Origin of the sequence: Dechloromonas sp. H13 (genome assembly GCF_009469615.1) — a bacterium.
Taxonomy (GTDB): domain Bacteria; phylum Pseudomonadota; class Gammaproteobacteria; order Burkholderiales; family Rhodocyclaceae; genus Azonexus.
In genome coordinates this window covers 500,913-556,691 of sequence record NZ_SSXX01000001.1, presented here as the reverse complement: position 1 = coordinate 556,691, position 55,779 = coordinate 500,913, and the positions used below count along the sequence as shown (strand labels likewise).

Here is a 55,779-nt window from a genome sequence, read left to right as displayed (position 1 = left end):
CCTACCGCGAGATCCTCAACAGCGATTCGGCCTGGTATGGCGGCAGCAATCTCGGCAACGGCGGCGGGCTGGAGGCGTTCGCCGGCGCGTGGATGAACCGCCCTGCCCACCTGGTAATCACGATTCCACCCTTGGGGGCGGTGGTCCTGCAGCTTCAATGACCCGGCCGCCGGTTGCGGTTGATGCTGCTCCGCACAACGCTCCGGAGTCACGGCCGGTGCGGGTTTCACGACACAGACATAATGTTGCAGCAATACCCCTGTGCTAGACTGCCTGCTGTTTCCGGATTTTCATTGGGATGATCTATGTCATTGACTGACCAAACTCGCGTGTCGCGGACCTTCGATTTGCTGCTCGCCGGTTCGGCGCTGATCCTCCTTGCTGCCTGCCAGCCGGCCGAGGAGGTCGCTGCCCCGGAAATCCGTCCGGTGCGGGTGGTCACCATCCAGTCAGGGAACGGTGGCGATTCGGTGTCGCTCACCGGCAGGGTGCAGGCGGAATCGGAAGTCAATCTGGCGTTTCGCATCGACGGGCGCATGATCAGCCGGGCGGTGAATGTCGGCGACACGGTCACCGCCGGCCAGGAAATCGCGCGACTAAATCCGGAAAACGAGGAAGACGGTCTGCGTGCGGCGGAAGCCACCCTGCAGGGTGCCCGCGGACAACTCATCGAGGCGCGCGCCAACGAAGAACGCAACCGTTCGCTTCTGGCCCAGAACTTCATCTCCAAGGCAGCGTTCGATCGGATCACGCAGGTCGCGAACAGCGCCCAGGCGCAGGTCGATGCGGCCCAGGCGCAGGTCGGCATCGCCCGCAACCGCCTCGGTTACACGCGACTGCTGGCCGATGCCGGCGGTGTGGTGACGGCGGTTGGCGCCGAACCCGGCGAGGTTGTCCAGGGGGGGCGCATGGTTGTTCAGGTGGCGCGCAAGGATGGTCGCGATGCCGTTTTTGACGTGTCCGCGCGGATCAAGGACACTGCGCCGGCCAATCCGGAAATCACCGTAACCCTGGCAACCGATCCCGCGGTGACGGCCAAGGGGCGGGTGCGCGAGGTTTCGCCGCGCGCCGATCCGGTGACCGGAACCTTCGCGGTCCGCGTCGGACTGATCGACCCGCCGGCCGCAATGCGACTGGGAACTACCGTGACCGGCCGCATGCCGCTCGGTGCTCCGCAGGGGATCGAGATTCCTGCGTCGGCGCTGGTCCGCGCCGAAGGCCGCTCGGCGGTGTGGGTCGTCGACCCGCAGGCCTTGACGGTTTCGTTGCGCACGATCGAAGTGCAGGCTTCGGACCCGGAGAACGTCAGGGTGGCGGCAGGCCTGAACCCGGGTGAGATCGTCGTCGCCGCGGGCGTGCAGGCCTTGCGCCCGGGTCAGAAGGTCCGCCTGCTCGGGTCGCAGCCATGATTGGCCCGAATCTCTCGGAATGGGCGCTCGCCAACCGCTCGCTGGTCATCTTCCTGATGATCGTCGCGGTGGTCGCCGGGACGTTCTCCTTCCAGCGTCTCGGACGTGGCGAGGACCCTGCCTTCACCTTCCGGACCATGGTGGTCAGTGCCGCCTGGCCGGGCGCGACGGTCGAGGAAACCCTGAATCAGGTCACCGAACGTCTTGAGCGAACGATTCAGGAAACCGACTATCTCAACCGGGTGCGCAGCTACACTACGGCCGGCCAGACAACGATCTTTGTCGATCTGAAGCAGTCGACGCCGCCGCACAAGGTGCCCGACATCTGGTATCAGGTGCGCAAGAATATCGGCGACATGCGCGGCTCGCTGCCGGCCGGTGTCATCGGGCCGGGTTTCAACGACGACTTCGGCAGCACCTTCGGCATCATCTATGCCTTTACCGCCGACGGCTTCAGCTTCCGCGAGCTGCGCGATTATGTCGAAGCGGCGCGTTCGCGCCTGCTGCACGTCCCCGATGTGTCGAAAATCGAAGTGCTCGGGGCGCAGGAGGAGCGAATCTTCATCGAGTTCTCCACCGAGCGCCTGGCTGCCCTGCGCCTCGACTACCCGACCATTCTCGCGTCGCTGCAGGCGCAGAATCTGGTGCGGCCGGCGGGCACCATCCAGACTGGGCAGGAGCGTGTGTTCCTGCGCGTCAGCGGTTCCTTCGATTCGGAACGCGACATCGAGTCCGTCAATCTCGTTGCCGGCGACCGCATCTTCCGGCTTGGCGACATTGCCACGGTGCGGCGCGGTTTTTCCGATCCGCCGCAGCCGATGTTCCGTGTCAATGGCAAGCCCGCGATCGGCCTCGCCATCGCCATGCGCGATGCCGGCGACATTCTGGCGCTGGGTCGCAACGTCCGCAGCGAAATGGCGGACATCAGCGCCAACCTGCCGCACGGCATCGAGCCGACGCTGGTCGCGGATCAGGCCGTCAGTGTCGACGTCGCGATCAACGACTTCATGACCTCGCTCTGGCAGGCGATCATCATCATCCTTGTCTGCAGCTTCGTGAGCCTTGGCGGACGCCCAGGCGCCGTCGTCGCGCTGGCCATTCCGCTGACGCTGGCGGTGGTGTTCGCCGTGATGAACATCGCCAACATCGACCTCCACCGCATCTCGCTCGGCGCGCTGATCATCGCGCTGGGGCTTTTGGTCGACGATGCGATGACGACCGTCGATGCCATGCTCCGCCGCCTCGGCGCCGGCGACAGCATGGATGAAGCGGCTACCTTCGCCTATCGCACGCTGGCGGCGCCGATGCTGATCGGCGCGCTGGTCACGATCGCGAGCTTCGTGCCGATCGGCTTCGCGAAAAGCAACGCCGGAGAATACACCTTCGACATCTTTTCGGTGGTGGCCATTTCGCTGATCGCGTCGTGGCTGGTCGCGGTGGTTTTCGGACCGCTGCTCGGCAAGGCCGTCCTGAAGCCGCCCAAGGTCGAAGCGGAGCCCAAGCCGAGCAAGATGGTCGCTGTCTACAGCACCTTCCTGCAAGGCGCGATCCGTGCCAGATGGCTAACCATCGCCCTGACGCTGGCCGCTTTCGTTGCCGCCATGTTTTTGCTGCGCTATGTACCGCAGCAGTTCTTTCCGGCCTCCGACCGCAGCGAATTGACCGTGAGCATGACGCTGCGGCAGAACGCCTCGATCTACGCCACCGAGGCGCAGGCCCTGCGCCTCGAAGCGCTCCTCAAGGACGATCCCGACATCGACCACTACAGCACCTATGTCGGCCGCGGCGCGATACGTTTCATCCTGACGCTCGATGTGCAGCTGCCCAACCCGTTCTTCGCCCAGTTCGTGATCGTCACCAAGGATCTCGAAGCGCGCGAGCGGGTGCAGGCCAAGCTGGAGAAAGTGCTCGCCGAGGAGTTCCCGGAAGTCGTCGCGCGCGTCTCGCCACTCGAACTGGGGCCACCGGTTGGCTGGCCGCTGCAGTACCGGGTGACCGGCCCGGACAAGGACGAGGTGCGCAGAATCGCGCTCGAACTGGCTCAGGTGATGGGTTCAGACACACGCACCCGCTACATCAACTACGACTGGATGGAGCCGGCCCGGCAAATGCGCGTCCGCGTCAATCAGGATCAGGCGCGGCAGCTTGGCATCAGCTCCGCGGCGCTGGCCACCGTGCTCAACGCCAAAGTGACCGGCTCGACGGTCACGCAGGTGCGCGATGATATCTACCTGGTCAATGTCGTGGCGCGCGCGGTTGACGAAGAGCGAGCCTCGTTCGGGAGTCTCGCTTCGCTGCAGGTGCCGACATCAAGCGGGCGCATGGTGCCCTTGAGCCAGTTTGCGACGGTGGTCGAGGAGCAGGAATTCCCGCTCGTCTGGCGTCGCAATCGGTTGCCTACCCTTACCGTGCGTGCCGATGTCGACCACAGCGTCCTGCCCGATACGGTCGTCGGCGCGCTGGCGCCGAAGATTGCCGAATTGAACGCCCGGCTCCCCGCGCAGTACAAGATCGAAACCGGCGGGATCTATGAGGAAAGCGCCATCTCGAGAGCATCGGTGTTCGCGGTTGTGCCCCTGATGATCGTGCTGATGCTGACAACGATGATGGTGATGCTGGGGAGCTTCCGCCGCCTCGCGATCGTGGTCGCCGTGCTGCCGCTCGGCTTGATCGGCGTCGTCCTCTCGCTGCTGCTGTTCAACCGGCCACTCGGTTTCGTGGCCATTCTCGGCATCCTTGCGCTGATCGGCATGATCGCCAAGAACACGGTGATCCTGATCGTGCAGATCGAGACCGACCGCGCGGAAGGCCGGAACGTTCTCGAGGCGGTCCTCGCCTCGGCGACCTCGCGGTTGCGGCCGATGGTCCTGACGGCGATCTCGACCGTGCTCGGCCTGATCCCGATCGCGCCAACCGTGTTCTGGGGGCCGATGGCCTTCGCCATCATGGGCGGTCTGCTGGTGGCGACGTTGCTGACGCTGATCTTCCTGCCAGCGCTTTACGTGACGGTATTCGGCGGCAAATCGTCGGCAGGGGCGGTGGCGGCGCAGTGAGCCCGCTGTTCACCGCCGCGCTGGTGCGCGGGGCGCTTTTTCTGCTGTTCTGGAGCGCCCTTATCGGCATCTCCTGGTCTTCGCTGGCGGTCGGTCTGGTGACCACGGTCGGCGCCACGTGGACGAGCCTGCACCTGTTGCCGCCCGGGCCGCAGCGGGTGCGCCTGTGGCCGCTGGTGGCGCTGCTGCCGCGCTTCCTGTGGCAGTCGCTGCTGGCCGGCTGGGATGTCGCGCGCCGCGCCTTCGATCCGCGCCTGCCCCTTCGTCCCGGTTTCGTCGTTTTTCCCAGCGCGCACGCGCCGGGCCATCTGCGCAACACCTTCGCCACCATCGCCAGCCTGCTGCCCGGTACCCTGCCGTGCGGCGAAAGCGAGGGCGGGATCGTCTTCCACTGTCTCGACGTCGGGCAACCCGTCGTCGCGCAGCTGGCGGCCGAGGAGGCGGCGCTGGCGCGCGTGCTGGAGAGGGCGCCCGGGCATGGCTGAGTTCCTTGTCGCCGCCGCCTGCCTGGTGCTCCTGTCGACGGCCCTCGGCCTGGTCCGTCTCCTGCGCGGCCACGGTGACGCCGAGTACATGATGGCGGCGCAGCTGCTCGGTACCGGCGGCATCGCGGCGCTGCTGCTGGGCGCGACGATTTCCGATCCGGCCATCGCTGATGCCGCGCTGACGCTGGCGCTGCTCGCCGCCTTCGCCTCGATTGCCTTCGTCAAGTACGCTGCCGGCCGCCTGGGCACGCCGCCGGCTGCGGGGTCGAAGGAGGGCGAATGAGCCTGCTGCTCGACCTGTGGACCATCGTCGCGGTGACGGCCGGCGTCTTCTTCTTCCTCGCCGGCACGGTCGGGCTGCTGCGTTTTCCCGACACACTGACCCGCCTGCATGCGCTGACCAAGGCCGACAACCTCGGGCTGGGGCTGGTCGTGCTCGGCCTGCTGCCACGCGTCGGCAGCCCGCTGGCCGGCCTCAAGCTGATCTGCGTCTGGCTGCTCGTGCTGCTTGCCGGGGCGACGGCGTCGCAACTGATCGCGCGCGCCGTCCGCCGTTCGGGGCCGCCGGTATGAATATGGCGCTGCTTTTCGACGGCAGCCTGATCGTGCTGATCCTGGCGGTCGCCGTGTGGACGATGGCGGTGCGCAACTCGTTCGCCGCCGTCATCGGCTATGCCACCTACGGCCTGCTGCTGGCGCTCGCCTGGGTGCGGCTGGCGGCGGTCGACGCCGCGCTCACCGAGGCGGCGATTGGCGGCGGCCTGACCAGCGTCCTGCTGATTCGCGCGGTGGTTCGCCTGCGCTCGTCCGAGTCCGCCGCCCGTGCCGAGACGCCCGGCCGGGTGTCGCGGTTGCTGGCGGCCGTGCTGGCGGGCAGCGTCACCGCAGCGCTGGCGCTGGTCGTGCTGACCCTGCCCGAACCGGCGCCGACGCTGGCGCCGCAGGTGGCGGCGAACATTGCCAGCACCAGCCTCGGCAACGCGGTGACCGGCGTGCTGCTCTCCTTCCGCGCGATCGACACGCTGCTCGAGGCGGTGGTCCTGGTCTTCGCCCTGATCGCGGTGTGGACGCTGACGCCGGACCCGCTCTGGGGCGGGCGTCCCGGGCCGCGTTACGAACTCGACGAGAACGGAATGCTGGCCTACCTGGCGCGTCTGCTGCCGCCGCTCGGCATCGTCGTCGCGGTCTACGTCCTGTGGGTCGGCGCCGACCTGCCAGGCGGCAAGTTCCAGGCCGGCACCCTGCTGGCGGCGATGTGGCTGCTGGCGATCATGGCCGGGCTGGTCGAGGCGCCGCCGATCAGCCAGCGCTGGCTGCGCGGCGCGCTGGTGCTCGGCACCGTCGTCTTCCTGGCGATCGGCTTCGCCGGCGTGCCGCTGGCTGGTGCCTTCCTCGCCTACCCCGAGGGCCATGCCAAACCGCTGATCATCGCCATCGAAGCAGCGTCGATGCTCTCCATCGCCCTGACCCTCGGCCTGCTGGTGCTCGGGCCGCCGGAACGGGGGGCGTGAGCGTGGCGGAATCCACCTTCTACGGCCTCTGCGCCGCCGCGCTGGTCGGGATCGGCCTCTACGGCCTGATCGTCAATCCGCAGCCCTTGCGCAAGATCCTTTCCTTCAACCTGGTCGGCAGCGGCGTCTTCCTGATCTTCGGCGTCGTTGCCCGGCGTGGCGCGGCACTCGGCATGGGCGGCGACCCGGTACCGCAGGCGCTGGTCATCACCGGCATCGTCGTCGCCTTCTCCGCGACGGCGCTCGCCGTCGCCCTCGTGGTGCGCCTGCACGAAACGACCGGCGCCGCCACGCTGATGCCGGCCGATGCCGGCGAACCGCCCACCCCATGAACACGTTGCCGACCCTGCTTCCCGAGGCGACGAGCGCCGGCGGCTACCTGCTCGTGCTAGCGCTCGTCCTGCCCTTCGTCGGCGTGCTCGCCGCGCTCACGCTGGGCGGGCGCCACGCGCGGGCGGTGGCCATGCTGGCGCTGCCGCTCGGTCTCGTGCTGTCCCTGGCGATCGTCGTCGAGGCGGTGCGTTCCGGGCAGACGCTGGTCTATCTGCTCGGCGGCTGGGCGCCGCCGCTCGGCATCGCCTTGCGCGCCGACGGCCTGTCGGCGGTCATGCTGCTGACGACTGCGGTCATCCTGCTCGCGGTGGCCTGCTTCGCCCATGCCGATTTCGCGGCGCCGGCGGCGGGCGGCGAGGCGCGCCGGCCGTTCATGTTCTGGACGCTGCTGCTCGCCATGTGGGGGTCACTCAATACGGTATTCCTCGCCGGCGACCTGTTCACGCTGTACGTCGCGCTCGAACTGCTGGGCTTCGCCGGGGTGCCGCTGGTCTGCCTCGAGGAACGCCCGGAAACGCTGCAGGCGGCGCTGCGCTACCTGCTCTTCGCGCTGATCGGCTCGGTGCTCTACATGCTGGGCGCGGTGCTGCTCTACGGCGCCTACGGCACGCTCGACATCGCCCGGCTCGCCACGCTGGTGCGGCCCGAGCCGGCGGCGTTCGCGGCTGCCGCGCTGATGACCGTCGGCCTGCTCGCCAAGACCGCGCTCTTTCCGCTCCACCTGTGGCTGCCGCCGGCGCACGCCGGGGCGCCGGCGGCAGCCAGCGCGGTGCTCTCGGCGCTGACGGTCAAGGGCTCGTTCTTCCTCGTCATCCGGCTCTGGCTCGACGTCATGCCCGGCATCGTCACGCCGGCCGCCGGGCAGTTGCTGGCGGCGTGCGGTGCCGCGGCGATCTTCGTCGGCAACGTCGTGGCCCTGCGCCAGAAGCGCCTCAAGCTGCTGATCGCCTATTCGACGGTCGCCCAGATCGGCTACCTGTTCCTGATGTTCCCGCTCGCTGCCGGGTTGTCGGCGCTGCAGCTGCCGACCGCGCCGGCGGTGACCGGCGGCATGCTGCAGGCGATTTCGCACGCGACGGCCAAGGCTGCGATGTTCATGGGGGCCGGTCTGATCTACAGCACCCTCGGCCATGACCGCATCGCCGACCTGCGCGGGGTCGGCCGCCAGCTGCCGATGACGATGCTCGCCTTCGCGCTCGGTGGCGTCGCGCTGATCGGGCTGCCGCCGTCGGGCGGCTTCATGGCCAAGTGGCTGCTGCTGGCGGCGGCGCTGACCACCGGCCAGTGGTGGTGGGTCGTCGTGCTGGTGCTCGGCGGCCTGCTGACCAGCTTTTACGTGTTCATCGTGCTGGTCAGGGCGATGGCTGCGGTCGACGTGCCGTTGACCCCGAAAATCGTCGTGCCGCGCCATCGCGAGGCGGTGGTGCTGGCCCTCGCCGGTCTCTCCTTCCTGCTCGGCTGCGTGGCGCTGCTGCCGCTCGACGTCGTACAGATCGGGCGCCCGGCCCTGCTGCCGGCGGGGCTGCAATGAGTTTCACGGCGCTGCTGCTCACGGCCACCGTCGGCCTGCCGCTGGCGATGCTGCTGGCCTGCCTGTGGCAGCCGCTGCGCGAGCGCATGCTGCCGTGGCTGGCGCTCGGCGCCGTTCCCGGCCTGGCGGCGGCCTTCCTGTCCGTGCGTGGCGAGCTGCTGGTGCTCGGCAGCGCGCGCTTCCCGCTCGCCTTCGCGCTCGACCGGCCGGGCGCCGTCCTGCTCGGCGTCGCCGCGCTGCTGTGGCTCGCCGGCGGCTGGTACGCCGCCGAGTATCAGCGGCAGGCGCCCGATCGCGGGCGTTTCGCGGTCTGCTGGCTGATGACGCTGAGCGGCTGCCTCGGCATCTTCGTCGCCGCCGACATGGTTTCGGTCTATCTGCTGCTGGCGCTCCTCAGCGTCGGCACTACCGGCCTCGTGCTGCAGACCGGCACGCCGCCTGCGCTGCGCGCCGGCGCCATCTACATCGGCATGGCCCTGCTGGCGGAATCGCTGCTGCTGGTCGGCTTCGTGCTGATCGTCAACAGCGCACCCGGCAACACCCTGCTGGTCGCCGACGCGCCCGCCGCCATCGTCGCCTCGCCGTGGCGCGACGCGATCTTCGCGTTGCTGATCGCCGGCTTCGGCATCAAGGTCGGTCTCGTCCCGCTGCATTTCTGGATTCCCCTCGCGCACGGGGCAGCGCCGGTGCCGGCTTCGGCGCTGTTGAGCGGCGCCGTCGTCAAGGCCAGCGTCATCGGCCTGATCCGTTTCCTGCCGCTCGACCACTCGCCGTGGGCGGCGGGGGCGGCGCTCGCCGCCGTCGGCCTGTTCGGTGCCCTCTACGCGGTGGCGGTCGGCGTCACCCAGCGGCATCCGAAGACGGTGCTGGCCTATTCCAGCGTCAGCCAGCTCGGGGTCATCGTCGCCATCATCGGCATGGGCATGGCCTCCGGCGACCCCAACGCCGGTCTCATCGCCGCCTTCTATGCGTCGAACCATGTCCTCTCCAAGGGGGCGCTGTTCATGGCGGTCGGTGTCGTGAGTGCCACCGGCAGCCGGCGCCTGTGGACCATCATGCTGCCGGCCGCGGTGCTCGCCGTCGGCCTCGGCGGCCTGCCCCTGAGCGGCGGCGCGCTGACCAAGGCGGTGGCCAAGGAGGTGCTGGGCGATGGTCCGTCCGGCGCGCTGGCGACCCTGTCGGCCATCGGCACGACCCTGCTGATGCTGCATTTCCTGCGCCGCCTGCGGGCTTTCGCGGCGGAAGATCCGGCGGCCACGGCCAGCTGCGGACTGCGCCGGCCGTGGCTGCTCATGGCGGTCGCCTCGCTGGTCGTGCCGTGGGCGCTGTTCCTGCTGTCGCCGAGGTACTCGCTGCCCGACGCGCTGGCGCCGTATGCCCTGTGGGCGGCGTTGTGGCCCATCGCCGTCGGCGGCGCCCTGGCGTACCTGCTGGCACGCTGGCAGCGGCTTCCCGAGCTGCCGGAAGGCGATGTCGTCGTCGCCCTGGAGCGGGCGGGACTGGCGCTTTCGGCCATGGCCGGTGCGGCCTGCGTCCGGCTCGACGGCGCCCTGCGCCAGTGGCCGCTGGCCAGCGTCGCGTTGCTGGGCCTGGCGCTGGCGTTCGCCGTGGCGACGCTGGCGGGGCGCTGAATGGAGATGCGGCAGTCATTCCCATTCCCGGTCGGCAGGGGCGCTGCATGACGTCGGGTTGCGGTTTTCTTGTTATGATCATGTCCTCTGCTGCCGTGCACCATCCGTCGCCGGGCGCGCGCGACCAAATTTCCGTTTTCGCCAACAAAAAGGGTTTCTCATGAAAAAAATTCTCATCGGGGCGCTTGTCGCGGGCAGTCTGTTCGCCACCGGCGCCATCGCCGAGCAGGCGCCCAACACGCTCGCCAGGATCAAGGCCGCGAAGGCCATCAACGTCGCCTACGCAGCCGATGCCCTGCCGTTTTCCTTCGTCGACGGCAACAAGGAGCCGGCCGGCTATTCGATCGACCTCTGCAAGCGCGTGATCGCCCGCATCGGGGAAACGGTGGGCGTTCCCAACCTCAAGGTGAACTGGCTGGCCGGGGCGACGCCCGAGCGCCTGCAGATGGTGCGCAGCGGCAAGGCCGACCTCGATTGCGCCACCACCACGCAGACCCTCGCCCGCCTGGCCAACGTCGATTTCTCCAGCCTGATCTTCGTCGACGCCGGCGGCGTCATCCTGCGCGCCGATTCGCCGGTCAACAGCATCGCCGAACTGGCGGGCAAGAAGATTGCGGTGCTCAAGGGCACGACGACCGAGAAGCGCCTCAACGCCATCATCGCCGACGGCCTGCCGGGAACCCGGGTCATCGGCGTGACCGATGCCCAGGAGGGTCTGAAGATGCTGGAGGCGGGCAGCGTCGACGCCTATGCCGGCGACCGCATCAAGCTGGTCGGTGCCGCCGTGCAGGGCAGCAATGCCGGGAAGTTCGTGCTGCTGACCGAGGAACTGTCCTTCGAGCCTTACGCGATGGCACTGCCGCGCGGCGATTCCGCGCTGCGCCTGGAGGTCAACCGGGCGCTGACGCAGGTCTACCAGAGCGGCGAGATCGAAACCATCTTCGCCCAGTGGCTGGGCAAGCTCGGTCGTCCGACCGGCCTGCTGGCCGCCATGTATCTGCTGAATTCGATTCCCGAATAAACGGGGCCTGTCATCTCCAATAAGGATCAGTCATGAAATTGAAGCATCTCGGGCGCGCCTTCGCGCTCAGTCTGTGTCTGGCGCTGCCGATGCTGAGCGGCTGCCAGACCCAGCCGGCCTTCCAGGTCTCGCAACCGGCCTCGCGCGTCGGCACCGTCGAATCCATCCGTTCGCAGACCGTGCAGAATTCCAATCAGACGCTCGGCACCATCGGCGGCGCGCTGGTCGGCGGCATCCTCGGCAACCAGGTCGGCCAGGGCTCCGGGCGGACGGCGGCGACGGTGGTCGGCGCCGCCGGCGGCGCCTACGCCGGCAACCGCATGACCAGCGGCAGCTCGCTGGTGTGGATCATCGGCATCCGCTACGACGACGGTTCGCTGGCGACCATCCAGCAAACGTCGTCGCCGGCGGTGCGCATCGGCGATCGGGTTATCGTGTCCAACAACGGCATGGAAATCCTGCCGTCCCGTTGAGCGAAGGGCTTTCGCGGCGGGCCGGCGCCTCGGCGCCGGCCCGCCGGCGATGAATGCTGAAATGCTGGCGACAGCGAACTTGAATGGATTCGGATTTTTGACAGGAGTTGGCACATGGGCAGCTTGAGAATGCTGGCGACGCTGGTCGCCCTGGCGCTACCGGCGCTTCCCGCGCTGGCCGGCGAAGCGGCGGCGACGATCGAGGGGCCGACCTGGCTGCTCAGCGGCCTGCCCGGCCATGACCTCGGCCCGTTGAACGGCGCCGGACGCCCGGTCACGGCGCGTTTCGAGGGCGGTCGCCTGTCCGGCTTTTCCGGTTGCAACCGTTTTGTCGGCGGTTACAGCGTCGACCGCGACCAGGTTTCGGTGAACGTCGGTTCGCTCGCCGGCACGATGATGGCATGCCCGGCCGACGCCATGACCATCGAAGGCGCCTTCAAGGGGGCGCTGACTGGCCCGTTGCGCTACACGATCACCGGCGACCGCCTCGTCCTGACGCCGTCGTCCGGCGCGCCGCTCGTCTTCGTGCGCGAGGTCGCGGTCCTCGAAGGCGCCAAATGGGAGATCACCGGCTTCAACAACGGCCGCCAGGCCGTCGTCAGCCCGCTCATCGGGACGCAGCTGACGCTGTCGTTCGCGAACGGCACGCTGTCGGGCAGCAGCGGCTGCAACACCTTCCATGCCGCCTACCAGGCCGAGGGCGGGCGCATCGCCATCCAGGCGCCGGCCACCACGCGCAAGCTGTGCGCCGGCAAGGGCGTCATGGAGCAGGAGCGGCAGTTCCTGACGGCGCTTGAAACCGCGACCGTGTGGGCGATCAGCGGCGGCATGCTCGACGTCCATCGCGCCGACGGCGAGCGCGTGCTGACCGCCAACCGGCGCGCCCGATGAAGGATTCGCAAGATTTCCATTCGTCACCCCTGCCGTCGCTGCGGGGGCGGGCAATGAACATCCGCTTTGCCGCGGTGATCGCCCTGACCGTCGTCGCGCTGGTGGCGGCCTTCCTGCTGCCGGCGGTCCGGCAGCCGCTGGAATACCATGACTTCGCCGACCATCGCCATCTGCTCGGGGTCGACAACTTTCTCGACGTCGTTTCCAACATCGGTTTCCTCGTCTTCGGCGTCCTCGGGCTGGCCATCGTCGCCAGTCGCCGTACCTGCTTCGCATCGTCGGGCGAGCGCTGGCCCTACGCCGTATTCTTCGTCGGCGTGCTGCTGACGGCGCTTGGCTCCGGCTACTACCACCTGGCGCCCGACAACGAAACCCTGTTCTGGGATCGCCTGCCGATGACCATCGCCTTCATGGGGCTGGTGGCGAGCCAGATTGTCGATCGCATCAATGTGCGATTCGGGCTGGCGCTGCTGTTGCCGATGTTGCTCGTCGGCGCGGCATCGGTTGTCTATTGGCGCATCAGCGAGCGCATGGGTACCGGCAACGTGCTCCCCTACGGTATCCTCCAGGGCTATTCGGTAATCATTTTGCTGCTGCTGGCGGTGCTGCATCCTTCCCGCTATACGCGCGGCAACGACATCTACTGGGTTTTCGGCTGGTATGTCCTGAGCAAGGTGCTCGAAACCTTCGACGGCGAAGTCCTGGCGTTCGCCCACGTCGTCAGCGGCCACACGCTCAAGCACCTGGCGGCCGCCGCTGCGGCGTTCGCGGTGTGCCTCATGCTGATGCGGCGGACGCTGAAGGATGATGGCCTGTCGCATTGATACGCCGGTGGCGCCAACCGAGTTTTTTCCATTGAAAGGGTAGTCATGAGCAATTTTTGGGATTTCATCTGGCTGATTCTGTCGACCTTCGTCTTCGTCGCCTATCTGCTGATCCTCTTCCAGATCGTCGCCGATCTCTTCCGCGACCCGGACCTCGGCGGCGGCTCCAAGGCGCTGTGGCTGATCAGCCTGATCTTCGTGCCGATGCTGACCGCGCTCGTGTATGTGATCGTGCGCGGCACCGGCATGGCGACCCGGCAGCGGGCGGCCATCGAACGCTCGAAGGCCGAGGCCGAGACCTACATCCGGCAGGTCGCCGGCAAGTCGCCGGCCGAGCAGATCGCCGATGCCAAGGCCCTGCTCGACGCCGGGACCATCACCCAGGACGAGTTCGCCAGGCTGAAGGCGAAGGCGCTGGACTGATTGCGGCCATTCATGGGCGTGTCGGGCGAAAATGACGTCTTTCGGGGCGTCGACCGCAGCAGGCGCGGCGGGCCCGGCCTACAGGTTTTTATTCTTGCGATGAGGTTGTGAACATGGCGACTGCCAAGGAAAAGAAGGGCGCTGGCCGCCCGCAACGCGACACGGTGCTGGTCGATCTCGCCCTGCAGGGCGGCGGCGCGCACGGTGCCTACACCTGGGGCGTGCTCGACCGCCTGCTGGAGGAACCCTGGCTGCAGTACGACGGGATTTCCGGAACCTCGGCCGGCGCCATGAACGCGGCGGTGATGGCGTATGGCCTGGAAGAGGGCGGCCCCGCCGGCGCCAAGGCCGCGCTCGAGAGCTTCTGGCGGCGCGTCGCCGATGCGGCGGTGCTCAGCCCCTTCCGCCGCGGCCCGCTCGAGATCCTGACCGGAAAATGGACGCTCGACTATTCGCCGGCCTTCGTCGCCGCCGATATCGCCGCCCGGCTCTATTCGCCGTACACCATCAATATGGGTGGCGGCAACCCGCTGCAGAAGGTGCTCGAGGAAAGCGTCGATTTCGGCAAGCTGGCCAAGGCCAGGACCAAGCTCTTCGTCACCGCCACCAACGTCCATACCGGGCGCGGCCGCATTTTTCGCAACGCCGACATGACCCCCGAGGTGCTGATGGCCTCGGCCTGCCTGCCGACCATGTTCCAGGCCGTCGAGATCGACGGCGAACCCTACTGGGACGGCGGCTTCACCGGCAACCCGACGATTACGCCGCTGGTCCGCGAGTGCGATTCGACCGACACGATCCTGGTGTCGATCAACCCGATCGAGCGGCCGGGAACGCCACGCACCGCGATGGAAATCCAGAACCGCCTGAACGAGATTTCCTTCAATTCGCCGCTCATCAAGGAACTGCGCATGGCGGCCCTGCTGCGCAAGGTGGCCGACCCGGGCAGCGGCGAGGGCGCCGTCTGGGCGAAGATGCGCATCCACCGCGTGGCCGGCGAGGAGATCATGCTGCAGCTCGGCTATTCCTCGAAGCTGCTGGCCGAATGGCCCTTCTTCGAAATGCTGCGCAGCGAAGGGCGGCGCGCCGCCGAAACCTTCCTCGCGACCTTTGGCGACGATATCGGGGTGCGGTCGACCCTCAATATCGACCATCTTTTGACGGAGGTCTGACGCCATGGGACTGCTTGGTATTCTTCTCGGCCTCGCCGTGCTGGTCGGCCTCTCGTTCCGCAGCTGGACCGTGCTGGTGCTGGCGCCGCTGGCGGCCATGGTCGCCGCGCTGTTCGCCGGCGACCCGCTGCTGGCACACTGGACGCAGACCTTCATGGGGGCGGCGGCCGGATTCGTTGCACAATTCTTCCCGCTCTTCCTGCTCGGCGCCATCTTCGGCAAGCTGATGGACGACAGCGGTTCGGTGAATACGATCGCCCAGTTCATGACCGACAAGCTCGGGGCCAAGCGGGCCATCCTGGCGGTCGTCCTGGCCGGCGCCATCGTTACCTACGGCGGCGTCAGTCTTTTCGTTGCGCTGTTCGTCATCGTGCCGATGGCGCAGGGGCTGTTCCGGGCGGCCAACATCCCGAACCGCTTGACGCCGGGGGCGGTCGCGCTGGGCACCATGACCTTCACGATGTCGGCGATGCCGGGTACGCCGGCCGTCCAGAACGCCATCCCGATGCCCTTTTTCGGCACCACGCCGTTCGCGGCGCCCGGGCTGGGTCTCGTCGCCTCGGGCATCATGTTCGGCTTCGGCATGTGGTGGCTGCTGCGCGCCGAGCGCAAGGCGCGCCTGGCCGGGGAGGGTTATGGCGAGAGCGGCAGCACGGTCGAGGTGGCGTGCGAGAACCCGGACGTTCGCGAACGCGCGACGAGTACCAGCGCCTTCGATCCGGCCGAGCTCAAGCGCGGTCACCACAGCCCGGAGCAGCCCGGCGTCCTGGTCGCGGCCTTGCCGCTGATCGCCGTCGTCCTCGTCAACCTGACGATGTCGATGCTGGTGATTCCGCGCCTCGATACCAGCTTCCTTGCCGAGCCCCAATGGGGTGGCATCTCGATCGCCTCGGTCAGCGGCATCTGGTCGGTCATCGTCGCCCTGATTGTCGCCATCCTGGTGCTCGTGGCGCTCAACCGGAAGCGCCTGAGCGAGCTGCGCGCCTCGGTCGATGCCGGCGCCAACGCCTCGGTGCTGCCCATCATCAGCGTCGCCAGCCTGGTCGGTTTCGGTGCGGTGGTCGCATCCTTGCCAGCCTTCGCAGCGGTGGCCGATTGGGTGCTGTCGATCGACGGCGGACCGCTGGTTTCGCTGGCCGTTTCGACCAACGTGCTCGCCGCGCTGACCGGCTCGGCCTCGGGCGGCATGACCATCGCCCTCGAGGCGCTGGGCCCGGTCTATCTGGCGATCGCCGAGCAACAGGGAATCGACCCGGCTCTGCTGCATCGCATCGCGGTGATCGGCGCCGGTACCCTGGACAGCCTGCCGCACAACGGCGCGGTCATCACCTTGCTCGCCGTCTGCGGCTCGACCCACAGCAAGAGCTACATCGACATCGTGATGTGCTGCGTCGTCAGCGCCTTGCTTGCCTTGGTCGCAGTCATCGTCCTCGGCGGGATGTTCGGTTCGTTCTAGCGCAACTCTCCTGCTAGAAACAAGAACGGCCCCGATTTCCGGGGCCGTTTTTCATTGGGCGACTCCTCAGGGCGTTGCCTGCGCCTCGGGCACCAGTTCGGTCAGATAGGCCTCGATTTCCGCCGCGTCCGGTTGCGGCACCTTCTTGTAGGCGGTGCTTGGCTGGACGGTCACTACCTTAGGTCGCGGGTCGCGGATGCCTTCCTCGATGCGCTCGATCATGAACGGGAAGAAGGGGTTGGAGGCGACGCGCGAGAGGAAATCCATGTTGACCACCAGCGCGCCGCGTTCGCCGCGCGGTGCCAGGGTGCCGAGCTGGACGCCGAAATCCTCCTGCGAGGTATCGGGATGCAGCCCGTAGAGCGGGTCGGTCAGCGGGAACGGGATCGATACGTGCGACATCGAGAAGATTTCCGGCGGGTAGCGCACGGCCAGCGGCTGGACCCGCTCGGTCGTGCTGCCGGCGTCGACGATGCGGGCGAAGGTGGTCATCGGGTCGGCGCGCTCATTGCCGACTACGGTGATCCGGTAGGGCTGCGGCAGTTCCGGCATGATGCGGGCGAGCGCAGTTTCGGCCGAACGGCGCAGCAGGGGGCCGAACTCGACCGAGCGGTTGACGTCGAACAGCACCAGTTCGCTGCCGTTGGCCGGCAGGTAGGCGTAGAGCGAGGCGATGATCGCCCGCGTGCTGACGGTGAAATCCATGACCGACTGGAAGGTCAGGACCGGCGCCAGCGTCGTCATGCCGTCCTTGCCTGCCATGCGGACGATCTGCTCCTGCAGCGCCTGGGTCAGGCGGAAGGACTGGCGGCCGCCGTTGACCGGGAAGGAGTTGTACTTGAACGGGTTGAATTCCGGGACGATGCTCAGCCATGCCGCCTTGGCGAACGAGGGCAGCACCGCCGGCAGGCCGGCGATGCCGGTCAGGCGGGCGAAACGGGTGATGCCGATCATCGGCGAGAGGAGGATCAGGCGGTCAGGGCGCGCCAGCTGGTCGTTCTCGGCGGCGTCGAGGGCATACTTGACGGCCAGCGCGCCGCCGTTGGAAAAGCCGACAAGATGCAGCGGCGCCGCCGGGTCGGTGAGCCGCCTGGCTTCGCGGACCGCCAGGCGGGTGGCGGCCATCCAGTCCTCCCAGCGGACATTGCTGAGGCCGGCCGGCACGGTGCCGTGGCCGGGCAGGCGGATGGCGATGACGACGAAGCCGTCGGCGGCATAGCGGCGGGCGATGTGCCGCAGGCTGTAGGGCGAGTCGGTCAGGCCGTGCAGCAGGACGGCGGCGCCGACCGGCTTGCCGGCCGGCGCCATCACGTAGGAACGGTTCCAGTCCTGGGCGTAGCGCGGCGGGTAGATGACGCTCTCGGGGTAGTAGCGGTTGAACGGCGTTTGCGCTTCCGGCGAAATCCTGTCGCTGACTTCGCTGCGCACCGCCTTGAAGAGCGCGTCCTCGGTCTTCAGGTAGGCGGCCCAGTCGCCGGCGTCCATCGCCTTGGCGCTCATTTCACTGGGCACGTAGGTGTGCCAGCTGTCCAGCGGCGGCATCTGGCGTGAATCGTAGATGCGCACGGCGAAGAAGGTGCCGACGGCGACGGCGATCAGGAGCAAGAAGATCTTGGCGCTTTTTTTCAGCTTGGACATGGTTTGTGGTGGTTCGCGGAGTGTTGGCTGGCGGTGCGGCGCGCACGAAATGCCCGGCGCATTGTTTTCTGGTCAGCGGATGATAGCAGGACGCCTTGCCCTGCGGCGCGTACCGGGCGCCTACGTGGCGCTCGCCAGCGCCAGCGCGCCGCGCAGGCCGAGATCCTCGGCGGTCAGCAGATGAACCGGCATGTCCTGCACCAGCCCGCGATGCTCGCGCTTGGCGAGGAAGGCAGTCATGAAGGGTGCGCAATCGGTGTGCGGCAGCAGCTTGCCGGCGATGCCGCCGGCGAGGTAGACGCCGCCGCGCGCCAGCCAGTGCAGCGCGAGGTCGCCGGCGAAGGCGCCGTAGCAGGCGAGCCAGAGTTCGAGCGCCTGCCGGGCCAGCGGATCGCTGCCGGCGAGGGCGGCCCGGCCGATAGCGGCCGGCAGTTGCGGTCGACCGCCCAGAAAGGCATGAATTCGCGCCAGCCCGGGGCCGGACACGACGTCCTCGGTCGTCACGCGGCCGTTGCGTTCCAGCAGCCAGGCCCAGAGTTCGCCCTGCTGCGGCGTTTGCGGCGCGAAGCCGAGGTGGCCGCCTTCGCCGGGGATGACGCGGTAGCAGTCGGCTTCCCAGACCAGCCCGGCGACGCCGAGGCCGGTGCCGGCGCCGAGGATGACGCGCGGTGCCCGGGCGAGCGGCCGGCCAGCATGCAAAGTGAGCACCTGCTTCTCTTCCACCAACGGCAGACCATGGGCGGCGGCAGCGAAATCGTTGGCCAGCGTGACCCGGCCGATGCCGAAGCGGCGGCATAGCTCGTCGGCGTCGAGCTGCCACGGCAGGTAGGTGAGCTGAACGCTGCGACCGTCGGTCGGGCCGGCGACGCCGAAACACGCGGCGGCGATCGCCGGGGCGTCGGCGAGGAACTCGCCGAGCAGCGCGTCGAAACTCGGGTAGTCGGCGCTGGCGTAGCGCTGCTGGCGGACGATGCGAATACCGCCGTCATCCGGCTCGGCGAGCGCCAGCAGGGTCTTGGTGCCGCCGAGATCGCCGCCGAGGATCATTGCCGCGTTGCCGCCCGCTTGTGCGGATCACAGCACCGCGCGACCGGCGTCTTGCGCTGCCTCCGCGCCAGTCCCTTGCGCAGCCCGTCGCTTGCTGTGAACATGCCCTAGACTGCGACGGGGGCGGCGATGTGCGGGTGCGGGTCGTAGCCGTCGAGGCGGAAGTCCTCGAATCTGAAGGCGAAAACGTCATCGACCGCGGGATTGATCCACATCGTCGGCAGCGCGCGCGGTGTGCGCGACAGTTGCAGCCGGGCCTGCTCGAAGTGGTTGGAATAGAGATGGGCGTCGCCGAAGGTGTGCACGAACTCGCCGGGCCGATAGCCGCAGACCTGGGCCAGCATCAGGGTCAGCAGCGCATAGGAGGCAATGTTGAAGGGCACGCCGAGGAAGATGTCGGCGCTGCGCTGGTAGAGCTGGCAGGAGAGCCGGCCGCCGGCGACGTAGAACTGGAACAGGCAGTGACAGGGCGGCAGGGCCATGTGGTCGACGTCGCCCGGGTTCCAGGCGGAAACGATATGGCGACGCGAGTCCGGGTTGTTCCTGAGGCTCTGGACGAGTTGCGCGATCTGGTCGACGACGCGGCCGTCCGGCGTTTCCCAGCGCCGCCACTGCTTGCCGTAGACCGGCCCGAGGTCGCCGTTCTCGTCGGCCCATTCGTCCCAGATGCGGACGCCGTTTTCCTTGAGGTAGGCGATATTGGTGTCGCCCTGCAGGAACCACAGCAGTTCGTGGATGATCGACTTGAGGTGCAGCTTCTTGGTCGTCACCATCGGGAAACCCTGCGCCAGGTCGAAGCGCATCTGCCAACCGAAAACGGAGCGGGTGCCGGTACCGGTGCGGTCGGCTTTGTCGTGGCCGTGCTCCAGCACGTGGCGCATCAGGTCGAGGTATTGCTGCATGGTTCCCGGGGCGGCGAAGAGAATGGGAAGGGAATTCTACAGGTTGCCGGTGTCGGTGCGGGACTATAATGCCCCGGGCAGCGTGGCCGGCTACGGCTGTAATGGCTCGGGAGGGGAGCATGGATGCCTGGATGATAGCGATTCTCGCCCTGTGTGGCAGTTGCGGCGGCATGCTGCTGACCATGATGTGGCGCCACCAGCTACCGCCACATCACGAACAGGAGGAAACCCGGGACCTCCTGAAGATCGCCGTCGGCGTCATGGCGACGCTGGTCGCGCTGATTCTCGGCATGCTCGTCGGTTCGGCGAAGGGTACCTTCGATACCGCCAACGCCGCCATCGCCGTCGAGGGCGCGAAGGTCATCGAACTCAACCGTGTCCTGCTCGACTACGGTCCCGAGACGCAGCCGGTGCGTGCCGCCGTGCGCGACAAGGTGGTGGCGATGGAGGCGCGGATCTGGCCGGCGAGCGGGCGGCCGGACACGGCGAGCCTGCTCCGGGACGCGGACGGCGAGCGCTCCTGGGACGATGTCCTGCAGGGCATCCGCCGCCTGGAGCCGGGGAATGCTATTCAGGAGCACCTGAAAAGCCGCGCCCTGCAACTGGCGGGCGACATTTCGGTGGAGCGCTGGCTGCTGTTCGAGCAGATGCAGGCCGGGCTGCCGCTCATCCTGTTGCTGGTGCTGATTACCTGGGTATTCCTGCTGTTCATCGGCCTCGGCCTCATCGCCCCGCGCAATTCGACCGCCGCCATCGCCCTGCTTGCCTGCGCGCTTTCGATGTCGGGCGCCATCTTCCTGATTGTCGAGCTGACGCGCCCGCTGGATGGCTGGATCCAGGTTTCGAAGCTGCCGGTCGTGCGCGCGCTGCAGATGATCAGCAAGTAATCCGCTGGACGGCAGTGCGCCGCTTCGCGATAGAATTCACAAAAAACGGTCAGCCAATTCCGATCAATCAGTGTCCGGGGGAGAAATGCTGGAAAGGTTGCTCAGCCTGCGCCGGATCGGCGGGACGAAGACGGATCACCCGCTGGCGGATTCCCGCGAATTGCGGCGCATCATCGGCGACATCCCGGCCGACAACACCTTCAAGGCGATCGACGAGATCATCGGCTGGCTGGAGTCGCTGCAGGGCACCCGGGACTTTCCCGAGGACCGTCTCTACGAGGCGCTCAGCCGCCTCGACGACGCGGCGCAGCCGCATCTCCGGCGCCAGGCGCGCGACTATCTCCACGCCCCGCGCCTTTCCCGCGCCGAGGAAAAGCGCCTGTGGACCATCCATCACGGTTTCTGGAGCCTGCTGGCTTCCGGCTACGAGCGCTGCCTGCAGGCGCTCGGCCAGAAGACGCGGGTCGGCGAGCAGATTCGCCAGGTCCTGCCGGCCCTGACCGCGCGCCTCATCTCGGCGCTCGCCGGCGTGCTCAAGTGGGAACAGTTCCATTACGGGCCGGCGGCCGGCGGCCTCTGGCAGCGCCTCGGGGCGGCCCTGCTGGCGGCCGAGGGCGCCGGCGTGGCCGGACGCAGCCTGCAGTTGCGCGAGGGCGTTTCCGGGGTGAGCAGCCCGCAGCAGGAGTTCGTCAAGGCCGTCGCCTTCCAGGCGGCGTCGATGGGCAGCCTGCTGCCGCTGGAGATCGAACTGGCCGAGCGGCTCATCGCCCATTTCCTGCCCGGCTTCGTCTTTTCCGCGACCGCCCAGGCGGACAGCGTCTATTGGGTCGACCTGGCGCAACCGGCGCCGCCGATGCGGCTGGCGCGCATGCCGTCCTGCGCCACGCCCACCCAGCGCTTCTTCAAGCCGGGAACGGCGCATGCCGCGATCGAAAAGCTGCTGCACGACCTCGAACTGGGGCACGACGTGCCGGGCGACCTCGCCCTGGGCGGGCAATACCATGCACGGGCGCTGCTGCCGGCGCTGCGCCATCTCGCCGCCTACCTGGCGCCGGTCCCGCCGCAGCGGCGCCATGACCGGCACAACGTCAAGCAGCGGGCGCTGGTCGTGCACGGGCTGAACGACGTGCGCCTGGCCCTCGCCGGGAAACTGGCGGGACAGCCAGGACAGGCGGGCGAGCCGCCGGTGGAGAGTTGGATCGTCGAGAACGTCAGCCGCGGCGGCTTCGGGGCGCTGGTCAACAATATTCCGGGCGAGTGGCTCAGGATCGGCGCCCTTTTGGCGCTGCAGCCGGAAGGCGGCGCCACCTGGCTGGTCGGCATTGTGCGCCGCTATCAGCGCATGGGCGACGCCGGGGTCCAGGTCGGCGTCGAGTTGCTGGCCCTGCAGGTGACGCCGATCGAACTGAAGACGCGTGCCGCGTCGACCTATGCGGCGGCCGCCGGCATGCCGGCCCTGCTGTTGCGCGACGGCAATGCTCCGGGCGAAGTGCGCATCGTCATGCCGTTCGCGTCGTTCAGCCTGCGCGAAACCCTGGAGTACGAACAGGACGGCCGGCGCATCCCGTTGAGCCCGGTGGCCATCGGCGAACAGGCGGCCGATTACGAGCTGGCGCGTTTCCGTCCGCTGGCGCCGGCCTGAACCGTCACTTGCGGAGCGCCGTTTTCGGGCGCCAGGCCTTGATCACCGCTTCGTTGGTTTCGGCGTAGGGGCCGCCGATCAGGTCGATGCAGTAGGGCACGGCAGCGAAGATGCCGACGTGGGTCACCTGGCCGTCGGCGCCGCGCACGCCTTCCAGGGTTTCCCGGATCGACTTCGGCTGGCCGGGCAGGTTGATGATCAGGGCCTGCCTGCGGATGACGGCGACCTGCCGCGAGAGGATGGCGGTCGGCACGAAATTCAGGCTGATGCGCCGCATCTCCTCGCCGAAGCCGGGCATTTCCTTGTCGGCAACGGCCAGCGTCGCTTCCGGCGTGACGTCACGTGGCGCCGGGCCGGTGCCGCCGGTGGTCAGCACCAGGTGGCACCGGCTGCGGTCGACCAGTTCCACGAGGGTGTTTTCAATGGTCGGCCGGTCGTCGGCGATCAGCCGCGTTTCAGCCCGCCACGGGCTGGTCAGCGCGCCGGCCAGCCATTCCTGCAGGGCCGGGATGCCCTTGTCTTCATAAACGCCGGTCGAGGCGCGGTCGCTGATCGACACCAGGCCGATGACCAGTTCTTCATTCTGCGGCATGCGCGGCTCCCTGTTGATCGAGTTCCTGGAGAACCTGGAAAATGGCGCGGAAGCTCTTCGGCGGCTTGCCGGCTTCCTGCTCCTTGAGCGCGTTGCGGCGCAGCTGGCGCAGCTGCTGGAGATCGGCGCCGGGCCAGGTGGCGGTGATTTCGGCGAGCACCGTTTCATCTTCCAGCAGGCGCGCGCGGAAGCGCTCCAGACGGTGCAGGCGGGCGGTTTCGGCGGATGATTCGCCGCGCAGCAGGGCCAGGCCGGCGCGGATCGGCGCGTCGTCGGCGCTGCGCATCAGCTTGCCGAGATACTGGATCTGCCGGCGGCGGGCACCGTGGGCGGTGATCTTCTGGCACTCCCGCACGGCGTCGAAGATGTTTTCGGGCAGGTTGATGCGCTTCAACTGCCCGACCGAAAGCTCGACCAGTTCGGCGCCGAGATCCTGCAGTTCGTGCATCGCCTCCTTCTTCTTGGTCTTGGACGGGCGGCCGGTGTCTTCGGTGAAATCTTCGTCTTGCATGGATGGCGGGCGGGGGCGGGCAATATCGGCCTGCTATGATAACGATTTTCCCGCCCGGACGCCCCTTTCATGCCAGACGTCGCAAGCTTTTCCTATCCTTTCGCCACCCTGCAGCAACTGGCCGAGGATGTTCTCAAACATGCCCGGGAGAAGGGCGCGACCGCCTGCGAGGTCGACGTTTCCGAAGGCTTCGGGCAGTCGGTCGGCGTCCGCTGCGACGAGGTCGAGACCATCGAGTTCAACCGCGACAAGGGCATCGGCATCACCATCTACGCCGGCCAGCGCAAGGGCTACGCCAGTACCTCCGATTTCTCGCCGCAGGCGTTGCGCGAAACGGTCGAGGCGGCGCTCGACATCGCCCGCTTCACGGCCGTGGACGACTGCGCCGGGCTGGCCGACGCGGCCCTGATGGCCGGCACTTGCCCGGATCTGGATTTGTACCATCCGTGGGCGTTGACCGTGGAGGATGCGATCGCGACGGCGCGGCGCTGCGAGCAGGCGGCCTTCGACGCCAGCCCGCTGGTCAGCAATTCGGAAGGCGCCTCGGTGTCCACCCAGCAGGCGCATTTCGTTTCCGCCAACAGCCTCGGCTTCATGGGCGGCTACCCGACCTCGCGCCACTATATTTCGTGCTCGGTGATCGCCGGCGAGCAGGAGGCGATGCAGCGCGACGACTGGTACACCACCCGCCGCTGCGCCGACGAGCTGGACGACGCGGCCAGCGTCGGCCGCATCGCCGCCGAACGGGCGGTCGCACGGCTCGGCGGGCGCAAGGTCAGGACCGGCGACTGCCCCGTGCTGTTCGAGGCGCCGCTGGCCGCCGGCCTGCTCGGCAGCCTGGTGCATGCGGCGAGCGGCGGCGCGCTGTACCGCAAGTCCTCGTTCCTTCTCGAACAGCTCGGCAAGCGCGTGATGCCGGACTTCGTCAATATCAGCGAACGGCCGCACATCCGGCGCGGCCTCGGCAGCGCGGCCTTCGACAGCGACGGCGTGGCGACGCGCGACCGCGAGGTGGTCGCCGGCGGCATCCTGCAAGGCTATTTCCTCAGCGCCTACACGGCGCGCAAGCTGGGCATGCAGACCACCGGCAACGCCGGCGGCAGCCACAACCTGATCATCGAGCCGGGCACCCTCGACCGCGCCGGCCTGCTGGCGCACATGGGGCGCGGCCTGCTGGTCACCGAACTGCTCGGCCAGGGCATCAACTACGTGACCGGCGACTACTCGCGCGGCGCCGCCGGCTTCTGGATCGAAGACGGCCGGATCGCCTACCCGGTCGAGGAAATCACCATCGCCGGCAACCTCAGGGCGATGCTGGCCGGCATCGTCGCCGTCGGCAACGACGTCCACGTGCGCGGTTCGAAGCAATCCGGCTCGATCCTGGTCGAGCGCATGACGGTGGCCGGCGAGTAGGGCGGGTTAGGGTTTTCCGCAACTCGCCAAAAGCGTTGCTTTGGCTAGAATCGGGGGGCAATTTGCCTGACGTTCCCAATTACCCCCGAAGGAGACAATATGCAACGTCGTGATTTTCTGAAGAAAGCATCCGTAGGCGCCGCTGCCGGCGCCGCCACCACGCTGGCCGCGCCGGCGATCGCCCAGTCCCAGCCCACCGTCAAGTGGCGCCTGACCTCGAGCTTCCCGAAGAGCCTTGACACCATCTACGGCGGCGCCGACGTGCTCGCCAACCGCCTGCGCGCGATGACCGGCGGCAAGTTCGACATTCGCGTCTTCCCGGGCGGCGAGATCGTTCCCGGCCTGCAGGCGCTGGATGCTGTGCAGCAGGGCACCGTCGAGTGCTGCCACACCTGCTCGTACTACTACGTCGGCAAGGACAAGACCTTCGGCTTCGGCACCGCCGTGCCGTTCGGCATGAACGCCCGTCAGATGAACGCCTGGATCTACTACGGCGGCGGTCAGAAGCTGCTCGACGAGTTCTACAGCAACTACAACGTCCTCTCCTTCGCCGGCGGCAACACCGGCGTCCAGATGGGCGGCTGGTTCCGCAAGGAAGTCAAGTCGCTGAAGGACGTCGAGGGCCTGAAGATCCGCATCGCCGGTCTCGGCGGCAACGTTTTCGCGGCGCTGGGCGCCGTGCCGCAGCAGATCGCCGGCGGCGACATCTACCCGGCGCTGGAAAAGGGCACCATCGACGCCGCCGAGTGGGTCGGCCCCTACGACGACGAAAAGCTCGGCTTCTTCAAGGTCGCCAAGAACTACTACTACCCGGGCTGGTGGGAACCGGGCCCGGTCATCCACTTCTTCGTGAACAAGAAGGAATGGGACAAGCTGCCCAAGGAATACCAGGAAGCCTTCCAGGCGGCCGCCTACGAGGCCAACGTGACGATGATGGCCGAATACGACCACAAGAACCCGGGTGCCCTGTCGCGTCTGCTGCAGAACGGCGTCAAGCTGCAGGCCTATCCGAACGACATCATGGAAGGCGCCTACAAGGCGGCACAGCAGCTGTACGCCGACGAATCGGCGAAGAACCCGGCGTTCAAGAAGATCTACACCGAGTTCGACAAGTACCGGAAAACGCAGAATGCCTGGTTCAGTGTCGCCGAAATGCGGATGGACAGCTTCAACCAGACGCACAAATAGACCGCTGCGGTCGACCACAAAAAACCCGCGAATTTCGCGGGTTTTTTATTTCAGGCCGGCGCGGCGCTCAGCTTTCGAGCAGGCTGCGCAGCATCCAGGCGTTCTTTTCGTGGATCTGCATGCGCTGCGTCAGCAGGTCGGCGGTCGGCTCGTCGCCGGCCTTGTCGACGATCGGGAAGATGCTGCGCGCCGTCTTGGTCACGGCTTCCTGGCCGGCGACCAGTTGCTTGATCATCTCGGTGGCGTTGGGCGTGCCTTCGCTTTCCTTGATGACCGTCAGCTTGGCGAACTCGCTGAAGGAGCCGGGCGCGGCGACGCCAAGGGCACGGATGCGCTCGGCGATCATGTCGAGCGCGTTCCACAACTCGGTGTATTGCTCCATGAACATCACGTGCAGGGTGTTGAACATCGGCCCGGTCACGTTCCAGTGGTAGTTGTGCGTCTTCAGGTAGAGGGTGAACGAATCGGCGAGCAGGTGCGACAGGCCGTCGGCGATCTTTTCGCGATCCTTCTTGGAAATGCCGATATCCATGACAGTCTCCCTTGCGGTTATTTGGGTGACTTCATTCTGACAGCCCGACCGCCAATTTTCAAATTGGGATGGCATATGGGGGCGATTGGCTGCGCCTATGCCCGAAAAGAAAAACGGGGCCGCAGCCCCGTTTGATCCGTCTTGCCGGTAGATTCTATTTTTCGTTCTGCTGCAACTGCTTCAGGAAGTCGGCGCCGGTATCCTTCTGCTCGCCGCCGGCAGCTTCGCCCCCCGACTGCTGCATCAGGGTGTCGAGGTCGACCGACTCGCTCTGCTCCATCCGCGCCTTGGCTTCCGGGTCGCCGTAGCTGACGATGTTGGGGAAGATGATGATCAGCGCGACCATGATGATCTGGATGCAGACGAAGGGGATGGCGCCCCAGTAGATGTCCGTCGTCTTGATCGAGGCCGGGGCCACCGAGCGCAGGTAGAACAGCGCGAAGCCGAAAGGCGGGTGCATGAATGAGGTTTGCATGTTGACCGCGAGCAGCACGCCGAACCAGATCAGGTCGATGCCCAGCTTGTCCGCCACCGGCGCCAGCAGCGGCACGATGATGAAGGACAGCTCGAAGAAGTCGAGGAAGAAGGCGAGCAGGAAAACCAGGATGTTGACCACGATCAGGAAGCCCATCTGGCCGCCCGGCAGCGAGAGCAGCAGATGCTCGACCCAGAGGTCGCCGTTGACCGCGCGGAAGACGAGGCCGAACACGGTCGAGCCGACGAGGATGAAGACGACGAAGGACGACAGCTTGCCGGTGGTTGCCATCGCCTGCTTGAGCAGCTTCCAGGACAGTCGCTTGCGGCCGATGGCGAGGATCAGCGCGCCGGCCGCGCCCATGGCGCCACCTTCGGTCGGCGTCGCGATGCCGAGGAAGATGGTGCCGAGAACGAGGAAGATCAGCAGCAGCGGCGGCACCATCGTCGTGATGACGCGGACGAAAAGCTTGATGCCGCGCAGGGTGCGCGCTTCCGGTGGCAGGGCCGGGGCGGCGTTGGGTTTGATCAGCGTCAGCAGGACGACGTAACCGACGTAGAGGCCAGTCAGCACCAGGCCGGGAATCATCGCGCCTTCGTACATGTCGCCGACCGACTTGCCGAGCTGGTCGGCCATGATGATCAGTACCAGCGAGGGCGGAATGATCTGCGCCAGCGTGCCGGAAGCGGCGATGACGCCGGAAGCCAGCCGCTTGTCGTAGCCGTAGCGCAGCATGATCGGCAGCGAGATGAGGCCCATCGAAATCACCGAGGCGGCCACCACGCCGGTCGTCGCGGCGAGCAGGGCGCCGACGAAGATCACTGCGAAGGCCAGGCCGCCGCGCAGCGGACCGAACAACTGGCCGATGGTGTCCAGGAGGTCCTCGGCCATGCCGGATCGTTCGAGGATCAGGCCCATGAAGGTGAAGAAGGGAATGGCCAGCAGCGTGTCGTTGGCCATGATGCCGAAGATGCGTTCCGGCAGCGCCTGGAAAAGTGCTGGCTGGAGCAGCCCGAGTTCGATGCCGATGAGGCCGAAGACGATGCCGTTGGCGGCCAGGGCGAAAGCGACCGGGTAGCCGAACAGCAGGAACAGCACGAGGGCGCCGAACATCAGCGGCGCCATGTTGGCGATGATGAACTCAGCCATTATTTGGCCTCCTTGGCTTTGGCGGCGGCAATGGCGGCGGCCAGTTCTTCTTCGGCGCTCGGCGCTTTCTCCTTGGCGTTCGGGTCGTCGATCATGCCGGCCAGGAAGGCGATGCGCTTGATCAGCTCGGAAATACCCTGGATGGCGAGCAGCGTAAAGCCGATCGGCAGCAGGATCTTCACCGGCCAGCGGATCAGGCCGCCGGCGTTGGCCGACATCTCGCTGATCTTGTACGACTCGGCGACCAGCGGAATCGACAGCCAGAGGACGAGGACGACCATCGGCAGCAGGAAGAACAGGGTGCCGATGATGTCGATCACCGCCAGACCGCGTGGCGAGAGTTTGCCGGAGAGCACGTCGATGCGCACGTGCTCGTTCTTCTGCAGCGTGTACGGGGAGCACAGCAGGAAGACGGCGGCGAACAGGTACCACTGGATTTCCAGCAGGCCGTTCGAACTGTAGTTGAAGGTGAAGCGAACGACGGCGTTGCCGGCGCTGATGACGGTCATCACCAGCACCAGCCAGAACGCGCCTTTGCCGACCCGCTCGATGAGCCAGTCGATCAGCTGCGAGAGCTTGAGCAGAAGGGTCACGAAAAGTCCTCCTCGGTTGATAAAATGCCCGGCTTCTAGATGCGTCCGGGGTAAATGGAAAATCCCACCGGGCAGAATTTACAGCGAAGGTCATAGGTCGAACATGGTGGAAATCCCTACAACCCGCATCTGCCTGGTGCGCCACGGCGAAACGGAATGGAATGCCGAGCGCCGCATCCAGGGCCAGATCGACATCGGGCTCAACGATACCGGCCGGCGCCAGGCGGCCGCTGCCGGTCGCTGGTTGCAGACGGCCGGCATCGCGGCGCTCTACGGCAGCGACCTCAAGCGGGCGTGGCACACCGCCGAGGCCATCGGCCGGGCCCTCGGGCTGGCGCCGCAGCCGGTGCCGGAACTGCGCGAGCGCCGCTACGGGGTGTTCGAGGGACTGACCTACGACGAGGCGCGGGCGCGCCATCCGGACGGCTATGCCGCCTTCGAGGGGCGCAACGCCGATTACGATTTCGAGAACGGCGAAAGCCTGACGGCGATGTACGCCCGCGTCACCGGGAAGATCCGGGAAATCGCTGCCGCACATTGCGGCCGGAACGTCGCCATCGTCGTCCATGGCGGCGTCCTCGACATCGTCAACCGCTTCGTCCGCGGCAACAGCCTGGAAACGCCGCGCGACTTCCTGATCCCGAACGCCGGCCTCAACTGGATCGTTGCGGTCGACGGCGCCTGGCGCATCGAAACCTGGGGCGAAACCGCGCACCTCGAGGCGGGCGCCCTCGACGAGTTGCCTTCGTGATAAAATTCGCGCCCTTTTCAATGGCTTGAGGCTCTCCCCATGTTTTCCGCGAAAGACACCCTGGCAAAAGTTGACCCCGAACTCTGGCAGGCCGTTACGGCCGAAAACCAGCGTCAGGAAGACCACATCGAACTGATCGCGTCCGAAAACTACGTCAGCAAGGCCGTCATGGAAGCCCAGGGCTCGCAGCTGACCAACAAGTACGCCGAAGGCTATCCCGGCAAGCGCTATTACGGCGGCTGCGAGCATGTCGACGTCGCCGAGCAGCTGGCCATCGACCGCCTCAAGAAGCTGTTCGGCGCCGAAGCCGCCAACGTCCAGCCGAACTCGGGCTCGCAGGCCAACCAGGCGGTGCTGATGGCCTTCTGCAAGCCGGGCGATACCATCATGGGCATGAGCCTCGCCGAAGGCGGCCACCTGACGCACGGCATGGCGCTCAACATGTCCGGCAAGTGGTTCAACGTCGTCTCCTACGGCCTCAACGACAAGGAAGAGATCGACTACCCGCGCATGGAAGCGCTGGCCCGCGAGCACAAGCCGCGCCTGATCATCGCCGGCGCCTCGGCCTACGCCCTGCGCATCGACTTCGAGCGCTTCGCCAAGATCGCCAAGGAAGTCGGCGCCATCTTCATGGTCGACATGGCTCACTACGCCGGCCTGATCGCCGCCGGCTTCTACCCGAACCCGGTGCCGCATGCCGACGTCGTCACCTCGACCACGCACAAGACCCTGCGCGGCCCGCGCGGCGGCATCGTGCTGATGAAGGCCGAGCACGAGAAGGCGATCAACTCCGCCATCTTCCCCGGCCTGCAGGGCGGTCCGCTGATGCACGTCATCGCCGCCAAGGCCGTCGCCTTCAAGGAGGCGGCGAAGCCCGAGTTCCGCAACTACCAGGAACAGGTCATCGCCAACGCCCGTGTCATGGCCCGCGTGCTGGCCGAGGAGCGTGGCCTGCGCGTCGTTTCCGGGCGCACCGAGAGCCACGTCTTCCTGCTCGACCTGCGCGCCAAGAACATCACCGGCAAGGATGCCGAGGCCGCGCTGGGCCGCGCCCACATCACGGTCAACAAGAACGGCATCCCGAACGACCCGCAGAAGCCCTTCGTCACCTCCGGCATCCGCATCGGCTCGCCGGCGATGACGACGCGCGGCTTCACCGAGATCGAGGCCGAGACGGTCGCCCACCTTGTCGCCGACGTGCTCGATGCGCCGCACGACGAGGCCGTGGCCGCCACCGTGCGCGCCAAGGTCGCCGAGCTGTGCAAGAAGTTCCCGGTCTACGGTGCCTGATCGCCCGTGAAATGCCCTTTCTGCGGCGCGGATGAAACGGCGGTCGCCGATACCCGTCTGAACGACGAGGGCGACGTCGTCCGCCGCCGCCGGAAGTGCAATGCCTGCGACAAGCGGTTCACGACCTACGAGCGGGCGGAAATCCAGTTGCCGCAGGTGGTCAAGAAGAACGGCCTGCGCACCGAATACAGTCGCGACAAGCTGCGCGCCAGCCTCGAATTGGCCTTGCGCAAGCGGCCGGTGTCGATGGAGTCGGTCGACGCCGCCGTGGCCGACATCGAGGAACGCCTGCTCACCGCCGGCGAGCGCGAAGTGAGCACGCAGCAACTCGGCGAACTGGTCATGCGCGAGTTGAAGAAGCTCGACAAGGTGGCCTACATCCGCTTCGCTTCGGTCTATCGCAATTTCGAGGACGTGGATGCGTTCTCGAAGGCGATCCGCGAAGTCTCGCCGACTCCCCGCAAAAAATGAGCTTTTCCGCCGTCGACCACGGCATGATGGCGCGCGCCTTGCAATTGGCCGAGCGCGGGCTGTGGACGACGTCGCCCAATCCGCGCGTCGGCTGCGTGCTGGTGCGCGACGGCGAAGTCGTCGGCGAGGGCTGGCACGAGCGAGCTGGTGAGCCGCATGCCGAAGTGCATGCCTTGCGCGCCGCCGGCGAACTGGCGCGCGGCGCCACCGCCTACGTTACCCTGGAACCATGCAGTCACCATGGCCGTACGCCGCCGTGCGCGGAGGCACTGATTGCTGCCGGCGTCGCCCGCGTGGTGGCGGCGATGGGCGATCCCAATCCGCTGGTCGCCGGTCAGGGGTTGGCCATGCTGAAGGCGGCCGGCATCGCAACGGCCAGTGGCCTGCTGGAGAACGAAGCGCGCGAACTCAACATCGGGTTCGTTTCGCGCATGACCCGCGGCCGTCCTTGGCTACGCCTGAAGGTGGCGGCCAGCCTGGATGGCAAGACGGCGTTGAATAACGGCATCAGCCAGTGGATCACCGGGCCGGCGGCGCGACGCGACGGCCATCGCTGGCGGGCGCGGGCGTGCGCCATCGTGACCGGCATCGGCACCGTGCGCGACGACGACCCACAACTCTCGGTGCGCGAGGTCGACACGCCGCGCCAGCCGCTGCGGGTGGTGGTGGATAGCAAGCTGGAAACCCCGCCTACCGCGAAGATTCTGCGCGGCGGGCCGGTTCTGGTGGCGGCTGCGGTCGACGACGAAAAAAGGGCAGATTCGCTGCGCGCGGCCGGTGCCGAGGTGGTCGTGCTGCCCAATCCGCACGGCAAGGTCGAGCTTAAGGATCTGCTGGAAGAACTGGGTCGCCGCGGCATCAACGAGGTGCATGCCGAGGCCGGCTTCAAGCTGAACGGCTCGCTGCTGCGCGAGGGGCTGGTCGACGAGTTGCTGCTCTACCTGGCGCCCTGCCTGATCGGCCACGCGGCGAGCGGCCTATTCAACCTGCCGGAACTGACTAGCCTGGACGGCAAGCGCCTGCTGGCGATTCGCGATCTGCGGCAGATCGGCGAAGATATTCGCCTGATCGCCCGTCTCCGTTAGTCCCGCACACCGTACAACCAGCGTCCCGGCGGAACTTCACGGTACGCCATTCCATTTCCAGCGCATCGAGCAGCAGCAGGCGGCCGCTCAGGCTTTCGCCGATGCCGGCGGCCAGCTTGAGTGCCTCGGCAGCCTGCATGGTGCCGATGATGCCGGTCAGCGGCGCGAAGACGCCCATCACGGCGCAGCGGACTTCCTCGACGTCCTCGCCTTCGGGAAACAGACAGTGGTAGCACGGTGCGTCGTCGCGGCGCAGGTCGTAGACGCTGATCTGGCCGTCGAAGCGGATGGCAGCGCCCGATACCAGCGGCTTGCGGTGGTGCACGCAGGCGCGGTTGATGGCGTGGCGGGTGGCGAAATTGTCGGTGCAGTCGAGCACGATGTCGGCGCTGGCGACCAAGGCGTCGAGCGCTTCACCGGACAGGCGTTGCTGCAGGGGAACGATCGTGATGTCCGGGTTGATCGCGGCCAACGCTTCCCGGCCCGATTCCGCCTTTGCCATCCCGACGCGGGCCTGGGTATGGAGGATCTGCCGTTGCAGATTGGTGAAATCGACCGTGTCGTCGTCGACCAGGGTGATTTTGCCGATTCCCGCCGAGGCGAGATAGAGCGCCGCCGGCGAGCCCAGCCCGCCGGCGCCGACGATCAGCGCATGGGTGGCGAGGATGCGTTCCTGTCCTTCGATTCCCAGGGCGTCCAGCAGTATGTGGCGGCTGTAGCGGAGAAGCTGCTCGTCCGTCACTTGTATTCGCGCCACTCCGGCGGGGTGTCGTCGTGGTCGCCGTGCGGGTGGTGTTCCCAGGCCTTGACGTAGGCTTCCTGCGACGAGCGCTTGAGGCGCTTCTCGGGAGCACCCATGTTGTGCAGCTGGGTATCCTCGACGTAGTAGATCAGGGCGCGGGTCAGCTTGGTCAGCAGCGTGTTGTCGAGATGGTAGCCCTTGTCGATCAGGTGCTCGTCAAGCTCGCGCAGCGTGTGCTGCGAGAGTTCGTAGGCGACGCCGACCGAGCGTTTCTCGAATTTCGGCTGCACCTCAACTTCCTCGAGATGCTTGAGGTCGTCCGCCGCCTCCGGCACCTGGCCGGGCGGAAACTTGGAAAACAGGATCTCGCGTTTTTTCCTGAGGTCTCCGCTGGTCATCATCCCTCCCGATGAATGGACTACTGCGCCTTATTCTGCATGATCTGCAAACCCTTGAGAAGGTTCAGCGCCTGCTGGAACTGGTGGTCCTTCTTGCTGGCGTATTCCAGACGTTCTAGGGGTTCGTCTTCCGCCTCGTCCTTGTTGTTCTTGTCCTTGGCCGGTTTGGCGGGCTTGGCGGCCTGCGGCTTCGGCGCCTCCTTGCCGGCCTCCTTGTCGCGGTCGTTGACCAGATGGCGATCGAGGTCGGCTTCGCGCACGCGGGTACCGCTGCCGCTGCCGTTCGGCGTCTCCTCGACCACGATGTCCGGCACGATGCCCTTGGCCTGGATCGAGCGGCCGTCGGGGGTGTAGTAGCGGGCGGTGGTCAGCTTGATCGCCGAGTTGCCGGGCAGGGGCACGACCGACTGGACCGAGCCCTTGCCGAAGCTCTGGGTGCCGAGAACGACGGCACGCTTGTAGTCCTGCAGGGCGCCGGCGACGATCTCGGAGGCCGAGGCCGAACCGCTGTTGATCAGGATCACCATCGGTACCTTCTTGGCTTCGATCGGCATGCTCTTGAGCGGATCCTCGCGCGTGCCGCGCAGGTAGTCCTGCGGACGGGCCAGGAATTCCTGCTTGGCATCGGCGGTGCGGCCGTCGGTCGACACGACCTTGACGTCGGGCGGCAGGAAGGCCGCCGAAACGCCGATGGCGCTGTTGAGCAGGCCGCCGGGGTCGTTGCGCAGGTCGAGCACCAGACCCTGCAGTGGCCCCTGCTTGTACAGCGCGGTCAGCGCCTTGGCCAGGTCGGCGACGGTGTTTTCCTGGAATTGCGTGATGCGCACCCAGCCGTAACCGGGTTCGATCAGCTTGGACTTGACACTCTGGACCTTGATGACCTCGCGCACCAGCGTCAGTTCGATCGGCTTGGTCTCGCCCTTGCGGATGATCGACAGGCGGATCGAGGTCTTCGGCTTGCCGCGCATCTTCTTGACGGCTTCGTTGAGCGTCAGCCCCTTGACCGGGGTGTCGTCGAGCTTGAAGATCAGGTCGCCGGCCTTGACGCCGGCGCGGTAGGCCGGGGTGTCCTCGATCGGCGAAACGACCTTGACCAGCCCGTCTTCCATGCCGACCTCGATGCCGAGGCCGCCGAATTCGCCCTGGGTGCCGACCTGCAGGTCCTTGAAGGCGTCGGCGTCGAGATAGGCGGAGTGCGGGTCGAGGTTGGACAGCATGCCGGAAATGGCATTGTTGATCATGGTCTTGTCTTCGACCGGTTCGACGTAGCCCTGCTTGATGGCGCTGTAAACCTCGGCGAAGGTGCGCAGTTCGTCGATCGGAAGACCGGCCTTGGCGTCCTTTTCGGCGAGCGCCGGGACGTGCAGGCTGATCAGTGCGCCGGCGATGAAGCCGCCGACTACCAAACCAATTGTTTTCGCTTTGCTCATTTCAGACTTGCCCATTTCATCGGGTCGATCGGTTGCCCCTGGTGGCGGATTTCGAAGTATAAACCGGATTCCGGATTGCCCCCGCTGTTGCCGACGGTCGCCAGGGTTTCACCGCCTTTGACTGCCTGCCCGACCTGTTTGAGCAGCGAGTCGTTGTTGCCGTAGATCGAAAGATACGAATCGCCGTGGTCGACGATCAGCAGATTGCCGAAACCGCGCATCCATTCGGCGAACACCACGCGTCCGCCGGCCACCGCCTTGACGTCGCTGCCGGTACTAGCCTTGATGAACAGGCCGCGCCAGGTGCCGCCGCCGTCGCGCGGGGTGCCGAAGCGGCCGGCCACCGTGCCGCGCACCGGCAGGCGCAAATTCCCCTTCTGGCGGGCGAAACTGCCATCGCTAGCCGCCGGTTCGTAACGGTTCTCCGCTTCGACCGCTTTCGGACGCGCCGGTTCGCTGGCCGGGGGCGGTCGCGGCGCCTCCCTTTCCTCCTCGTGCGGCCGTGCGCTGGCCGGCGTCCTGTCCCGCTCCTTTTCGCGTTCCTTGTCCCGTTCCCTGCGTTTCGCCGCTTCGGCCAGGCGGGCGGCCTCGGTGGCGCGCGCCGCGTCCGCCGCACGGGCCGCTTCTGCAGCGCGGGCGGCCTGTGCAGCCTGCGCCGCGAGTATCTTCGACAGGCGGTCGATCAGTTCGGTCAGGCGTCTTTCATTCTGTTGCAGGTTGCCGATTTCCTTGCGCTGGGCGGAGACCTTGTCGGACACCTGGGCGTAGAGCGTCTTGCGTTCCTCGCGCTGCTTCTGCAATTCGGCGTGGCGCTCCTGCTGCTGCGCCTCGACTTCCCTGATCTCGCCGGCGCGCTCCCTGGCGTCGGCGGCCAGCGCCTTCTTGCGCTCCAGCGTGGCGTTGATTTCGCCCATCAGTTCGGCGCGCGACAGGGCGATGGCCGAGAGATAGTGCAGGTCGCGCGCGATCTGGTTCGGGTCGTCGCCATTGAGCAGCAGTTGCAGGGAATCCGGGGTGCCGCGCAGGTATTGCCGGTAGAGCAGCTTTTCGAGCTGGCTTTGCTGCTGGCCCAGGGTGCCGGCCAGTTCCTTCGACTGCTGTTCCAGGTTTTGCAGCTGTTTTTGCAGTTGACCGCGCTGGTCGCCGAGTTCGTGCAATTCGCGTTGCAGGCGGGAGATCTGGCGTTCCGATTCGCGCAGGCGGTCGCCGGCGTCGGCCTTGCTCTCTTCGCTGGCGCTGAGCTCCTTGCGCAGGCCTTCGATGCGGCTGCGCAGTTCGCCGAGGTCGGCCTGCTTCTCGGCGATTTCCGGCGATGCCGGCGGGGGCGTTTTCGCCCTGGTTTTCGCCGACTGCGCACCGCCCAGGGGCGGCCATAGCAGCACGGCGGCGAAAATCGCCGCTGCCAGCGGCCTGGTCGCTACCCGCGTTTCGATGCCTGGCGTGTTTGACAATGTGTTCTGCTGTCCCTGGGTCGGTGTCGCCCGCCGCGCGGCGGATGACATGCGATTTTATACGCGGCGCGGCCCCGATTGATGTCGATTAAGGCCTGCGAAACGCAAACCATTATTTTATAATGATCCATTAACCGAAAATCGAGGTTTTATCTTGGAACAGCCTTCCTTCAGCCTGATCGACAAGCAGGAGCATATCGAGACGGCCGCCCGTGCGCTCAAGGCGATCGCCCATCCGCTGCGCCTGAAGATTCTCTGCGTGGTGGGCGACCAGGAGGCATGCGTGCAGGAAATCGTCGATGCCGTCGGCACCTCGCAGAGCAATATTTCCCAGCACCTGGCCATTCTCCGCGAGAAGGGCGTCCTGCTCACGCGCAAGGATGCCAATCGGGTCTTTTACCGGGTGGGCGACCAGCGCACCCTGCAGCTCGTCGGTATGATGCGCGAAGTCTTTTGTGGTGTGGAGGAGTAAGCAAGTGCCGATGGAGTTCATCAACCAGAATATTCTGCTCGTTTCCATCGTCGTCGTCAGCGGCCTGGGCCTGCTGTGGCCGTTGTTCATGCGCTCCGGGGCGAACGATGTGGCGCCGGCGGCGGCGACCCTGCTGATCAATCGCGAGGACGCGCATGTCATCGACGTGCGCGAGGCCGACGAATTTGCCGCCGGCCATCTGCCGGACGCCAGGAACGTGCCGCTCGCGAAGCTCGCCGACCGCATCGCCGAGATCGAGAAATTCAAGGACAAGCCGGTGATCGTCTGCTGCGCCTCCGGCATGCGTTCGGGCAAGGCCTGCGGCCAGCTCGGCAAGCTCGGTTTCAGCAAGGTGCATAACCTGGCCGGCGGCGTCGATGCCTGGGTCGGTGCCGGTTATCCGATCAAGAAGGGGACGCGCAACAAATGAGTCCGCGAGTCCTGATGTACACGACGGCGGTCTGCCCCTACTGCATCCGCGCCAAGCAGCTGCTCAAGGCGCGCGGCGTAAGCGAGATCGAGGAAATCCGCATCGACCTCGACCCCGAACAGCGCGACGAAATGATGCAGAAGACCAAGCGCCGCACGGTGCCGCAGATCTATATCGGCGACACCCACGTCGGCGGCTGCGACGACCTGGTCGCCCTCGATGCCGGTGGCGGCCTGGTACCGCTGCTCGCCGGTGGCGCCTGACAACCGATTAATCAACCGAAAGAGAATCATGGAACAAAACGAACAGCCGGTCTTCGGCATCGAAAAGCTCTACGTCAAGGACCTGTCCCTGGAAGTGCCGAATGCCCCGCAGATCTACCTCGAGCGCGAAGCGCCGCAGGTCGAGATCCAGCTCGGCACGAGCGGCAGCGGCGTCGGCGACGGCGCTTACGAAGTGGTGCTCACCGTCACGGTGACGGCCAAGCTGGCTGACAAGACGGTTTTCCTGGTCGAAGTCGGCCAGGCCGGCATCTTCCGCATCATGAACGTGCCGAACGAGCAGATCGAGCCGCTGATCGCCGTGGCCTGCCCGAACATCCTCTTCCCCTTCGCCCGCGAAGCGGTTTCCGACGCCGTCACCCGCGCCGGCTTCCAGCCCATCGTGCTGCAGCCGGTCAATTTCGAGGTCATGTACATGCAGCGCCTGCAGGAACAGGCGCCGGCCCCGACCGAAGTACCCATCCAGTAGGCATGGTCATGCGGCGTCGCGCCTTTGCCACCGTTCTTGCCCTGAGTGCCGCCGCCGGTGCGGCGCAGGCCGTCGACTATCGTTCGGTCGAGGTGCCGGCGGCGATTCTCTACGACGCGCCGTCGCAGAAGGGCAAGAAGCTCTACCTGATCAAGGCGCAGACGCCGGTCGAGTTGATCGTCCCGCTCGCCGGCTGGGTCAAGGTGCGCGATGCCGAAGGTACGCTGGCCTGGATCGAAACGCGCAATTTGAGCGAGCGCCGCACGCTGGTGGTGACCGCGCCGCGTGCCGAAATCCGCGATGCCGACCGTGCCGATGCGGCAGTCGTCGCGGTGCTCGACAAGTGGGTCGTCGTCGATCTGATCGAGGCGGCGGCGCCGGGCTGGGCCAAGGTTCGCCACCGCGACGGCGCGACCGGCTTCGTGCGTTCGACGCAGGTCTGGGGACTATGAGGATCACCCTGCTCGGTGCCGGGGCGTGGGGCACCGCGCTGGCGATCGCGTTCGCCGGCAAGCACGAGGTGACGCTGTGGTCGCGTGAAGCGGATGTTGCGGTCGACCTGCTGAAAACGCGGGAAAACAGCCGCTTCTTCCCCGGTTACAAACTCCCGGCGTCGGTAGTCGTGGCCACCGATTTCGCGGCCGCCGTGGCGGCTGCCGAACTGCTGGTCGTGTCCACCCCGATCGCCGGCCTGCGGCCGACCGTCGAACGGCTGCGGGAGCTCGGTTGCACGCTGCCCCTGCTGTGGGTCTGCAAGGGATTCGAGGCCGGCAGTGGCAAGCTGCCGCACCAGGTGGTCGCCGAGGTGCTGGGGCCGCAGGCGGTCTGCGGCGCCTTGTCCGGTCCGAGTTTCGCCGAGGAGGTCGCCGCCGGGCAGCCGACGGCCGTCGCGCTGGCGGCCAACGATCCGGCCTTCGCCCGCGCCGCGGCCCGCCAGCTGCATTCGCGGCGCCTGCGCGTCTATGCCAACGACGACCTGGTCGGTGTCGAGGTCGGCGGCGCCGTCAAGAACGTGCTGGCCATCGCCACCGGCGTCTGCGACGGCCTGGGACTCGGGCTCAATTCACGCGCCGCGCTGATGACGCGCGGCCTGGCCGAAATCGCCCGCCTCGGCCTCGCCCTCGGCGCCCATCGCGAAACCTTCATGGGTCTGGCCGGCATGGGCGACCTGATCCTGACCTGCACCGGCGATCTCTCGCGCAATCGCCGCGTCGGCCTGGCGCTGGCCGAAAACAAGTCGCTGCCGCAGATTCTCGAAGAACTGGGGCACGTCGCCGAAGGCGTCTATACCGCCCGCGAAGTCGACCGGCTGGCGCGGGAGCTCGGTGTTGACATGCCGATCTCCGCCGCCGTCGCCGCCGTGCTCGACGGTCGCGTCAATGCCGGCGAGGCGCTCGAACTGCTGATGGCGCGCGACCCGAAGGAAGAGGCGGCCTGATCCCTACGGTAGCCGACCGGCGGCTACCATCCGGGCATTGAGAATACCCGGCACGATCCAGACGACGAGATCGTCGAAGCCATTGCTCGGCGTGTGCGCGACAAAGGTCAGCGTCGAGTTGGCGTTTTCCAGTTCGTCGCCTGCCGCGCCACCCAGTTGCACACCATTGGTCTGCCAGGCGCCGAGGCCGTTGCTGCCGTGGCTGACGACGACGGCCGGCAGGTTGGAGGCGATGTTGCTGCCGCTGGCTGCGGTGTCCTTGATATTGGCGTTACCCGCCGTGCTCAGCGTGAAGCTGGCCAGCGCGCCGGCCGCGAGCGGCGCGGTGAAGCTGGCGTTGGCGAAATAAGTGAAGCGCCGGCCCCAGGGGTCGGCTTCGGGCAGGCTCAGCGTCACCCATGGAACGACGCCGTAGATCCGGTTGCAGGGCGAACTCGCGTTCGGCCGGTCCTCGGTACCGAGCGTCGCGTCGGCAATGGTCAGGGCTGGATCGGCCGGACAGGGCAGGCGGCCGTTGGCCATCGCAAACCCGAGCAGCGCCTCGCGGATGTTTTCCAGCTGGCGCTGGGCATCGGCATTTTCCGCGGTTATGCGCTGGGCGCTGATCCCCATCAGCAGGCCGCTGGTCAGCAGGGCGACGATGACCAGCACGATGGCCAGTTCGATCAGCGTGAAGCCGGGTTGGCGGCGCAGAGATTCGGTTGATTGCAAGGTGCGTTCCTGCGGGTCAGTAGCCGAGACGGTCGTTGAATGTACCCGATAGCGGGGCGTTCGCGAAGCCGGGCACCGGCGTCTGGGCGTTGCCGTCGCGCGAGGCGTCGGCGTTGCTGCCTTCGAGGAAGTTGGCGGTCGTCCGCGTGGCGCGGTTCTGGGCGCCCAGCGCGCGCCCGGCGCTGGCGGCGACAACCCGGTAGGTGCCGCTGCCGCCGACCTGCAGCTTGCCGCTGGCCGCCCGCACGCGGTCGCTGATCTGGTAGAAGGTCGTGTTCGTCCAGTTGTTGGCCGTCCACCACGAGCTGCTACCGCTGGCTGGCTGCAGGAAGGCGCAGGTGGTGCCGTACCAGAGGGTCGGAAAGGCTTCGGCGCTGCCACTGTCGAGTACGGCGTCGAGCGTGCCGGCGCTGGCCAGCAGGGTGTCGAGTTGGCTCGCCGTCGCGTTCAGCGCGGTGGTCGCCGCCGACTGTTTGGCGGCGTTGCCCGGAGCGTCGATGTAGTCCTGCAGCAGGGCCTGGGTGCCGCTGGCGCCGGCGATGCCCGAGGTCAGCTGGTCGGCCGCATAGTAAGCCGATGCGGTGTTGTCGCCGCTGGCATTGGGAGCCTTGCGCGCTTGCGTGGAGATGTCGATGGCGATGCGAGCCGTGATTTGCGCCCAGTAGGCGATGTCCTCTGCAGGATCCTGCAGCGCTCTAACATAGGGTACCCTCCCGGCACGGGTTCTTGTTGTGACGAAGGGGTCGGCAAGCGCTCCCTGCGCTAGCAGGTAGCGCGTCGCAGCTTCGGCGATGCTCTCCCTGGCGACGTTGTCGCCGTTGCCGGCGATGGCTGCTGCAAGGGCATTTGCAGCGGTGATCACATCGCCTGCCGAGGCCGCGATCAGTGCTTGGTCGCTGCCTGCCGAGGCGGCGCTGATGGCGTCGTTCAGTGCCGCCAGAGTCGTTCCGCGAGCGGCGACGACGGGGCTGGAGGCTGTGTTGAGTGCGGTCGTCGTCGCTTGCAGGTCGCCCATTGCAGTTACGAGGGCAGCAGCCGTGGTCGTGCCCGGATTGCCGTTGTACGCGGTCAGCATCCCGTCCACGGTCACCGCACGAACTGAAATTTCGCTGGCGTGCAGATTCACACGACTGGCGGCGATTGTGTTGCGGAGGCTGCTACTGCTGCTGACCAGCGTTTGCGCTGCGGCTAACGCCGCATTCACCAACGCCGTATCGGCAGGCGCGATGACGGCGCCCGCAACTGCTGCGGCAGCGGCATTGGCGGTGCCGAGCGCAGCGGCAAGCGCCGCGGCGATATCCGGGTTGGGCGTAGTGCTGCTTAGATACAGCGTCTTCGTTGTTGCAACCTGAGACTGCAGCGCGGTGAGGGTGGCGACGGTCGGGGTGGTGGTGACCGCGCTGATCCGTTGCTGCAGGGCCAGGTTCTGCGTCTCGATTTCGCCGGGGAAGGGATCGATGCCGCTATCGTTCAGCGCCAGTTGAAGGGATGCCAGGGAAGTCTTGCCAGTGACAGCCTCGTTGCGCAGCGCGGTGAGTTCACTGAGGTTGATCCCGTTCAAAGCCGCGGCGGTGTCGATGTGCGTGTCGAGCGTGGAGAAACTAGTGGCTACGGTCGCGGCTACCGTCGCCAGGGCGGCGGCGACGCCGTAGAGCTTGTCGTACAGAGTCAGGGCATAGGTGGCGGCCTTGTTGACGACGACCAGCGCCGCCATCTGGTCGGCTGCGGTCGACGCGCTGGCAAGGGCGTTTTTCGCATCGCTCAGGGCCGTGCTGCTTTGCTTGAGCAGGTTTTCCGGGCCGGCGCCCGGTTGCGTGGCTGCTACCTGCCCGAACAGGCTGCCGGCCGTGCCGCGGAAGGTGGTGTTGGCGAGCGGCGCCGGCCACGGGTAGGTATGTGCGGTGTTGAGTGCGCTGGCTGCGTGCTCCTCGAGGCAGGCCTTGACCTCGTTGGCGACGCGCTTTTCGACGGCGGCCATCAGTTCCTGGCGGGTGATGGCGACGACCATGTCGTTAAAACTGGCCGAGGGCGGGCCGCTGACGTAAATGCCATCGTCGCCGTTGCCGTTTTCGCCGTCCAGGTAGTCGACAGGGTTGTTCGACGGCCGGGCCTGACTGCCGAGCGGGGCGCGTGCGGCGATGACCAGGGCGGCGACGTTGTCGGCGGTGCCGTCGACCCGGAGGGTCAGTGCGCGGTCACTGTTGATCGGCTGGGCGCTGTCGTCGTCACGCAGTTCGGGCGTCAGCACGTACCACAGGCGGGTGCCGGTGTCGTCGGTCAACTCGGGCAGGTCGAGCGTTACCCAGGGCAGCCAGCCGACGTTGCTCGGGCACTGGGTCATGGTGAACATGTCGGCCTTGCCGTCGCCAGGCACGTTGGCAAGGCCGACATTGTTGGTGACCAGGTCGGGACAGGGCAGGCTGCCCGGACGGTTGGCATCGGTTACCGCCCGGGCGATCAGGGCTTCCTTGGCGCGGGCCAGGGTGGCCGCCAGCTTGGCGTCCTGCTCGATGCGCCCCGAACCGATGTTGCTGCTGCGGTAGAAGGCATAGCTGCCGGCGAGGATCAGCGCGACGAGAAACAGGATCAGCGCGACGCCCGACTGTCTTCCGGCGCTGGGCGGCTGGCGCTTCATGGCGCCGGCGGCTTGCGCTGGATGACGATCGTGCCGTCCCCGAGCAGGCTTTCGCGCTCCCCGGTAGCCGGGTGGTAGGTCTCGCCGGGGGCGACGTGCGGGCTGCGGGTGGCTGCCGTCTGGGGGGCGCCGTTGATCCAGCGCGTGTTGTTGCCGCTGCTGCGGCGGACTTCGCCGTTGAAGGTGTAGCTGGCGTCGCCGTCCAGCGTGCTCGGGCGCTGGCTGAAGCCGAGCAGGCGTTCGCGGTCGAGGGCGGCGCGCTGTTGCGGGGTGAAGAACAGGCGGCCCAGCGGTTCGTTCTGCGGCCAGGCCGGCCACGCGGCAAGGGCAAGCAGGAAAGCCGTCAGCAGTCGTTTCATGGCTGTTTCGCTCCGCTGGCCCGCCGCAGGGTGACCCATTCCATGGTGCATTCGGCCAGCAGCTGGGCGCCGTCGCCCGGGTTGCCGGGGGGCAGACGCGACAGCTTGCAATGGCGCACGAGGACCATGGCCTTGGCTTCGCGCTGCAGGCGGGCGATGAAGTTGAGCAGGTCTTCCTCGTGCAGCAGGCGCAGCTGGATTTTCAGCTGGCTGCTGTGAAAGGCATAGCCGGCAGCCGGGCTGGTCTCGAGCTGGAGTTGCGGCCCGAATTCGTAGGTCATGCCGGGCAGGCGCAGCTGGCGTTGCAGGTCGCGCAACAGCTCCGTCCAGTCCAGGCGCTTCTCCGCGCCGGTGATGCCGGCCTGTTCCATTTGCTGGAACTGCTCGGTGCGCATCTTGATTTCCTGCTCCTCGGTGCGCACCTGGCCGAGACGCTGCTCGATCTGCGTCTTGCTGGCGGCGGCGGCGTCGCGTCCGACCCGTGCCTTCGCGGCGCCGGCGCTGCTCCAGAGGCCGGCGGCGACCGCGACGGCGATGGCGACGACGGCCAGCAGCGCGTACCACTGCAATTTGGCGATGTCGCGGCGTTCGAGTTTCATGGCCCCGGCTTCCGTGTGATCTGGATCGCGAACTGCCGCGGCTGCGCGCTGTCGCTGTCGACGTCGCCGCCGCGCAGGGCGCGTCCCGACTCGATCTCGAACGGTTGCTGCAGGACGCTGACCTCGCTGTCGCGGTCGACCCGCAGCAGGTCGGTGAAATGCTCGAAGGTGGCCAGTGTCTGGCGGGCGGTGCTGGTTGCACCGAGGCGGATGGCGCCGCGCAGCGTGATCACCTCGTTCCTGCCCTTCAGCAGGTCGGCCAGCGTGTCGCGGCTGGCGGCCGGCCCGGCCGCGGCGGTGTTGTCGCCAAGCCGCCATTCGAGCGCCTCGAGATGCACGTTGGGCATCTCGCTCATGGCGCGGCCGATCAGGCGGTAGGCGTTGTCCGGCGAGCGCTGTTGCCGGAGCAGTTCGGCCTGGCGGTCGGTGACGCGGCGCAGGGTGTCGTTGTCGATCCCGAGTTGCGGAAAGGTCGCCGCGATTTCACGGTAGCGCCAGCTGAGTTCGGCCTCGCTGGCGGCCAGCGCCTGCGTTTCCTGGTACAGGCTGTAGGCGTCGTAGAGCTGCTTGGCGGTGAACAGGGCGCCGCCGAGCAGGGCGACGATGGCGAGGCCGATCAGCCCGTAACGCAGCTGCGAGATGCGGTAGTCGTGGCGGAAGGCCTCGGCGGCGAACTGCTGGCTCGGCGGCGTGGTAGCCAGCAGGTGCAGGAACAGCAGTTCGCTGCCGCTGTCGCCGGGGACAGTCTTGAGGGCGAGACGACGGGCCGCCTGGTGACTGTCGATGATCTCGAAACGCAGGCTGTTGGTGTCGACGCAAGCCTGGCGAACAGCGGCGACGGCCTGCGGATGCGCCAGGACATAGACGGGGATCGGCTCGCTGCGCCGGAAATGGCGCTGGGCGACCAGGTATTGGTGCAACTTGGTCGCTTCGGCGGCAAAGCGCGAGGCGATGCCGGCGATGCTGCTGTCGAACAGCGGGGCCATGCGCGAGAACAGGGGCTGGCCATCGACCAGGTAGCTTTCGCGGATCGAGTGATCCTGGTAGGTGAGCAGCAGGGCGCGGCCCCCGGCCTTGCCCAGCTTTTTCAGCAGCGGGCCGCCCATCTGAGCCACAGTGTAGATGCCGGCCAGGGGGGCGTCGGCTTCCTGCAGGGCCTTGATCCAGGGATCGAAGTGCGCCGGGTTGGTGAGCGCCGAGAGCAGCAGCTTCTCGTTCTTGCGCTTGTCCTTTTCGTAGCCCAGCGAGGTCGCCATCGCCAGCGGCGAGCCGAGAAAATGCTGGCCCAGCCGGCGGGTGATCAGCGCCCTGCGGTCGGCCCCCTGCAGGAACGGGATGGTCTCCAGTTCGTGCCCTTCCTCGGCGACGTTGGCCAGCATCTGGAAGTGGCTCTTGGGATGGGCGCGCAGGTAATCGGTGAAGCGCGGATATTCCTCCGGCCGCATCTCGAACACGCCTTCCGGCTGCAGCTTGCCCTGCTGCCAGGCATAGGCGGTCAGGCGCTGCGTGTCGAGGTAGAGGAGGCGGCGCGAAATCATGTCTTGATCTTGCCGATCACGTCGTAGATCGGTCCGATGACCGAGAGCATGATCCAGCCCAGCAGGGCGCCCATGAAGACGGTCAGCATCGGTTCGATCAGCGTCTGCGCCTTCTCGACCGATTCCTTGACGTCGCGGTTGTAGAAGTAACTGACGTTGAGCAGCGCCTTGTCGAGGCCGCCGGTGTTTTCGCCGACGCGCAGCATGCGCACGACGAGCGGCGGAAAGAGGCCGGCGTCGTGGAAGGCGCCGGCGACGTTCTGGCCTTCGCGGATCGACTGCTCGACGCGGACCAGCGCCTTACGCACCATCAGGTTGCCGACGATGTCCTGGGTCGTGCGGATCGACTCGAGGATCGGGATGCCGGCGGCGTAGAGCATGGCGAAGGTATTGGCGAAGCGCGACAGGATGATCTTCTGGAGGATCGGCCCGACCACCGGCAGCTTCAGCTTGACGGCGTCCAGGCGCAGGCGGGCCAGCGGGTTGCTGCGCAGGACCAGCTGGGCGGCGACGAGGGCGACGATCGGCAGGAGCAGGAACAGCCACCAGTAACCGACCAGCAGGTCGGAGATGAAGAACAGCAGCTGCGTGTGCGGCGGCAGGGCCTGGCCCATGTTCCTGACGAACAGCTTGAGCTGCGGCACCATGTAGATCATCAGGAAGAAGGTGGCGCTGAGGACGATCGAGCCGACGAAGGCCGGGTACATCAGCAGCTTCCTGGTGTGCGACGCCAGCTCGTCTTCCCATTTCAGGGATTCGTTGAGGCTGTGCAGCACCTCGGGCAACTGGCCGGTGGCCTCGCCGGCGCGGATCAGGCTGACGAAGACCTGGCTGAAAACCGTCGGGTGGTCGGCCATCGCCAGCGAAAGCGTCTGGCCACCTTCGATCCCTTCGATCAGGCCGGCGATGACTTCGCGGAAGCGCGGGTTCTCGATTGAGTCGCGCAGGTCGCCCAGTCCTTCGAGGATGGGGACACCCGCGCGCGCCAGCTGGTCCAGGTGGAAGCAGAAGTTGATCAGCTCGCGGCGCGGCACCTTGCGGCTGCCGAACAGCTTGTGCTGGTCGATCGCCTTGCCGGTGACCAGGTCGAGCTCCATGCGCTTGAGGCGCATTTCAAGGTCGACGATGTTGATCGCGTCGATACGCCCGAAAACCATGCGCCCTTCGGCGCTGACGGCCTTGTAGTCGAAGAGCATGGCTACATCCGGTCGGTCAGGTCGACGACGCGCCCGAGCTCTTCGAGCGAGGTGGTCCCGTTGAGTACCCGGCGCAGGCCGTCGTCGGCCAGCGTGATGAAACCCTGCTCCTTGGCCCTGGCCCGGATCTCGTGGGTAGTGGCGCGGCGGGCGATCAGCTCGTCGATGCCGCTGTCGATGCGCAGCAGTTCCATGATCGCGATGCGCCCGCGATAGCCCTGGAAATCGCAGCGTTCGCAGCCCGAGGCGCGGTAGAGCACCGGGCGGGAGCCGTCGGCCGGGGTCCCGACCAGCTGCATCTCGTGCGTTTCGGCATGGTAGGGCGACTTGCAGTGGTCGCAGAGACGGCGGATCAGGCGCTGGGCGACGATGCCGATGATATTGCCGGCCATGATGTCGGGCAGGATGCCGATGTCGAGCAGGCGCGGGATGGTGCCGATCGACGAGTTGGTGTGTAGCGTCGAATACACCTGGTGGCCGGTCATCGCCGCGCGGAAGGCCATTTCGGCGGTTTCGGCATCGCGGATCTCGCCGACCAGGATGACGTCCGGATCCTGGCGCATCATCGAGCGGATGCCATTGGCGAAATCGAGCTTGGAGGTTTCGGCGACCGAGGTCTGGCGGACCAGCGCCATCGGGTATTCGACCGGGTCTTCGAGGGTCATGATGTGGATGCCCTCGGAGTTGATGTGGTTGAGCACCGAATACAGCGTCGTCGTCTTGCCGCTGCCGGTCGGGCCGGTGACCAGGATGATGCCTTCCGGCCGGGCGATCATCAGCTTGAGGTGCTGCAGGTGCTCTTCGGCGAGGCCGAGGCCCTCGAGCGGCACGATGCCCTTCTGGCGGTCGAGAATGCGCAGGACGATGTTTTCGCCGTGGATGGTCGGCTGGCAGGCGACGCGGAAATCGACCTGGCGGCCGGATACCGTGAGGCCGATGCGGCCGTCCTGCGGGGCGCGCATTTCGGCGATGTTCATGCCGGAGAGCACCTTGATGCGCACCGTCATCGCCGGCCAGTAGGATTTGTGCAGGGCGCGGATCTGGCGCAGCATGCCGTCGATGCGATAGCGGATGCGCAGGAAGTTGGCCTCCGGCTCGAAGTGGATGTCCGACACCTCGCGCTTGACGGCGTCGGTGAGGATCGAATCGATCAGGCGGACGACCGGCTGGCTGTATTCGTCGTCGGTCGCCGACAGGCTCTTCCAGTCGATCTCGCCGGTTTCGATCTCCTGCAGGATGCCGTCGATCGACAGCTCGTAGCCGTAATACTGGTCGATGGCGCGGTCGATCTCGGATTCACCGGCGAGCAGCGACTCGATCTCGACGTTTTCGGCGAGCAGGGCGCGCACCCGGTCGAGGCCGACGATGTTGTTGATGTCGGCGATGGCCACCGTCAGCCGGTGGTTCGTGTCGTCGTAATCGAGCGGTAGCAGGTGGTGGCGCTTGGCGACGTCACGCGGCACCAGTTTCAGGGCCTGCGGGTCGACGATGGCGTTCGAGAGGTCGATGCTCTGCCGCCCCAGGCTTTCCGACAGCGCTTCGCGCAGCGTCGTTTCCGAGACGAAGCCGAGCGACACCAGCAGCTTGCCGATCGGCTGGTTGGCCTTCATCTGCTCGAGCAGCGCGATGCGCAGCTGATCCTCTGAGAGGATGCCCTTGGAAATGAGGATCTGGCCTAGCGGGCGGCGCGGCGGGGCGGGGCTGTTCATGGGTCGGCTGCCGGTCACGGCTGCAGTTCGCCCAGGCGGAGCCGGGCACGTTCGCGGTCGAAGGCGGCGGGACGCCGCTCGGCGGCTTCCAGCGCCAGGCGGTAGTGCTGGGCCGCCAGCTTCGGCTGGCGCAGATGGTCGAGGCTGACCGCCAGGTTGAACAGGTAGTCCGGATTGTCGGCGTCGGCGGCGACGGCGTTGAAATAGACCTGCTGGGCCTCCGGCCAGCGGCCCTGGCGCGCGTAGAGGTTGCCCAACGCAAAATTCAGCGGCCCCGATTCCGGTTGCGCGGCGAGCAGGGTCTTGAGCCGGCTTTCGCTCCCCTGCGGATCGCCGCTGGCGCCGTTGCCGAGAGCTGCCGCCTGGGCCGCCGGGTTGCTCGGATCGGCTTCCAGCGCCCGCTGGCGGTAACGGTCGGCATCGCCGGCGCGTCCCTGGCGCTGGGCGATGGCGGCCAGCGCCAGAAGGGCGTCGACATTGTTGGGATCGTTGCGCAGCGCCTGCTCGTAGTCGTGGCGCGCCGCGTCGAGTTGATTGCCCTGCAGCCTGGCGTAGCCGGCCTGTACGTTGGTGTCCGGCTCGGGGCGCGTGCGTGCGAAGCGGATCGGCGCCCGACTCCCCGGGGCCTCGTCCGCCCCCGGGCTGCGCGCCGTCTCCGGTCGCGGCATGCGGGCGGAGCGGGGTGCCTCCGGCGGGGCTGCTGCGGTCAACGGCTCCAAGGGGGGCAAATTGGCCGGCGCGACTGGTGGTGCCAGCGGCAGCGCAGGCGGTGCGGGGGGCGGCGACGGGCGCTGGGCGAGCGGCGCCGCACTGCGCGCCGTCGGGGCCAGCGAACTGCCGCTCATCGCCTGCATCTGGTACCAGACGTAGGCGCCGATCCCGGCCAGCACCACGCCGAGGGTGCCGAGCGCGATCCACATCGGGCGTCGCGACGGGGGGGTGTCCTGGCGTTTGGCCGCGAAGGCGTTGCGTGCGGCTGCCTGATTGATCGCCTCGGCAGCCGGTTGCGGGGCCGCCGCCGGCGGAATCGAGAAACCCGGTTGCGGCGGGGGTGAAGGCGGCGGGGTGGTCCGCGGCGGCGCCGGGGGCGGTGCGGCGGCCGCCAGGTCGGCATCGAGCGCGTCGATATGCGCGGCGAGATCGGGCAGCGGCCTGGTGTCGCCGCCGCCCGGCGCGAGCGGCTCCAGGCTCAGTGTTCCCGTCGCCGGCTGCGTCGGCACCTCATGTCCGGCGGCTGCCCTCGCCGCTTCCCGCTTGCTTGTTTCGGCCCGTTTCAGGGCATCCATCAACAGGCTCATCGTGGCCTCTCAACGGCTGGAAGGCGTGACGTTGAACGGTTGCGCTTCCGGCGGCTGGGCGAAGAAGTTCTCGCCGGGGAGCTGCGAACGGAAGCTCGCGTAATCGCCATTCAGGCTGGCGTCCTTGATGATCACCGGGCGCAGGAAAATCACCAGCTCCGACTTGTTCGCCGCGTTGTTGCGGGTGGTGAACAGTTCGCCGATCAGCGGCAACTGGCCGACCAGCGGAACGCGGCCGGTCTTCCAGTTCACGCCGTCTTCCATGAGGCCGCCGAGAACGGCGACTTCGCCGCTGTTGACGCGCATGACCGATTCGATTTCCCGGGTGCGGATCTGCGGCACGTAGTTCTTGACGCCGGCTGGAATGCTCGGGTTGGGATCTTCCTTGAGCTCGGAGATGCTCGAGATCGTCGGCCGGACATTGAGGATCACCGCCTCGCCATCGCTGACCTGCGCCGTCACCGTCATGACGAGGCCGACCGAAACCGATTGCGGCGTCGTGGTGACAGCCACCGTGGTGCCGACGTTGGCCGTCGAGGTGGTATCCGCCTTGACGTTGAAGTAGACGAAGTTCTCGACCACCTTCAACAGGGCGGTCTGGTTGTTCATCACCGACAGGCGCGGGCTGGAGAGCACCTTGGCGGTGCCGTAGCTCTGCAGCAGGTCGACCACGCCGGCGATGTCGAAGGCGTTGCCCAGTTGGCTGAAGGAGATGGTGAAGGGCGAGACGGCGGTGCCGACATTGGTGTTGACGGAAGCCGGCGAGATCGAGAACTTCGTCGAGCCGTCCTTGCGCAGGCGGTCCCACTGGATACCCTGCTGGTAGCCGTCGCCGAGCTGGACTTCGACGATGGTGGCCTCGATCAGCACCTGGCGCCGCGACGACGCGATCACGCGGTCAATGAACTCCTGGATCTTTTCATGCTGGCGCGCCGTGGCGCGTACGGTGACGACGCCGCTTTCCGGGTTGATGATGACCGACGCGGCTTCGCGGAAGGTGTTGCGACGGACGACCGAGTTGCCGGTGGCCTGGCTGGACGACCCCAGCGCGTTGGTCTGCAGGGCGTTGGCAATCGCCTGCGCGGCCCGCGGGCCGGTGCCCGGCGGCAGTGCCGCGGCGCCGGAGGCGGACTGGGTATTGGCCTGCTCGACGATGGTTTCGCTCGAACCTTCCGGCAGAATCTTGTCGGTTTCGCGCAGGATGTCCTTGATGTTCCTTTCCAGCGACTCCCAGAACTGGTTGTTGGACTTGTTCTCGATCCGGGTATTCGACACGTTGCCGGCGCCGCCGCCCACCGAGCCGGTGCCGCCCCCGCCACCGCTGCCGCCGGTACTGCTGCCGCTGCCGCCGGGATTGGTGTTGATCTGGGTGCTGGTCGAGATGGTTTCGGTCACGTTGCGCGCCATATTCACGTAATCGACCTTGTAATGCTTGAGGAAGGGCGAATCCGGCATGACGACGAGGTTCGGGCCGTCCAGCTCGAAGCGCATGTCGACCTGCTTGGCGATGCGCGTCAGCAGTTGCGGCAGGGTCTGGTTGATGGCGTTCAGGGAAACGGTGCCGGTGATGCCGGGATGGATGTCGACATTGACCTTGGCGTCGCGGGCCAGCGCGAACAGGAGGTCGCCGACATGGACGTTGTTGACCACGACGCTGTAGGTCTCGGCCTTGGGCGTCGCGCGCGGCTTGGGCAGGGCCAGGGTCTGCTGCACCGGTGCCGGGATTTCCCCGCGCGCCTGCGGTAGGGTGGTCTCGGTGCTGAGATGCCCGGCGAGCGGCTGCTGCGGCGTCGGTGCCTGGCAGGCGGCAAGCAGCAGCGACAGCAGGGTTGCACTGGAGAGACCGTATTTCATCCGAAAATGCCTTCGTTCATCGGGTTGACGCAATTTGTCTGGCTGCGGGCATGCTAGCACAAGCGCTTGTCCTATGTGGCGACCGCATGGTCGGTGCCGTTGTCATGAGAGGAGCGCGCTCACCGGGCGCGGGTAGGGACGCATCCGGCGCAGCGCCTCGGGCAGGGTACGGATCGCCGTCCAGGCCGCCGCGCGCGACGGATAGTCGCCGAAGATGACGCCGATCTGGACGTTTTCCGGCGGCCCGCTGCGGTAGACGCGCAGGCCTGCCGGGTCGACGGTCTTGCCGGCGCGCGCCAAGAAGGTTTCGATGTCGGCGGCGTGGGCTTCATTGCGCGAGGTCAGCTGGATGAAGTAGTTCTCGCCTGCCGCCGTCGGCAGCCAGGCGTCGAACTGGGCGGCGTGCTGGGCGGTGAGCGGCAGCAGGTCGCCGCGGGGCGCGGCGTCGGCGGCCGGCGGGCTCGGGGCGCTGGCGGCGGGGGCTGGCGGCGGGGTCGCGGTGGCGGCCAGGCGCGGCCACAGGGCGAAGGCGAGGGCGCCGACGGCCAGCGTCGCCAGCACGGCGAGCGCCAGCTTGAGCAGGGGAGTGACGGCGGAAGCGGCCTTCTGCTGGATCGGGGCGAAGCGCGCATCCTGCTCGGCGATCTTCACCTCGGCTGCGTCGACCTGGTGCGAACCGCCGGAGTAGGCGGCGAGCAGGGCCTTGTCGGCGAGGATGTTGATGCGCCGCGAGAGCCCCTCGGAGATCCTGGCGATCATCTCGATGGCGCGCGCCGAGAACGGGTTGGGGCCGCGGTAGCCGGCGGCGCGCAGGCGGAAATCGATGTAGTTGCCGACCTCGCCGGCCTTGAGCGGCGCCAGGTTGAAATGCTGGGTGATGCGTTCGCGCAACTGGCGCATGTCATTGGCGGCGAGCCGCTCGTCGAGTTCGGGCTGGGCGAAGAGGGCGATCTGCAGCAGCTTGGTCGCCTTCGATTCGAGGTTGGAGAGCAGCCGGATTTCCTCCAGCGACTCGGCCGGCATGGCGTGCGCCTCGTCGATCATGATGACCACCCGCTTGCCGGCGGCGTAGCGTTCGACGAGGGCGTCCTGCAGCGTGCGGATCATCGAGTGCGTGGTCTTGCAGTCGGCCGGGATGCCCAGTTCGTCGGCGATGGCGCCGAGGATTTCGCTGCGCGACAGCGACGGGTTGGCCAGGTAGAGCGATTCGACGTCGGCCGGCAGGCGTTCGAGCAGCATCCGGCAGAGCATGGTCTTGCCGCTGCCGACCTCACCGGTAACCTTGACGATGCCCTCGTCCTGGGTGATGGCGTAGATCAGCGCCTCGAGCGTCGGGCCGCGGTTGGCGCCGGTGAAGAAGAAATCGGTATGCGGCGTGATGCGGAAGGGCGGTTCGCGCAGGCCGAAGTGCTCGAGATAGAGGCTCATGAGCGGTGCCAGCTTTCCATGCGGTTGTAGAGCGTGGTGCGGTTGATGCCGAGGCGGCGGGCAGCCTGGCTGACGTTGCCGCCGCACAGTTCGAGCGCCGCCTCGATGTAGCTGCGTTCCCAGTTCGCCAGCGTCGCATCGAGGTCGATGCGGGGGCTCGTCTGCAGGTGCTTCAGGGCGGCCTGCAGGCGCTGATCGTCGGCGATGTCGGCGCTGTCGACATGGTTGCTGCGGTCAACTTCCTCGGAAGTGTCGAATTCCGCCAGCAGTTGCTCCCGCGTCACGGCCTGCCCCGGATAGCGTGCCGTCAGGCGGATGACGATGTTGCGCAGCTCGCGCACGTTGCCGGGGAAGAGGTAGTCCAGCCACTGGACCTCGGCCTCGGGGGCAAGCGCGAACGGCTGGCACTGCGCCTGGGCGGCGTAGAGCTTGCGGAAGTGGTCGAGCAGCAGGAGCCGGTCGCGGCCCATGTCGCGCAGCGGCGGAACGCTGACGGTAAAGACTGACAGCCGGTGATAGAGGTCGGCGCGGAAGCGCCCGGCCTTGATCTCCTGGCGCAGGTCGCGGTTGGTGGCGGCGACGATGCGCGCCTTCGAGGTTCGCGTCTGGGTTTCGCCGACGCGCTGGTATTCGCCGTTCTCCAGTACGCGCAGCAGCTTGGGCTGGAGATCGGATGGCAGTTCGCCGATTTCGTCGAGGAACAGCGTGCCTTCGCCGGCCTCCTCGAAATAGCCGGCACGGGCGGTCGTGGCGCCGGTGAAGGCGCCACGGGCGTGGCCGAAGAGCGTCGGCTCGAGCAGGCTGGGCGAGATCGCCGCGCAGTTGAGCGCCAGGAACGGCCGGTCGTGGCGCTCGGTCTGCTGGTGCAGGCAGCGGCTGGCGACGATGTCCTTGCCGCTGCCCGATTCGCCCTCGATCAGCACCGGGAAGCTGAGGTTGGCGTATTGCGCGAGTTGCAGGCGCAGGCGCTGCATCGGCAGGCTCTCACCGATCAGCCCGGCCGGGCCGGCGGCGGCCGTCTCGTCATCCGAGAAGGCCAGCGCCTGGCGCAGCAGGGTCAGCAGGCGGCCGGGATCGCAGGGCTTGCCGACGAACTCGACGGCGCCCAGCGTGCGGGCGTGGCGGGCGTTGTCGTCGCCGTTCTGGCCGGAGAGGACGATGATCTTCATCTCCGGCGCGTGGGCGAGCAGTTCGCCGATCAGGGCGAAGCCCTCGTCCGGCCGGTGCGGCTGCGGCGGCAGGCCGAGATCGACGAGCGCCGCCTGCGGCGCCTGGCGCAACTGGCGGAGCAGGGCCAGGCAATGCGGGCGGGCATGGCTGGTGACGACGTCGAATTCGGCTGCGAAGGCGTAGCTCAGGGCGTCGCTGATCAGCGGGTCGTCGTCGACGATGAGAAGCAGGGGCTTGTTCGGCAAGGGTGCGGCGCGGCGTTGCGTGGAATATTTCACACAATTATAACCACGCCATGCCGGGGCGATATCCGGCACTTCTGTTAAAATCGCAGGTCTTTTGCGAGGAAAACGTTTTGTCCGACGACATTCTGGTCGACATCCAGGATCTGCATTTCAACTATGACGGCCGGCCTGTGCTGCAGGGAATCAACATGAAGATTCCCCGCGGCAAAGTGGTGGCCATCATGGGCGGGTCCGGCTGCGGCAAGACGACGTTGTTGCGCTGCATCGGCGGCCAGTTGCGGCCGACCGGCGGCATGGTGCGCTTCGGGAAGCACCGCGTGTGCGAGATGTCGCGGGCTGAACTCTACGGCCTGCGGCGCAAGATGGGCATGCTGTTCCAGTTCGGCGCGCTGTTCACCGACATGTCGGTCTTCGAGAATGTCGCCTTTCCCCTGCGCGAGCATACCGACCTGTCGGATGCGATGATCCGCGACCTGGTGTTGATGAAGCTGGAAGCGGTGGGCCTGCGCGGCGCGCATTCGCTGATGCCCGGCGAGCTGTCCGGCGGCATGGCGCGCCGCGTGGCGCTGGCGCGCGCGGTGGCGCTCGATCCGATGCTGATGATGTACGACGAGCCGTTCACCGGACTCGATCCGATCGCGCTGAGCGTCATCGGGCAGCTGATCCGCAAGCTCAACGACGCGCTGGGGGCGACGTCGATCATGGTCACGCACGATGTGCACGAGTCGCTGTTGATCGTCGACTACATCTATTTCATTTCGCAGGGGCGCATCGTCGCCGAGGGAACGCCCGACGAAATTCGCGCTTCCACCGATCCCTTCGTCCACCAGTTCGTCCATGCCGAGGTGGAGGGGCCGGTGCATTTTGACTATCCGGCGCCTTCGGTCGCGCAGGAGTTTTTGTCCGGGAGGCCGCGTGGCTGATCTGCTGGCACCCGTCAGAAAACTCGGCCACATGGTCGTCGACCGCATCTGGCGCCTGGGTTTCGCGACGCGCTTCATGGTCGCCGTGCTGCGCTATTCGGGAGCGTCGTTCCGCCGCCTGCCGCTGACGCTGCGTGAAATCTATTTCAGCGGCGTGCTGTCGCTGCTGATCATCATCGTCTCCGGGCTGTTCGTCGGCCTGGTGCTTGGCCTGCAGGGCTATGAAACCCTGCAGCGCTACGGGTCGACCGAGGCGCTGGGCGTTCTCGTCGCCCTGTCGCTGACTCGCGAGCTGGGGCCGGTGGTGGCGGCCCTGCTCTTCGCCTCGCGCGCCGGCTCGTCAGTGACCGCCGAGATCGGCCTGATGAAGGCGACCGAGCAGCTGAAGGCGATGGACATGATGGCGGTCAACCCGATCGCCCGCGTGGTCGCGCCGCGCTTCTGGGGCGGCGTCATCTCGATGCCGCTGCTGGCGGCCCTGTTTTCGGCGATGGGCGTGCTCGGCGGCTGGCTGATCGGCGTCGTCTTCATCGGTGTTGACGACGGTGCCTTCTGGTCGCAGATGCAGGCCGGCGTTGATTTCCGCTACGACGTCTGGAATGGCGTCATCAAGAGTTTTGTCTT

56 protein-coding genes (2 of these 56 running past the window's edge) are annotated in these 55,779 nt (G+C 67.0%); 33 read left to right on the top strand and 23 right to left on the bottom strand.

Annotated elements, in window-relative coordinates; genetic code table 11:
* The 17 genes from glgB to GH660_RS02725 form a co-directional block, all read left to right on the top strand.
* Nucleotides 1-161, top strand: the final stretch of a protein-coding gene (gene glgB, locus GH660_RS02805; protein WP_153145043.1) for a 1,4-alpha-glucan branching protein GlgB. 1,705 nt of this gene lie to the left of the window's left edge; 161 of the gene's 1,866 nt are visible here — the last part of the coding sequence; the start codon falls outside the window, past its left edge; it ends in the stop codon at nt 159-161.
* Between the two features lie 150 nt (nt 162-311).
* On the top strand, nt 312-1,409 hold the full coding sequence (locus GH660_RS02800; protein ID WP_228276332.1) for an efflux RND transporter periplasmic adaptor subunit: 1,098 nt from the start codon (nt 312-314) through the stop codon (nt 1,407-1,409).
* Nucleotides 1,406-4,462 (top strand): efflux RND transporter permease subunit, encoded by a 3,057-nt coding sequence (locus GH660_RS02795; protein WP_153145041.1) that lies wholly within the window; start codon nt 1,406-1,408, stop codon nt 4,460-4,462. Before GH660_RS02800 ends, GH660_RS02795 begins: the two co-directional genes overlap by 4 nt.
* Nucleotides 4,459-4,947, top strand: coding sequence for a Na+/H+ antiporter subunit E (locus GH660_RS02790; protein WP_228276331.1), 489 nt, complete (start codon nt 4,459-4,461; stop codon nt 4,945-4,947). The genes GH660_RS02795 and GH660_RS02790 overlap by 4 nt, the downstream gene beginning before the upstream one ends.
* A complete protein-coding gene (locus GH660_RS02785; RefSeq protein ID WP_153145039.1) occupies nt 4,940-5,230 on the top strand; it encodes a multiple resistance and pH regulation protein F in 291 nt (96 codons plus the stop codon). The genes GH660_RS02790 and GH660_RS02785 overlap by 8 nt, the downstream gene beginning before the upstream one ends.
* A complete protein-coding gene (locus GH660_RS02780; RefSeq protein WP_153145038.1) occupies nt 5,227-5,520 on the top strand; it encodes a monovalent cation/H(+) antiporter subunit G in 294 nt (97 codons plus the stop codon). Before GH660_RS02785 ends, GH660_RS02780 begins: the two co-directional genes overlap by 4 nt.
* 2 nt (nt 5,521-5,522) lie before the next feature.
* A complete protein-coding gene (gene mbhE, locus GH660_RS02775; RefSeq protein WP_228276330.1) occupies nt 5,523-6,458 on the top strand; it encodes a hydrogen gas-evolving membrane-bound hydrogenase subunit E in 936 nt (311 codons plus the stop codon).
* The gene (locus GH660_RS02770) at nt 6,455-6,790 is read left to right on the top strand and encodes a cation:proton antiporter subunit C (RefSeq protein ID WP_228276329.1); all 336 of its coding nucleotides are present in this window, start codon (nt 6,455-6,457) and stop codon (nt 6,788-6,790) included. The genes mbhE and GH660_RS02770 overlap by 4 nt, the downstream gene beginning before the upstream one ends.
* Nucleotides 6,787-8,322, top strand: coding sequence for a complex I subunit 5 family protein (locus tag GH660_RS02765; RefSeq protein ID WP_153145036.1), 1,536 nt, complete (start codon nt 6,787-6,789; stop codon nt 8,320-8,322). Before GH660_RS02770 ends, GH660_RS02765 begins: the two co-directional genes overlap by 4 nt.
* Entirely contained in the window at nt 8,319-9,953 is a 1,635-nt protein-coding gene (locus GH660_RS02760; RefSeq protein WP_153145035.1) for a complex I subunit 5 family protein, read from the top strand. Before GH660_RS02765 ends, GH660_RS02760 begins: the two co-directional genes overlap by 4 nt.
* A 160-nt stretch (nt 9,954-10,113) precedes the next feature.
* The gene (locus GH660_RS02755) at nt 10,114-10,974 is read left to right on the top strand and encodes an amino acid ABC transporter substrate-binding protein (protein ID WP_194266210.1); all 861 of its coding nucleotides are present in this window, start codon (nt 10,114-10,116) and stop codon (nt 10,972-10,974) included.
* A gap of 32 nt (nt 10,975-11,006) precedes the next feature.
* Entirely contained in the window at nt 11,007-11,447 is a 441-nt protein-coding gene (locus GH660_RS02750) for a glycine zipper 2TM domain-containing protein (protein ID WP_153145033.1), read from the top strand.
* Between the two features lie 114 nt (nt 11,448-11,561).
* Complete coding sequence (locus GH660_RS02745) at nt 11,562-12,338, top strand: META domain-containing protein (protein ID WP_153145032.1); 777 nt, start codon at nt 11,562-11,564, stop codon at nt 12,336-12,338.
* Nucleotides 12,335-13,162 carry an alkaline phytoceramidase gene (locus tag GH660_RS02740; protein WP_153145031.1) on the top strand — a complete coding sequence of 276 codons (828 nt, stop codon included), beginning with the start codon at nt 12,335-12,337 and terminating at the stop codon, nt 13,160-13,162. Before GH660_RS02745 ends, GH660_RS02740 begins: the two co-directional genes overlap by 4 nt.
* Before the next feature lie 45 nt (nt 13,163-13,207).
* Entirely contained in the window at nt 13,208-13,585 is a 378-nt protein-coding gene (locus GH660_RS02735; RefSeq protein WP_153145030.1) for an SHOCT domain-containing protein, read from the top strand.
* A gap of 113 nt (nt 13,586-13,698) precedes the next feature.
* A complete protein-coding gene (locus tag GH660_RS02730; protein ID WP_153145029.1) occupies nt 13,699-14,757 on the top strand; it encodes a patatin-like phospholipase family protein in 1,059 nt (352 codons plus the stop codon).
* Between the two features lie 4 nt (nt 14,758-14,761).
* On the top strand, nt 14,762-16,213 hold the full coding sequence (locus GH660_RS02725; RefSeq protein ID WP_153145028.1) for a GntP family permease: 1,452 nt from the start codon (nt 14,762-14,764) through the stop codon (nt 16,211-16,213).
* Nucleotides 16,214-16,279: 66 nt separating this feature from the next.
* On the opposite strand, the gene GH660_RS02720 is transcribed toward GH660_RS02725, so the two are convergent.
* From GH660_RS02720 to GH660_RS02710, 3 genes are all read right to left on the bottom strand, one after another.
* Nucleotides 16,280-17,851 (bottom strand): carboxylesterase, encoded by a 1,572-nt coding sequence (locus GH660_RS02720; RefSeq protein WP_153145027.1) that lies wholly within the window; start codon nt 17,849-17,851, stop codon nt 16,280-16,282.
* 120 nt (nt 17,852-17,971) lie between these two features.
* Nucleotides 17,972-18,898: a glucokinase gene (gene glk / locus GH660_RS02715; protein WP_153145026.1), complete on the bottom strand. Its 927-nt coding sequence runs from the start codon at nt 18,896-18,898 to the stop codon at nt 17,972-17,974.
* 107 nt (nt 18,899-19,005) lie between these two features.
* Nucleotides 19,006-19,800, bottom strand: a complete 795-nt coding sequence (locus GH660_RS02710; protein WP_153145025.1) for a thymidylate synthase — start codon at nt 19,798-19,800, stop codon at nt 19,006-19,008.
* 119 nt (nt 19,801-19,919) lie between these two features.
* Here GH660_RS02710 and GH660_RS02705 point away from each other — a divergent pair, with 119 nt between their 5' ends.
* Together GH660_RS02705 and GH660_RS02700 are read left to right on the top strand one after the other, a co-directional pair.
* Nucleotides 19,920-20,687, top strand: coding sequence for a hypothetical protein (locus GH660_RS02705; RefSeq protein ID WP_194266209.1), 768 nt, complete (start codon nt 19,920-19,922; stop codon nt 20,685-20,687).
* Nucleotides 20,688-20,772: 85 nt separating this feature from the next.
* Nucleotides 20,773-22,329: a hypothetical protein gene (locus GH660_RS02700; protein WP_153145023.1), complete on the top strand. Its 1,557-nt coding sequence runs from the start codon at nt 20,773-20,775 to the stop codon at nt 22,327-22,329.
* A 4-nt stretch (nt 22,330-22,333) separates the two neighbouring features.
* Here the strand turns inward: GH660_RS02700 and mog are convergent, their stop codons facing one another.
* Both mog and yjgA read right to left on the bottom strand, forming a co-directional pair.
* Nucleotides 22,334-22,921, bottom strand: a complete 588-nt coding sequence (mog, locus tag GH660_RS02695) for a molybdopterin adenylyltransferase (RefSeq protein ID WP_153145022.1) — start codon at nt 22,919-22,921, stop codon at nt 22,334-22,336.
* A complete protein-coding gene (yjgA, locus tag GH660_RS02690; RefSeq protein ID WP_153145021.1) occupies nt 22,908-23,432 on the bottom strand; it encodes a ribosome biogenesis factor YjgA in 525 nt (174 codons plus the stop codon). Before yjgA ends, mog begins: the two co-directional genes overlap by 14 nt.
* Nucleotides 23,433-23,501: 69 nt before the next feature.
* On the opposite strand from yjgA, the gene pmbA reads away from it, so the two are divergent.
* Together pmbA and GH660_RS02680 are read left to right on the top strand one after the other, a co-directional pair.
* Complete coding sequence (pmbA, locus tag GH660_RS02685) at nt 23,502-24,845, top strand: metalloprotease PmbA (protein ID WP_153145020.1); 1,344 nt, start codon at nt 23,502-23,504, stop codon at nt 24,843-24,845.
* A 99-nt stretch (nt 24,846-24,944) separates the two neighbouring features.
* Nucleotides 24,945-26,033 carry a TRAP transporter substrate-binding protein gene (locus GH660_RS02680; RefSeq protein ID WP_153145019.1) on the top strand — a complete coding sequence of 363 codons (1,089 nt, stop codon included), beginning with the start codon at nt 24,945-24,947 and terminating at the stop codon, nt 26,031-26,033.
* 67 nt (nt 26,034-26,100) lie between these two features.
* On the opposite strand, the gene GH660_RS02675 is transcribed toward GH660_RS02680, so the two are convergent.
* The 3 genes from GH660_RS02675 to GH660_RS02665 all read right to left on the bottom strand — a co-directional run bounded on the left by GH660_RS02675 (nt 26,101) and on the right by GH660_RS02665 (nt 28,782).
* Nucleotides 26,101-26,565 carry a Dps family protein gene (locus GH660_RS02675; RefSeq protein WP_153145018.1) on the bottom strand — a complete coding sequence of 155 codons (465 nt, stop codon included), beginning with the start codon at nt 26,563-26,565 and terminating at the stop codon, nt 26,101-26,103.
* Between the two features lie 154 nt (nt 26,566-26,719).
* Nucleotides 26,720-28,189 (bottom strand): TRAP transporter large permease subunit, encoded by a 1,470-nt coding sequence (locus GH660_RS02670; protein WP_153145017.1) that lies wholly within the window; start codon nt 28,187-28,189, stop codon nt 26,720-26,722.
* Nucleotides 28,189-28,782 carry a TRAP transporter small permease subunit gene (locus tag GH660_RS02665; protein ID WP_153145016.1) on the bottom strand — a complete coding sequence of 198 codons (594 nt, stop codon included), beginning with the start codon at nt 28,780-28,782 and terminating at the stop codon, nt 28,189-28,191. Before GH660_RS02665 ends, GH660_RS02670 begins: the two co-directional genes overlap by 1 nt.
* Before the next feature lie 103 nt (nt 28,783-28,885).
* Here GH660_RS02665 and GH660_RS02660 point away from each other — a divergent pair, with 103 nt between their 5' ends.
* The 4 genes from GH660_RS02660 to ribD are packed head-to-tail and all read left to right on the top strand — an operon-like array spanning nt 28,886 to nt 32,379.
* Nucleotides 28,886-29,533, top strand: coding sequence for a histidine phosphatase family protein (locus GH660_RS02660; protein WP_153145015.1), 648 nt, complete (start codon nt 28,886-28,888; stop codon nt 29,531-29,533).
* 39 nt (nt 29,534-29,572) lie between these two features.
* Nucleotides 29,573-30,823, top strand: coding sequence for a serine hydroxymethyltransferase (gene glyA / locus GH660_RS02655; protein ID WP_153145014.1), 1,251 nt, complete (start codon nt 29,573-29,575; stop codon nt 30,821-30,823).
* 6 nt (nt 30,824-30,829) lie between these two features.
* A complete protein-coding gene (nrdR, locus tag GH660_RS02650; protein ID WP_153145013.1) occupies nt 30,830-31,294 on the top strand; it encodes a transcriptional regulator NrdR in 465 nt (154 codons plus the stop codon).
* Entirely contained in the window at nt 31,291-32,379 is a 1,089-nt protein-coding gene (gene ribD, locus GH660_RS02645; protein WP_153145012.1) for a bifunctional diaminohydroxyphosphoribosylaminopyrimidine deaminase/5-amino-6-(5-phosphoribosylamino)uracil reductase RibD, read from the top strand. The genes nrdR and ribD overlap by 4 nt, the downstream gene beginning before the upstream one ends.
* On the opposite strand, the gene GH660_RS02640 is transcribed toward ribD, so the two are convergent.
* Genes GH660_RS02640 through GH660_RS02625 form a run of 4 tightly spaced genes read right to left on the bottom strand, consistent with a single transcriptional unit; the run spans nt 32,294 to nt 36,400 of the window.
* On the bottom strand, nt 32,294-33,121 hold the full coding sequence (locus GH660_RS02640; RefSeq protein ID WP_153145011.1) for a molybdopterin-synthase adenylyltransferase MoeB: 828 nt from the start codon (nt 33,119-33,121) through the stop codon (nt 32,294-32,296). The genes ribD and GH660_RS02640 overlap by 86 nt on opposite strands.
* Entirely contained in the window at nt 33,118-33,519 is a 402-nt protein-coding gene (locus GH660_RS02635) for a hypothetical protein (RefSeq protein WP_153145010.1), read from the bottom strand. Before GH660_RS02635 ends, GH660_RS02640 begins: the two co-directional genes overlap by 4 nt.
* Before the next feature lie 20 nt (nt 33,520-33,539).
* Nucleotides 33,540-34,964, bottom strand: coding sequence for a S41 family peptidase (locus GH660_RS02630; RefSeq protein WP_153145009.1), 1,425 nt, complete (start codon nt 34,962-34,964; stop codon nt 33,540-33,542).
* A complete protein-coding gene (locus GH660_RS02625; RefSeq protein WP_228276328.1) occupies nt 34,946-36,400 on the bottom strand; it encodes a murein hydrolase activator EnvC in 1,455 nt (484 codons plus the stop codon). Before GH660_RS02625 ends, GH660_RS02630 begins: the two co-directional genes overlap by 19 nt.
* A gap of 154 nt (nt 36,401-36,554) precedes the next feature.
* Here GH660_RS02625 and GH660_RS02620 point away from each other — a divergent pair, with 154 nt between their 5' ends.
* Genes GH660_RS02620 through GH660_RS02595 form a run of 6 tightly spaced genes read left to right on the top strand, consistent with a single transcriptional unit; the run spans nt 36,555 to nt 39,490 of the window.
* Nucleotides 36,555-36,872 carry a helix-turn-helix transcriptional regulator gene (locus GH660_RS02620; protein ID WP_153145007.1) on the top strand — a complete coding sequence of 106 codons (318 nt, stop codon included), beginning with the start codon at nt 36,555-36,557 and terminating at the stop codon, nt 36,870-36,872.
* 10 nt (nt 36,873-36,882) lie between these two features.
* The gene (locus GH660_RS02615; RefSeq protein ID WP_153145373.1) at nt 36,883-37,302 is read left to right on the top strand and encodes a rhodanese-like domain-containing protein; all 420 of its coding nucleotides are present in this window, start codon (nt 36,883-36,885) and stop codon (nt 37,300-37,302) included.
* The gene (grxC, locus tag GH660_RS02610; protein WP_153145006.1) at nt 37,299-37,565 is read left to right on the top strand and encodes a glutaredoxin 3; all 267 of its coding nucleotides are present in this window, start codon (nt 37,299-37,301) and stop codon (nt 37,563-37,565) included. Before GH660_RS02615 ends, grxC begins: the two co-directional genes overlap by 4 nt.
* A 28-nt stretch (nt 37,566-37,593) precedes the next feature.
* A complete protein-coding gene (secB, locus tag GH660_RS02605; RefSeq protein WP_153145005.1) occupies nt 37,594-38,052 on the top strand; it encodes a protein-export chaperone SecB in 459 nt (152 codons plus the stop codon).
* A gap of 8 nt (nt 38,053-38,060) precedes the next feature.
* Nucleotides 38,061-38,504, top strand: coding sequence for an SH3 domain-containing protein (locus tag GH660_RS02600; protein ID WP_228276327.1), 444 nt, complete (start codon nt 38,061-38,063; stop codon nt 38,502-38,504).
* Nucleotides 38,501-39,490: an NAD(P)H-dependent glycerol-3-phosphate dehydrogenase gene (locus GH660_RS02595; protein ID WP_153145003.1), complete on the top strand. Its 990-nt coding sequence runs from the start codon at nt 38,501-38,503 to the stop codon at nt 39,488-39,490. The genes GH660_RS02600 and GH660_RS02595 overlap by 4 nt, the downstream gene beginning before the upstream one ends.
* A gap of 3 nt (nt 39,491-39,493) precedes the next feature.
* On the opposite strand, the gene GH660_RS02590 is transcribed toward GH660_RS02595, so the two are convergent.
* From GH660_RS02590 to GH660_RS02540, 11 genes are all read right to left on the bottom strand, one after another.
* Nucleotides 39,494-40,201, bottom strand: coding sequence for a type II secretion system protein (locus GH660_RS02590; protein ID WP_153145002.1), 708 nt, complete (start codon nt 40,199-40,201; stop codon nt 39,494-39,496).
* 16 nt (nt 40,202-40,217) lie between these two features.
* Nucleotides 40,218-42,836, bottom strand: a complete 2,619-nt coding sequence (locus tag GH660_RS02585; RefSeq protein WP_153145001.1) for a hypothetical protein — start codon at nt 42,834-42,836, stop codon at nt 40,218-40,220.
* Entirely contained in the window at nt 42,833-43,195 is a 363-nt protein-coding gene (locus GH660_RS02580) for a hypothetical protein (protein ID WP_153145000.1), read from the bottom strand. The genes GH660_RS02585 and GH660_RS02580 overlap by 4 nt, the downstream gene beginning before the upstream one ends.
* Nucleotides 43,192-43,794, bottom strand: coding sequence for a hypothetical protein (locus GH660_RS02575; RefSeq protein ID WP_153144999.1), 603 nt, complete (start codon nt 43,792-43,794; stop codon nt 43,192-43,194). The genes GH660_RS02580 and GH660_RS02575 overlap by 4 nt, the downstream gene beginning before the upstream one ends.
* Entirely contained in the window at nt 43,791-45,332 is a 1,542-nt protein-coding gene (locus GH660_RS02570) for a hypothetical protein (protein ID WP_153144998.1), read from the bottom strand. Before GH660_RS02570 ends, GH660_RS02575 begins: the two co-directional genes overlap by 4 nt.
* Nucleotides 45,329-46,528: a type II secretion system F family protein gene (locus GH660_RS02565; protein WP_153144997.1), complete on the bottom strand. Its 1,200-nt coding sequence runs from the start codon at nt 46,526-46,528 to the stop codon at nt 45,329-45,331. The genes GH660_RS02570 and GH660_RS02565 overlap by 4 nt, the downstream gene beginning before the upstream one ends.
* A gap of 2 nt (nt 46,529-46,530) precedes the next feature.
* Nucleotides 46,531-48,237 (bottom strand): GspE/PulE family protein, encoded by a 1,707-nt coding sequence (locus GH660_RS02560; protein ID WP_153144996.1) that lies wholly within the window; start codon nt 48,235-48,237, stop codon nt 46,531-46,533.
* Between the two features lie 14 nt (nt 48,238-48,251).
* Nucleotides 48,252-49,535 (bottom strand): lipopolysaccharide assembly protein LapB, encoded by a 1,284-nt coding sequence (locus GH660_RS02555; RefSeq protein WP_153144995.1) that lies wholly within the window; start codon nt 49,533-49,535, stop codon nt 48,252-48,254.
* 9 nt (nt 49,536-49,544) lie between these two features.
* Complete coding sequence (mshL, locus tag GH660_RS02550) at nt 49,545-51,389, bottom strand: pilus (MSHA type) biogenesis protein MshL (protein ID WP_153144994.1); 1,845 nt, start codon at nt 51,387-51,389, stop codon at nt 49,545-49,547.
* 102 nt (nt 51,390-51,491) lie between these two features.
* Nucleotides 51,492-52,817 carry an ExeA family protein gene (locus tag GH660_RS02545; RefSeq protein WP_153144993.1) on the bottom strand — a complete coding sequence of 442 codons (1,326 nt, stop codon included), beginning with the start codon at nt 52,815-52,817 and terminating at the stop codon, nt 51,492-51,494.
* Complete coding sequence (locus GH660_RS02540) at nt 52,814-54,232, bottom strand: sigma-54 dependent transcriptional regulator (protein ID WP_228276326.1); 1,419 nt, start codon at nt 54,230-54,232, stop codon at nt 52,814-52,816. The genes GH660_RS02545 and GH660_RS02540 overlap by 4 nt, the downstream gene beginning before the upstream one ends.
* 110 nt (nt 54,233-54,342) lie before the next feature.
* Here GH660_RS02540 and GH660_RS02535 point away from each other — a divergent pair, with 110 nt between their 5' ends.
* Complete coding sequence (locus GH660_RS02535; RefSeq protein ID WP_228276325.1) at nt 54,343-55,155, top strand: ABC transporter ATP-binding protein; 813 nt, start codon at nt 54,343-54,345, stop codon at nt 55,153-55,155.
* Nucleotides 55,148-55,779, top strand: partial view of a lipid asymmetry maintenance ABC transporter permease subunit MlaE gene (gene mlaE / locus GH660_RS02530; protein WP_153144990.1) — the 5' portion only. 163 nt of this gene lie beyond the right edge of the window; the window shows 632 of its 795 coding nt (coding positions 1-632); it begins with the start codon at nt 55,148-55,150; its stop codon lies off the right edge, out of view. The genes GH660_RS02535 and mlaE overlap by 8 nt, the downstream gene beginning before the upstream one ends.

Bases quoted from the DNA above. Each gene is read 5' to 3' on its own strand.
- GH660_RS02795 (WP_153145041.1), top strand. From the start codon at position 1,406: ATGATTGGCCCGAATCTCTCGGAATGGGCGCTCGCCAACCGCTCGCTG.
- GH660_RS02785 (WP_153145039.1), top strand. From the start codon at position 4,940: ATGGCTGAGTTCCTTGTCGCCGCCGCCTGCCTGGTGCTCCTGTCGACG.
- GH660_RS02780 (WP_153145038.1), top strand. From the start codon at position 5,227: ATGAGCCTGCTGCTCGACCTGTGGACCATCGTCGCGGTGACGGCCGGC.
- mbhE (WP_228276330.1), top strand. From the start codon at position 5,523: ATGGCGCTGCTTTTCGACGGCAGCCTGATCGTGCTGATCCTGGCGGTC.
- GH660_RS02765 (WP_153145036.1), top strand. From the start codon at position 6,787: ATGAACACGTTGCCGACCCTGCTTCCCGAGGCGACGAGCGCCGGCGGC.
- GH660_RS02760 (WP_153145035.1), top strand. From the start codon at position 8,319: ATGAGTTTCACGGCGCTGCTGCTCACGGCCACCGTCGGCCTGCCGCTG.
- GH660_RS02755 (WP_194266210.1), top strand. From the start codon at position 10,114: ATGAAAAAAATTCTCATCGGGGCGCTTGTCGCGGGCAGTCTGTTCGCC.
- GH660_RS02750 (WP_153145033.1), top strand. From the start codon at position 11,007: ATGAAATTGAAGCATCTCGGGCGCGCCTTCGCGCTCAGTCTGTGTCTG.
- GH660_RS02745 (WP_153145032.1), top strand. From the start codon at position 11,562: ATGGGCAGCTTGAGAATGCTGGCGACGCTGGTCGCCCTGGCGCTACCG.
- GH660_RS02740 (WP_153145031.1), top strand. From the start codon at position 12,335: ATGAAGGATTCGCAAGATTTCCATTCGTCACCCCTGCCGTCGCTGCGG.
- GH660_RS02735 (WP_153145030.1), top strand. From the start codon at position 13,208: ATGAGCAATTTTTGGGATTTCATCTGGCTGATTCTGTCGACCTTCGTC.
- GH660_RS02730 (WP_153145029.1), top strand. From the start codon at position 13,699: ATGGCGACTGCCAAGGAAAAGAAGGGCGCTGGCCGCCCGCAACGCGAC.
- GH660_RS02725 (WP_153145028.1), top strand. From the start codon at position 14,762: ATGGGACTGCTTGGTATTCTTCTCGGCCTCGCCGTGCTGGTCGGCCTC.
- GH660_RS02720 (WP_153145027.1), bottom strand. From the start codon at position 17,851: ATGTCCAAGCTGAAAAAAAGCGCCAAGATCTTCTTGCTCCTGATCGCC.
- glk (WP_153145026.1), bottom strand. From the start codon at position 18,898: ATGATCCTCGGCGGCGATCTCGGCGGCACCAAGACCCTGCTGGCGCTC.
- GH660_RS02710 (WP_153145025.1), bottom strand. From the start codon at position 19,800: ATGCAGCAATACCTCGACCTGATGCGCCACGTGCTGGAGCACGGCCAC.
- GH660_RS02705 (WP_194266209.1), top strand. From the start codon at position 19,920: ATGGATGCCTGGATGATAGCGATTCTCGCCCTGTGTGGCAGTTGCGGC.
- GH660_RS02700 (WP_153145023.1), top strand. From the start codon at position 20,773: ATGCTGGAAAGGTTGCTCAGCCTGCGCCGGATCGGCGGGACGAAGACG.
- mog (WP_153145022.1), bottom strand. From the start codon at position 22,921: ATGCCGCAGAATGAAGAACTGGTCATCGGCCTGGTGTCGATCAGCGAC.
- yjgA (WP_153145021.1), bottom strand. From the start codon at position 23,432: ATGCAAGACGAAGATTTCACCGAAGACACCGGCCGCCCGTCCAAGACC.
- pmbA (WP_153145020.1), top strand. From the start codon at position 23,502: ATGCCAGACGTCGCAAGCTTTTCCTATCCTTTCGCCACCCTGCAGCAA.
- GH660_RS02680 (WP_153145019.1), top strand. From the start codon at position 24,945: ATGCAACGTCGTGATTTTCTGAAGAAAGCATCCGTAGGCGCCGCTGCC.
- GH660_RS02675 (WP_153145018.1), bottom strand. From the start codon at position 26,565: ATGGATATCGGCATTTCCAAGAAGGATCGCGAAAAGATCGCCGACGGC.
- GH660_RS02670 (WP_153145017.1), bottom strand. From the start codon at position 28,189: ATGGCTGAGTTCATCATCGCCAACATGGCGCCGCTGATGTTCGGCGCC.
- GH660_RS02660 (WP_153145015.1), top strand. From the start codon at position 28,886: ATGGTGGAAATCCCTACAACCCGCATCTGCCTGGTGCGCCACGGCGAA.
- glyA (WP_153145014.1), top strand. From the start codon at position 29,573: ATGTTTTCCGCGAAAGACACCCTGGCAAAAGTTGACCCCGAACTCTGG.
- ribD (WP_153145012.1), top strand. From the start codon at position 31,291: ATGAGCTTTTCCGCCGTCGACCACGGCATGATGGCGCGCGCCTTGCAA.
- GH660_RS02635 (WP_153145010.1), bottom strand. From the start codon at position 33,519: ATGACCAGCGGAGACCTCAGGAAAAAACGCGAGATCCTGTTTTCCAAG.
- GH660_RS02630 (WP_153145009.1), bottom strand. From the start codon at position 34,964: ATGGGCAAGTCTGAAATGAGCAAAGCGAAAACAATTGGTTTGGTAGTC.
- GH660_RS02615 (WP_153145373.1), top strand. From the start codon at position 36,883: ATGGAGTTCATCAACCAGAATATTCTGCTCGTTTCCATCGTCGTCGTC.
- grxC (WP_153145006.1), top strand. From the start codon at position 37,299: ATGAGTCCGCGAGTCCTGATGTACACGACGGCGGTCTGCCCCTACTGC.
- secB (WP_153145005.1), top strand. From the start codon at position 37,594: ATGGAACAAAACGAACAGCCGGTCTTCGGCATCGAAAAGCTCTACGTC.
- GH660_RS02600 (WP_228276327.1), top strand. From the start codon at position 38,061: ATGCGGCGTCGCGCCTTTGCCACCGTTCTTGCCCTGAGTGCCGCCGCC.
- GH660_RS02595 (WP_153145003.1), top strand. From the start codon at position 38,501: ATGAGGATCACCCTGCTCGGTGCCGGGGCGTGGGGCACCGCGCTGGCG.
- GH660_RS02585 (WP_153145001.1), bottom strand. From the start codon at position 42,836: ATGAAGCGCCAGCCGCCCAGCGCCGGAAGACAGTCGGGCGTCGCGCTG.
- GH660_RS02580 (WP_153145000.1), bottom strand. From the start codon at position 43,195: ATGAAACGACTGCTGACGGCTTTCCTGCTTGCCCTTGCCGCGTGGCCG.
- GH660_RS02575 (WP_153144999.1), bottom strand. From the start codon at position 43,794: ATGAAACTCGAACGCCGCGACATCGCCAAATTGCAGTGGTACGCGCTG.
- GH660_RS02570 (WP_153144998.1), bottom strand. From the start codon at position 45,332: ATGATTTCGCGCCGCCTCCTCTACCTCGACACGCAGCGCCTGACCGCC.
- GH660_RS02565 (WP_153144997.1), bottom strand. From the start codon at position 46,528: ATGCTCTTCGACTACAAGGCCGTCAGCGCCGAAGGGCGCATGGTTTTC.
- GH660_RS02560 (WP_153144996.1), bottom strand. From the start codon at position 48,237: ATGAACAGCCCCGCCCCGCCGCGCCGCCCGCTAGGCCAGATCCTCATT.
- GH660_RS02555 (WP_153144995.1), bottom strand. From the start codon at position 49,535: ATGAGCCTGTTGATGGATGCCCTGAAACGGGCCGAAACAAGCAAGCGG.
- mshL (WP_153144994.1), bottom strand. From the start codon at position 51,389: ATGAAATACGGTCTCTCCAGTGCAACCCTGCTGTCGCTGCTGCTTGCC.
- GH660_RS02545 (WP_153144993.1), bottom strand. From the start codon at position 52,817: ATGAGCCTCTATCTCGAGCACTTCGGCCTGCGCGAACCGCCCTTCCGC.